Annotated in this window: 52 protein-coding genes and 1 pseudogene (2 of these 53 cut by a window edge); 23 read left to right on the forward strand and 30 right to left on the reverse strand. The window is 61.5% G+C overall.

Features of this window, described 5'->3' with window-relative positions:
- A protein-coding gene (gene acnB, locus AC1RP7_RS01310; protein ID WP_340316407.1) for a bifunctional aconitate hydratase 2/2-methylisocitrate dehydratase crosses the window boundary here: on the forward strand, positions 1–714 show its 3' end. 1,887 nt of this gene lie to the left of the window's left edge; 714 of the gene's 2,601 nt are visible here — the last part of the coding sequence; its start codon lies off the left edge, out of view; the stop codon is at positions 712–714.
- Positions 715–1,047: 333 nt separating this feature from the next.
- On the opposite strand, the gene AC1RP7_RS01315 is transcribed toward acnB, so the two are convergent.
- A complete protein-coding gene (locus AC1RP7_RS01315) occupies positions 1,048–2,328 on the reverse strand; it encodes a serine/threonine transporter (RefSeq protein WP_057715067.1) in 1,281 nt (426 codons plus the stop codon).
- Between the two features lie 365 nt (positions 2,329–2,693).
- Here AC1RP7_RS01315 and AC1RP7_RS01320 point away from each other — a divergent pair, with 365 nt between their 5' ends.
- The 5 genes from AC1RP7_RS01320 (at position 2,694) to AC1RP7_RS01340 (ending at position 6,958) form a co-directional block, all read left to right on the forward strand.
- Positions 2,694–3,077: a tautomerase family protein gene (locus AC1RP7_RS01320; RefSeq protein ID WP_349733881.1), complete on the forward strand. Its 384-nt coding sequence runs from the start codon at positions 2,694–2,696 to the stop codon at positions 3,075–3,077.
- A 28-nt stretch (positions 3,078–3,105) separates the two neighbouring features.
- Positions 3,106–3,693 (forward strand): TetR/AcrR family transcriptional regulator, encoded by a 588-nt coding sequence (locus tag AC1RP7_RS01325; RefSeq protein ID WP_489340494.1) that lies wholly within the window; start codon positions 3,106–3,108, stop codon positions 3,691–3,693.
- Between the two features lie 182 nt (positions 3,694–3,875).
- Entirely contained in the window at positions 3,876–4,841 is a 966-nt protein-coding gene (locus tag AC1RP7_RS01330) for a 2-hydroxyacid dehydrogenase (RefSeq protein ID WP_493180820.1), read from the forward strand.
- 144 nt (positions 4,842–4,985) lie between these two features.
- Positions 4,986–6,053 (forward strand): phosphotransferase family protein, encoded by a 1,068-nt coding sequence (locus AC1RP7_RS01335; RefSeq protein WP_493180819.1) that lies wholly within the window; start codon positions 4,986–4,988, stop codon positions 6,051–6,053.
- 137 nt (positions 6,054–6,190) lie between these two features.
- A complete protein-coding gene (locus AC1RP7_RS01340; protein ID WP_007976320.1) occupies positions 6,191–6,958 on the forward strand; it encodes an SDR family oxidoreductase in 768 nt (255 codons plus the stop codon).
- Between the two features lie 626 nt (positions 6,959–7,584).
- Here AC1RP7_RS01340 and AC1RP7_RS01345 read toward each other — a convergent pair.
- The 6 genes and pseudogenes from AC1RP7_RS01345 to AC1RP7_RS01370 all read right to left on the reverse strand — a co-directional run bounded on the left by AC1RP7_RS01345 (position 7,585) and on the right by AC1RP7_RS01370 (position 12,688).
- On the reverse strand, positions 7,585–7,752 hold the full coding sequence (locus AC1RP7_RS01345) for a response regulator transcription factor (RefSeq protein WP_371318495.1): 168 nt from the start codon (positions 7,750–7,752) through the stop codon (positions 7,585–7,587).
- 24 nt (positions 7,753–7,776) lie between these two features.
- Positions 7,777–8,202 (reverse strand): annotated as a pseudogene (locus tag AC1RP7_RS01350) (PAS domain-containing protein); the annotation flags it as partial.
- 143 nt (positions 8,203–8,345) lie between these two features.
- Entirely contained in the window at positions 8,346–9,239 is an 894-nt protein-coding gene (gene sigJ / locus AC1RP7_RS01355) for an RNA polymerase sigma factor SigJ (RefSeq protein ID WP_340316206.1), read from the reverse strand.
- 3 nt (positions 9,240–9,242) lie between these two features.
- Positions 9,243–9,677 (reverse strand): carboxymuconolactone decarboxylase family protein, encoded by a 435-nt coding sequence (locus AC1RP7_RS01360; RefSeq protein WP_493180818.1) that lies wholly within the window; start codon positions 9,675–9,677, stop codon positions 9,243–9,245.
- A 94-nt stretch (positions 9,678–9,771) separates the two neighbouring features.
- Complete coding sequence (locus AC1RP7_RS01365) at positions 9,772–11,055, reverse strand: Zn-dependent hydrolase (protein ID WP_493180817.1); 1,284 nt, start codon at positions 11,053–11,055, stop codon at positions 9,772–9,774.
- Positions 11,056–11,203: 148 nt separating this feature from the next.
- Entirely contained in the window at positions 11,204–12,688 is a 1,485-nt protein-coding gene (locus AC1RP7_RS01370) for an NCS1 family nucleobase:cation symporter-1 (RefSeq protein WP_057715182.1), read from the reverse strand.
- A 553-nt stretch (positions 12,689–13,241) separates the two neighbouring features.
- On the opposite strand from AC1RP7_RS01370, the gene hydA reads away from it, so the two are divergent.
- The 3 genes from hydA to preA all read left to right on the forward strand — a co-directional run bounded on the left by hydA (position 13,242) and on the right by preA (position 17,486).
- Positions 13,242–14,681, forward strand: coding sequence for a dihydropyrimidinase (hydA, locus tag AC1RP7_RS01375; RefSeq protein ID WP_489848106.1), 1,440 nt, complete (start codon positions 13,242–13,244; stop codon positions 14,679–14,681).
- Between the two features lie 162 nt (positions 14,682–14,843).
- On the forward strand, positions 14,844–16,211 hold the full coding sequence (locus AC1RP7_RS01380) for an NAD(P)-dependent oxidoreductase (RefSeq protein ID WP_492586874.1): 1,368 nt from the start codon (positions 14,844–14,846) through the stop codon (positions 16,209–16,211).
- Positions 16,212–17,486, forward strand: coding sequence for an NAD-dependent dihydropyrimidine dehydrogenase subunit PreA (preA, locus tag AC1RP7_RS01385; RefSeq protein WP_102672357.1), 1,275 nt, complete (start codon positions 16,212–16,214; stop codon positions 17,484–17,486).
- A gap of 116 nt (positions 17,487–17,602) precedes the next feature.
- On the opposite strand, the gene AC1RP7_RS01390 is transcribed toward preA, so the two are convergent.
- Positions 17,603–18,223 (reverse strand): TetR/AcrR family transcriptional regulator, encoded by a 621-nt coding sequence (locus tag AC1RP7_RS01390; RefSeq protein ID WP_008046717.1) that lies wholly within the window; start codon positions 18,221–18,223, stop codon positions 17,603–17,605.
- Positions 18,224–18,616: 393 nt separating this feature from the next.
- Here AC1RP7_RS01390 and AC1RP7_RS01395 point away from each other — a divergent pair, with 393 nt between their 5' ends.
- Positions 18,617–19,507 carry an aldose 1-epimerase gene (locus AC1RP7_RS01395; protein WP_493180816.1) on the forward strand — a complete coding sequence of 297 codons (891 nt, stop codon included), beginning with the start codon at positions 18,617–18,619 and terminating at the stop codon, positions 19,505–19,507.
- Here AC1RP7_RS01395 and AC1RP7_RS01400 read toward each other — a convergent pair.
- From AC1RP7_RS01400 to pedF, 13 genes are all read right to left on the reverse strand, one after another.
- Entirely contained in the window at positions 19,483–21,219 is a 1,737-nt protein-coding gene (locus tag AC1RP7_RS01400) for a PAS domain-containing hybrid sensor histidine kinase/response regulator (protein ID WP_493180815.1), read from the reverse strand. The genes AC1RP7_RS01395 and AC1RP7_RS01400 overlap by 25 nt on opposite strands.
- A complete protein-coding gene (gene ercA, locus AC1RP7_RS01405) occupies positions 21,203–22,366 on the reverse strand; it encodes an alcohol dehydrogenase-like regulatory protein ErcA (RefSeq protein WP_057715188.1) in 1,164 nt (387 codons plus the stop codon). The genes AC1RP7_RS01400 and ercA overlap by 17 nt, the downstream gene beginning before the upstream one ends.
- Before the next feature lie 221 nt (positions 22,367–22,587).
- On the reverse strand, positions 22,588–23,730 hold the full coding sequence (pqqE, locus tag AC1RP7_RS01410; RefSeq protein WP_493180814.1) for a pyrroloquinoline quinone biosynthesis protein PqqE: 1,143 nt from the start codon (positions 23,728–23,730) through the stop codon (positions 22,588–22,590).
- Positions 23,708–23,980 carry a pyrroloquinoline quinone biosynthesis peptide chaperone PqqD gene (gene pqqD / locus AC1RP7_RS01415; RefSeq protein ID WP_154908899.1) on the reverse strand — a complete coding sequence of 91 codons (273 nt, stop codon included), beginning with the start codon at positions 23,978–23,980 and terminating at the stop codon, positions 23,708–23,710. Before pqqD ends, pqqE begins: the two co-directional genes overlap by 23 nt.
- Positions 23,977–24,729: a pyrroloquinoline-quinone synthase PqqC gene (gene pqqC / locus AC1RP7_RS01420; protein ID WP_493180813.1), complete on the reverse strand. Its 753-nt coding sequence runs from the start codon at positions 24,727–24,729 to the stop codon at positions 23,977–23,979. The genes pqqD and pqqC overlap by 4 nt, the downstream gene beginning before the upstream one ends.
- A 143-nt stretch (positions 24,730–24,872) precedes the next feature.
- Positions 24,873–25,787 (reverse strand): pyrroloquinoline quinone biosynthesis protein PqqB, encoded by a 915-nt coding sequence (pqqB, locus tag AC1RP7_RS01425; protein ID WP_493180812.1) that lies wholly within the window; start codon positions 25,785–25,787, stop codon positions 24,873–24,875.
- 55 nt (positions 25,788–25,842) lie between these two features.
- Positions 25,843–25,914 (reverse strand): pyrroloquinoline quinone precursor peptide PqqA, encoded by a 72-nt coding sequence (gene pqqA / locus AC1RP7_RS01430; RefSeq protein ID WP_003253598.1) that lies wholly within the window; start codon positions 25,912–25,914, stop codon positions 25,843–25,845.
- Between the two features lie 256 nt (positions 25,915–26,170).
- Complete coding sequence (gene exaC, locus AC1RP7_RS01435; protein WP_493180811.1) at positions 26,171–27,691, reverse strand: acetaldehyde dehydrogenase ExaC; 1,521 nt, start codon at positions 27,689–27,691, stop codon at positions 26,171–26,173.
- A gap of 239 nt (positions 27,692–27,930) precedes the next feature.
- Positions 27,931–29,706 (reverse strand): PQQ-dependent methanol/ethanol family dehydrogenase, encoded by a 1,776-nt coding sequence (locus AC1RP7_RS01440; RefSeq protein WP_218498251.1) that lies wholly within the window; start codon positions 29,704–29,706, stop codon positions 27,931–27,933.
- A 276-nt stretch (positions 29,707–29,982) separates the two neighbouring features.
- Positions 29,983–30,921, reverse strand: a complete 939-nt coding sequence (locus tag AC1RP7_RS01445) for a quinoprotein relay system zinc metallohydrolase 1 (RefSeq protein ID WP_493180810.1) — start codon at positions 30,919–30,921, stop codon at positions 29,983–29,985.
- A 16-nt stretch (positions 30,922–30,937) separates the two neighbouring features.
- Positions 30,938–31,699: a quinoprotein dehydrogenase-associated SoxYZ-like carrier gene (locus tag AC1RP7_RS01450; RefSeq protein WP_493180809.1), complete on the reverse strand. Its 762-nt coding sequence runs from the start codon at positions 31,697–31,699 to the stop codon at positions 30,938–30,940.
- Between the two features lie 10 nt (positions 31,700–31,709).
- A complete protein-coding gene (locus tag AC1RP7_RS01455) occupies positions 31,710–32,585 on the reverse strand; it encodes a substrate-binding periplasmic protein (RefSeq protein WP_154860158.1) in 876 nt (291 codons plus the stop codon).
- Between the two features lie 3 nt (positions 32,586–32,588).
- The gene (gene pedF, locus AC1RP7_RS01460) at positions 32,589–33,050 is read right to left on the reverse strand and encodes a cytochrome c-550 PedF (RefSeq protein ID WP_493180808.1); all 462 of its coding nucleotides are present in this window, start codon (positions 33,048–33,050) and stop codon (positions 32,589–32,591) included.
- Positions 33,051–33,260: 210 nt separating this feature from the next.
- On the opposite strand from pedF, the gene AC1RP7_RS01465 reads away from it, so the two are divergent.
- From AC1RP7_RS01465 to AC1RP7_RS01490, 6 genes are all read left to right on the forward strand, one after another.
- Positions 33,261–34,445 carry an ABC transporter substrate-binding protein gene (locus tag AC1RP7_RS01465; protein WP_493180807.1) on the forward strand — a complete coding sequence of 395 codons (1,185 nt, stop codon included), beginning with the start codon at positions 33,261–33,263 and terminating at the stop codon, positions 34,443–34,445.
- 30 nt (positions 34,446–34,475) lie between these two features.
- The gene (locus tag AC1RP7_RS01470; protein ID WP_493180806.1) at positions 34,476–35,435 is read left to right on the forward strand and encodes a YVTN family beta-propeller repeat protein; all 960 of its coding nucleotides are present in this window, start codon (positions 34,476–34,478) and stop codon (positions 35,433–35,435) included.
- Positions 35,432–36,163, forward strand: a complete 732-nt coding sequence (locus AC1RP7_RS01475; RefSeq protein ID WP_493180805.1) for an ABC transporter ATP-binding protein — start codon at positions 35,432–35,434, stop codon at positions 36,161–36,163. Before AC1RP7_RS01470 ends, AC1RP7_RS01475 begins: the two co-directional genes overlap by 4 nt.
- On the forward strand, positions 36,160–36,951 hold the full coding sequence (locus AC1RP7_RS01480; RefSeq protein WP_493180804.1) for an ABC transporter permease: 792 nt from the start codon (positions 36,160–36,162) through the stop codon (positions 36,949–36,951). The genes AC1RP7_RS01475 and AC1RP7_RS01480 overlap by 4 nt, the downstream gene beginning before the upstream one ends.
- A gap of 224 nt (positions 36,952–37,175) precedes the next feature.
- Positions 37,176–37,733, forward strand: coding sequence for a PQQ-dependent catabolism-associated CXXCW motif protein (locus tag AC1RP7_RS01485; protein ID WP_057715203.1), 558 nt, complete (start codon positions 37,176–37,178; stop codon positions 37,731–37,733).
- A gap of 57 nt (positions 37,734–37,790) precedes the next feature.
- Entirely contained in the window at positions 37,791–38,456 is a 666-nt protein-coding gene (locus tag AC1RP7_RS01490) for a response regulator transcription factor (RefSeq protein WP_057715204.1), read from the forward strand.
- A 141-nt stretch (positions 38,457–38,597) separates the two neighbouring features.
- Here the strand turns inward: AC1RP7_RS01490 and nahK are convergent, their stop codons facing one another.
- From nahK to AC1RP7_RS01520, 6 genes are all read right to left on the reverse strand, one after another.
- Complete coding sequence (gene nahK / locus AC1RP7_RS01495) at positions 38,598–41,192, reverse strand: hybrid sensor histidine kinase/response regulator NahK/ErcS' (RefSeq protein WP_057715205.1); 2,595 nt, start codon at positions 41,190–41,192, stop codon at positions 38,598–38,600.
- The gene (gene nosP / locus AC1RP7_RS01500; protein WP_090454961.1) at positions 41,161–42,324 is read right to left on the reverse strand and encodes a nitric oxide-sensing protein NosP; all 1,164 of its coding nucleotides are present in this window, start codon (positions 42,322–42,324) and stop codon (positions 41,161–41,163) included. Before nosP ends, nahK begins: the two co-directional genes overlap by 32 nt.
- Positions 42,325–42,478: 154 nt before the next feature.
- On the reverse strand, positions 42,479–43,663 hold the full coding sequence (locus AC1RP7_RS01505; protein ID WP_057715207.1) for a porin: 1,185 nt from the start codon (positions 43,661–43,663) through the stop codon (positions 42,479–42,481).
- A gap of 209 nt (positions 43,664–43,872) precedes the next feature.
- Complete coding sequence (locus AC1RP7_RS01510) at positions 43,873–44,679, reverse strand: sulfite exporter TauE/SafE family protein (RefSeq protein WP_090454959.1); 807 nt, start codon at positions 44,677–44,679, stop codon at positions 43,873–43,875.
- 9 nt (positions 44,680–44,688) lie between these two features.
- Positions 44,689–45,933 carry an NAD(P)/FAD-dependent oxidoreductase gene (locus tag AC1RP7_RS01515; RefSeq protein ID WP_493180803.1) on the reverse strand — a complete coding sequence of 415 codons (1,245 nt, stop codon included), beginning with the start codon at positions 45,931–45,933 and terminating at the stop codon, positions 44,689–44,691.
- A 163-nt stretch (positions 45,934–46,096) separates the two neighbouring features.
- A complete protein-coding gene (locus tag AC1RP7_RS01520; protein WP_057715210.1) occupies positions 46,097–46,438 on the reverse strand; it encodes an ArsR/SmtB family transcription factor in 342 nt (113 codons plus the stop codon).
- A gap of 119 nt (positions 46,439–46,557) precedes the next feature.
- On the opposite strand from AC1RP7_RS01520, the gene AC1RP7_RS01525 reads away from it, so the two are divergent.
- On the forward strand, positions 46,558–47,421 hold the full coding sequence (locus tag AC1RP7_RS01525; RefSeq protein ID WP_493180802.1) for an MBL fold metallo-hydrolase: 864 nt from the start codon (positions 46,558–46,560) through the stop codon (positions 47,419–47,421).
- Positions 47,422–47,549: 128 nt separating this feature from the next.
- On the opposite strand, the gene bkdR is transcribed toward AC1RP7_RS01525, so the two are convergent.
- Positions 47,550–48,038 carry a Bkd operon transcriptional regulator BkdR gene (gene bkdR / locus AC1RP7_RS01530; RefSeq protein ID WP_007976593.1) on the reverse strand — a complete coding sequence of 163 codons (489 nt, stop codon included), beginning with the start codon at positions 48,036–48,038 and terminating at the stop codon, positions 47,550–47,552.
- A gap of 185 nt (positions 48,039–48,223) precedes the next feature.
- Between bkdR and AC1RP7_RS01535 the strand changes: the two genes are divergently transcribed.
- The 5 genes from AC1RP7_RS01535 to AC1RP7_RS01555 all read left to right on the forward strand — a co-directional run bounded on the left by AC1RP7_RS01535 (position 48,224) and on the right by AC1RP7_RS01555 (position 54,471).
- Positions 48,224–49,459, forward strand: a complete 1,236-nt coding sequence (locus tag AC1RP7_RS01535; protein ID WP_493180801.1) for a 3-methyl-2-oxobutanoate dehydrogenase (2-methylpropanoyl-transferring) subunit alpha — start codon at positions 48,224–48,226, stop codon at positions 49,457–49,459.
- A 1-nt stretch (position 49,460) separates the two neighbouring features.
- The gene (locus AC1RP7_RS01540) at positions 49,461–50,519 is read left to right on the forward strand and encodes an alpha-ketoacid dehydrogenase subunit beta (RefSeq protein ID WP_154908888.1); all 1,059 of its coding nucleotides are present in this window, start codon (positions 49,461–49,463) and stop codon (positions 50,517–50,519) included.
- Complete coding sequence (locus tag AC1RP7_RS01545; protein ID WP_429520842.1) at positions 50,520–51,797, forward strand: dihydrolipoamide acetyltransferase family protein; 1,278 nt, start codon at positions 50,520–50,522, stop codon at positions 51,795–51,797.
- 3 nt (positions 51,798–51,800) lie between these two features.
- The gene (gene lpdA / locus AC1RP7_RS01550) at positions 51,801–53,183 is read left to right on the forward strand and encodes a dihydrolipoyl dehydrogenase (protein WP_493180800.1); all 1,383 of its coding nucleotides are present in this window, start codon (positions 51,801–51,803) and stop codon (positions 53,181–53,183) included.
- Between the two features lie 268 nt (positions 53,184–53,451).
- A complete protein-coding gene (locus AC1RP7_RS01555) occupies positions 53,452–54,471 on the forward strand; it encodes a branched-chain amino acid aminotransferase (protein WP_493180799.1) in 1,020 nt (339 codons plus the stop codon).
- 159 nt (positions 54,472–54,630) lie between these two features.
- Here AC1RP7_RS01555 and AC1RP7_RS01560 read toward each other — a convergent pair whose 3' ends face one another.
- On the reverse strand, positions 54,631–55,395 hold the full coding sequence (locus AC1RP7_RS01560) for an ArsR/SmtB family transcription factor (RefSeq protein WP_492624837.1): 765 nt from the start codon (positions 55,393–55,395) through the stop codon (positions 54,631–54,633).
- Positions 55,396–55,473: 78 nt separating this feature from the next.
- On the opposite strand from AC1RP7_RS01560, the gene AC1RP7_RS01565 reads away from it, so the two are divergent.
- Positions 55,474–56,583 carry a cytochrome P450 gene (locus AC1RP7_RS01565; RefSeq protein ID WP_493180798.1) on the forward strand — a complete coding sequence of 370 codons (1,110 nt, stop codon included), beginning with the start codon at positions 55,474–55,476 and terminating at the stop codon, positions 56,581–56,583.
- Positions 56,584–56,594: 11 nt separating this feature from the next.
- On the opposite strand, the gene dmeF is transcribed toward AC1RP7_RS01565, so the two are convergent.
- Positions 56,595–56,835, reverse strand: the 3' end of a protein-coding gene (dmeF, locus tag AC1RP7_RS01570; protein WP_493180797.1) for a CDF family Co(II)/Ni(II) efflux transporter DmeF. Its footprint extends 692 nt past the window's final position; only the last 241 of its 933 coding nucleotides appear in the window; the start codon falls outside the window, past its right edge; its stop codon occupies positions 56,595–56,597.

Raw genomic sequence — 56,835 nt, forward strand, 5'->3', positions numbered from 1 at the left:
ATGATCGGCGAAGGCTACGGCGATGCACGTACTCTGGAACGTCGCGCTCAAGCAATGGAAGCCTGGCTGGCCAACCCTGAGCTGCTGGAAGCCGACAAAGACGCCGAATACGCCGAAGTCATCGAGATCGACCTGGCCGACATCAAGGAGCCTGTATTGTGCGCTCCGAACGACCCGGACGACGCTCGCCTGCTCTCCAGCGTTGCTGGCGAGAAGATCGACGAAGTGTTCATCGGTTCGTGCATGACCAACATCGGTCACTTCCGCGCCGCCGGCAAGTTGCTGGAACAGGTCAAGGGTCAGCTGCCAACCCGTCTGTGGCTGTCGCCGCCGACCAAGATGGACGCTCACCAGCTGACCGAAGAAGGCTACTACGGCATCTACGGCAAGGCCGGCGCTCGCATGGAAATGCCAGGCTGCTCGCTGTGCATGGGTAACCAGGCACGTGTAGAGCCGAACTCGACTGTCGTGTCGACTTCGACCCGTAACTTCCCGAACCGTCTGGGTGACGGCGCGAACGTCTACCTGGCTTCGGCCGAGCTGGCGTCCGTGGCTTCCATCCTGGGTCGCCTGCCGACCGTCGAGGAGTACATGGAATACGCTGGCAAGATCGACAGCATGGCGGCCGATGTCTACCGCTACCTGTCCTTCGACCAGATCGCCGAGTTCCGTGAAGCTGCTGCGAACGCCAACATCCCGGTCGTTCAAGCCTAACGTTGCAACGCAATGAAAAACGCCGCCCATCGTGAGATGAGCGGCGTTTTTTTATGGCTGTTTTTTGTGTGTATATCCGTTTCTGGAGTAATGGCTGCTATTTGTTCCGCGAGCCGACCTGGCTCTGACTGAGGTCCCCGAACCTCTGTAGGAGCGAGCCTGCTCGCGATGGTCGTCAACGATAACGCAGGCTGTCTGAATCCCCGCGGTGTCCCGGCGTTTTTCGCGAGCAGGCTCGCTCCTACAGCGATCGAATACCCCCCCCCCCAAAAAAAAAAACGGCCAACCCGAAAACCGGATCAGCCGTCATTCACTCATCAAATCAAACAGCAATCACGCACTCAGCGAATAGACCAACGCCGAAATCGCCACCAGGCCTACCGCCGTCACGAAGACATTGGACGCCTGACCGCGATAGCGTGCCATCGCCGGCACCTTGCGGATGGCGTACATCGGCATCAGGAACAGGATCGCCGCGATCACCGGGCCACCGAGGGTTTCGATCATGCCGAGGATGCTCGGGTTCAGCGTAGCGACGATCCAGCACACCACCAGCATGAACGCGGCGGTCATACGGTCCAGGGCCTTGGCGGACGGACGCTTGCCGCTCTTGACGATCAGGCCCTTGAGGCCTTCGCTGGCGCCGATGTAGTGCCCCAGGAACGACTTGGAAATGGCCACGAAGGCAATCAACGGCGCCGCGAAGGCAATGGTCGGATTGCTGAAGTGGTTGGCCAGGTACGACAGGATCGACAGGTTCTGCGCCTTGGCTTCAGCCAGTTGCGCTGGCGACAGGGTCAGCACGCAACTGAAGACGAAGAACAGCACCATCACTACCATCAACAGATGGGCACGGGACAGGATCTGCGAGCTGCGTTCCTCGGCGTGTTCGCCATAACGACGCTTCTGGTCGACCGCAAACGCCGAGATGATCGGCGAGTGGTTGAACGAGAACACCATCACCGGAATCGCCAGCCACAAGGTGTGCAGCAGCGCTGACGGCGCAGGCACTTGGCTCGCGGTGGCGAGAATGCCGCCGTTCCAGTGCGGAATCAGGTACACCGCCAGAAACAGCAGTGCCACGATGAACGGGTAAACCATCAGGCTCATGGCCTTGACGATCATTTGCTCGCCGCAGCGCACCACGGCCAGCAGGCCAAGGATCAGCACCAGCGACAACACGGCGCGCGGTGGCGGCGTGATGTGCAATTGATGCTCAAGGAAACTGCCCACGGTGTTGGTCAGCGCCACACTGTAGATCAGCAGGATCGGGAAGATCGCGAAGAAGTACAACAGCGTGATCAGCGCGCCGGCCTTGATGCCGAAATGTTCTTCCACCACTTCAGTGATGTCGGCGCCTTCGCGACCGGACAACACGAAACGGGTCAGCCCGCGGTGTGCGTAGAACGTCATCGGAAACGCCAGCAACGCCAGGATCAGCAGCGGCCAGAAACCGCCCAGGCCTGCGTTGATCGGCAAAAACAGGGTTCCGGCACCAATCGCCGTGCCAAACAGCCCCAGCATCCAGGTGGTGTCTTGGCGATTCCAGCTCGTAAGCGTCGCGGGTGTCGCGTCTACATAGCGTTCGTTAACGCTATTGGCCTGATCATTCATCCGGTGGGATCTCCACATTCCGGTCACTTGCCACCCGGCCAGGACGCGTCGGAATACCCGACAGGCGGCGCCCGGCCGAAACAGGGGCGCGATTCTGGAGGATTAGTGAGCAGAAGCAAAGACTTAGGTGAGGAACGGTGGTACCAGATAGACGAAAGTCCCCTGTGGGAGCGAGCTTGCTCGCGATGGCTTCGGCACATCCAACAACCACTTGCCAGACACACCGTTATCGCGAGCAAGCTCGCTCCCACAAGGAATTGCAGTGTTTTCGAGGCTACGCTTCATCGCCAGAAAGCATGGGACACTTGATAAAGGTCTACCATCATGTATTTTTAACCGACCTGCATTCCTTCTGGAGTCTGCCCATGCCACTGGTTCGCGTCGACATCCGAAAACACCGGGACCCCACCCACGCCAGACGCATCGGGCAACTGATCTATGCCGCCATGCGCCAGACCATTGGCGTGCCTGAACACGACAACTTCCAGATCCTGGCCGAACACGACGAGCAGCATTTCATCTTTGATCCCGAGTACCTGGGCATCAACCGCACCGATAACCTGGTCGTCATCCAGATCACCCTCAACGAAGGGCGAACCCTGGAGCAGAAAAAAAACCTCTACAAAACCATCGCCGAAAGCCTTAATGCAGAGCTGGCGGTGCGCCTGGAGGACGTTTTCATCAATCTGGTGGAAGTGAAAAAAGAGAACTGGTCGTTCGGCAACGGGATTGCCCAATACGCCCTCTGATAGTCCACCTGAAAAACGAGAATGACCCATGCCCCGAGTTTCCCGCAAACAAGCCGACCTCAACCGCGAGACTATCGTCGATGCCGCCACCCGGCTGTTTCGTGAACGCGGCTTGCACGGGATCAGCGTGGTCGATGTGATGGCCGCCGCGGGCCTGACCCACGGTGGCTTCTACGGGCACTTCGAATCCAGGGAAGCCCTGGCGCAAGAGGCCAGCGGCCGGGCTTTCGAGCAGGCCGCGCAACGCTGGTCAGGACGGGTGGCCGAGCATGACGGCAAGGACGCCGCCCGCCGTGCCGTGGTCGAAACCTACCTGTCCAACGAAAGCCGGGACAATCCGGGCGACAGCTGCCCGGTGGTGGCCTTTGCCGGGGACATGTGCCATGAGGCCGCCGAGAGCGGATTGCGCCAAACCTATCTGCAGGGCCTGAACAACCTGCTCGATTCCCTTGGCTCGCTGCTGGACGCAGAGGACGAAGCCGGCAAACGGCAGCAGGCGCTGGTGCAGTATTCGCTGATGTTCGGTGCCCTGATGTTGTCCCGGGCCACCCGAGGCGACCCGCTATCGGATGAAATTCTCGAAGCTGCCCGGGCCGCCCTCACGCCGTCGAAGTAAATCGCCCGCCCCCACGCAATAAAAAGATCGCAGGCATTACCAGCTCCTACACTCAGCGCAGTGTCCACAATGGCGCAGGAGCTGCCACGGACTGCGATCGCTGGTGGTTGCCAAGCCGCCCTGAAATCAGCAATCTCAAGTGACGTTCGAGCCGATTTTTCGATGCCCACAGGGAGCCAAGCATGCCTGTAACCGTTCTGGTACTGGTTGAAACCATCAATGAGTACCTGCCTATCCTCGAACATCAGGGCTTTCACCTGATCCTGGCCCCGACGCCCGCCGAGCGCGCCGAAGCCATTGCCCGCCACGCCGGGCAGATCGACGCCGTCCTCACCCGTGGCCCGTTGGGGCTGTATGCCGATGAGATCGCCGCCCTGCCCAACCTCAAGATCATCTGCGTGATTGGCGCCGGCTATGAACACGTCGACCTGCAGGCCGCAGCGAACCGGGGCATCACCGTCACCAATGGCGCCGGGGTCAATGCCTCGTCCGTCGCCGACCATGCGATGGCGCTGCTGCTGTCGCTGGTGCGCGACATACCCCGCTGTGATGCCGCCGTTCGGCGCGGTGAGTGGCCGAAGATCATGCGTCCTTCCCTCGCTGGCAAACGCCTGGGCATCCTCGGCCTCGGCGCCGTCGGCATGGCCATCGCCAAACGCGCGGCGAATGGCTTCGATATGGCGGTGAGTTACCACAATCGCCAGCATCGCAGCGATGTGCCCTACACCTTCTGCTCCACCCCCACTGAACTGGCCCGTGCTTCGGACTTTTTGATCGTCGCGACCCCCGGTGGTCTCGGGACCAGACACCTGATCAACAAAGCGGTCCTCGATGCCCTGGGTCCCAACGGGTTCATCGTCAACATCGCCCGCGCCAGCGTGATCGTCACCACCGACCTGATCAGCGCACTTGAACAACGCCGGATCGCCGGCGCCGCACTCGACGTGTTCGACGCCGAACCGAAGGTGCCGGATGCACTCAAGACCCTGAGCAACGTGATCCTCACCCCCCATGTCGCCGGGCTGTCCCCGGAAGCCACCCAGGGCACCGTCGAAATGGTGGGCAAGAACCTCGTGGCGTTTTTCTCCGGCCAACCGGTGCTCACGCCGATCGAACTACCGTCGGCCGAGAGCCGGCTCGCCCATTGATGGCGATTCAAACAGCTGTATCAAAAACAATGATTGGCCGGCAACACGCTCACCTATAAGAGCCGTTCGCGGTTGTAGGTGTGCAGTGTGCGCATTAGATTAGCCAATAGTTTCAGGCCTCCAGAATAAGCAGAAGGGATAAGCATGGCGCTTACTGACCAGTCCACCCGTACCCGCACCGGCGAAGAGCTCGATGCCGGCCTGATCGATCCGTACCTCAAGGCCCATATTCCGGGGCTCAGCGGCTTGCCACGGATCAGCCAGTTTCCGGGCGGCGCTTCAAACCTCACTTACTTGCTGGAATACCCCGAACAGGAATTCGTCCTGCGTCGCCCGCCCTTCGGCCACAAGGCCAAGTCGGCCCACGACATGGGCCGTGAATTTCGCATCCTCAATCAACTGCGCGACGGTTTTCCGTACTGCCCGAAAGCCTACGTGCACTGCACCGACGAATCGGTGATCGGTGCCGAGTTCTATGTCATGGAACGGGTCAACGGCATCATCCTGCGCTCGGACCTGCCGCCGGAGCTGGGCCTGGATTCGGCGAAAACCGAAGCCCTGTGCAAGAGTTTCATCGACAAGTTCGTGGAACTGCATCGCGTCGACTACAACGCCTACGGCCTGGGTGACCTGGGTAAACCCGAAGGCTACGTGGCGCGACAAATCAAAGGCTGGAGCGATCGCTACGAAAAGGCCCTGACCCCCGATGCGCCACTATGGGAAGCGGTCAAGGCCTGGCTCAACGACAAGATGCCGGCCGACCATCCGACCTCCAGCATCGTGCACAACGACTACCGCTTCGACAACGTAATCCTCGACCCGAACAACCCGATGCAGATCATCGGCGTGCTCGACTGGGAACTGACCACCCTGGGCGATCCGCTGATGGACCTGGGCAACACCCTCGCCTACTGGATCGAAGCCGATGATCCGGCGCCGGTGCAGATGATGCGCCGCCAGCCGAGCCACGCGCCGGGCATGCTCACCCGCCGCGAGTTCGTCGATTACTATGCCGAACGCTCGGGCATACGCATCGACAATTTCGACTTCTACTACACCTACGGCCTGTTCCGCCTGGCCGGCATCGTGCAGCAGATCTACTACCGCTTCTACCATGGCCAGACCCAGGACAAACGCTTCGCGCAGTTCATTCACATGAACAAGCTGCTGGAGCAGATGAGCTTGCAGGTCATCTCGAAATCCAGCCTCTGACCATATGCGATCCCTGTAGGAGCAAGCCTGCGCGCGAAGACCGTGAACGATAACGCGCACTGACTGGACTCAACTGAACAGCATTAGCCGCAACACGGCATTTGACTCGATAACAAGACTTTTCATAAGGGAATCCCATGTCCAAGACTCAGTTGTTCGACCTCGACGGCAAGATCGCTTTCGTCTCCGGCGCCAGCCGTGGCATCGGTGAGGCCATCGCCAAACTACTGGCCCAGCAAGGCGCCCACGTGATCGTGTCGAGCCGCAAGCTTGAAGGCTGCCAGCACGTCGCCGACGCCATCATCGCCGCCGGCGGCAAGGCCACCGCCATTGCCTGCCACATCGGCGAGATGGAACAGATCAGCCAGGTCTTCGCCGGCATCAAGGAACAGTTCGGGCGCCTGGACATCCTGGTCAACAACGCCGCGACCAACCCGCAGTTCTGCAACGTGCTGGACACCGACCTCAGCGCCTTTCAAAAAACCGTCGACGTGAACATCCGCGGCTACTTCTTCATGTCGGTCGAAGCCGGCAAGCTGATGCGCGAAAACGGCGGCGGCAGCATCATCAACGTGGCTTCGATCAACGGTGTTTCACCGGGTATCTTCCAAGGCATCTACTCGGTGACCAAGGCGGCGGTGATCAACATGACCAAAGTCTTCGCCAAGGAATGTGCGCAATTCGGGATTCGCTGCAATGCCTTGCTGCCGGGTCTGACCGACACCAAGTTCGCCTCGGCACTGGTGAAAAACGAAGCCATCCTGAACACCGCTTTGCAACAGATCCCGCTCAAGCGCGTGGCTGACCCAAGCGAAATGGCCGGCGCAGTGCTGTACCTGGCCAGCGATGCTTCCAGCTACACCACCGGCGTTTCGCTGAATGTGGATGGCGGCTTCCTGTCCTGATCGTCTGAACAGCACAAATCCCTGTGGGAGCGAGCTTGCTCGCGATGGCGGTATCAGATTCAACATCGATGTCGACTGATACGCCGCTATCGCGAGCAAGCTCGCTCCCACAGTCGGGGTTGTTGCACATCGCAGCGTCCGGGCTTACTGCGTGACGCAACGAGTCGTGGTAGTGACTCGGGTCACCTGCCCGTCTTCAGCCCGTACATCGCCCAGGACATCGGTTTTATCCATGGCCTGGCAGGTGCGTTCAGGAGGGGGTGGAGTGACCGCTGGAGGGGGTGGCGGACTGGCACAGCCGCCGAGGATCGCCACGCAGAATGCCAGCGACAAGGGTGAGATAACGCGTTTCCCAAGAGTTTTCATAGGTTGACCCGCGATAAGTGATAGACACTTTTTTGTGACAACAAAACCGGCGCGCAAAATCCATGCACCTGTCAAAAAAATAAATATCTGCGAATCATTTATAGCCCAATCCGTGACCAGTACCCGTAAAAGCTGACAGTTCTTACATCACCGAATCAGGGCGCTGCAAGGAATTGCTGTCCAGTTCGTAACGCAGTTCTTCGATCAATGCGGTGACCGATAGTGCGTTTGTAGGTTAACCCTGCCCCTTCGACCGGGATTCACCAGAGAACAGTCCCCCGCTCCCGCGCCCAGACAATCGCCTCGCTGCGGCTGTGCACATTGAGCTTGGAGTACACCGTCGCCACATGGTTGCGCACTGTGTTCGGTGCCAGTTTCAGGCGCGCGGCGATGTCCTTGTCGGCCAGGCCTTCGCAGATCAGACCCAGTACATCGCGCTCACGGGCGGTTAGTTGCCCAGTGCTGGCCCGGTCGGTGACATCGTCCATGATCAAGACCAGCGACTCCGGTTTGCCACGGCCGTCAACCAATACCAGGCTGCGCACGCGATGGACCCAGGTGTACGCTTCGTTCCCCGCCGATGTCACCTCCACCAGCACATCGCTGAACGTCTCGCCACGGGCCACCCGACTGATCGGGTAGCTGTCGGCCGGCACGAGGTGATTGTTGCGATAACGCAGGGCGAAGCGTTTGACATAGGCCTTGGCGTTGCTGCCCAGGTCGCTGATCTGCGAGGCACCGTGCATGGCCAGCGCCGCCTCGTTGGCCCACAGGATGCTCTGGTCGGGATCGAGCAGAATCACCCCGTCGGACAAGCAGGCGATGATTTGCTGCAACTGGCGACGATTGGCCTCCGTGGAAAGGACGTGCTGGCTCATTTCGACTCCACAAGTATGGTGCCCCTGTGAAGAATACGACCGCCGGAGTTTTGGTTAGTGCAACGAACCTTGTGGGAGCGGGCTTGCTCGCGAAAGCGGTTGAGTAGGTCAGCGAAAAGCCTGGAGGGCCGGTGGTCCTTTGACTATCGCACGTTAAAGGACGCGTCAAGCCCCGCCAACTTGTCCGGATTACGCATGATGAAAACCCGATTCACCCGCCCGGTTTCATCGAAAGCAAACGTCATCGACGCGGTGATAACGCCGTCGGCCTTGATGATGGCGCCTCGGGCCCCATTGATTTCAACGGGCAGCCATTCACAGGTTTGCCAATAGGCGTGCAACGACTGACCAATGAAATCCAGCACGCTTTCGATGCCAAACAGCGTTTCACGGATCGCCGAAGCCTTGCCGCCGCTGTCGGCGCAGAGTTCGACGTCTTCGCTCAGCATCACGCTCAAGTTCGCCGTGGAACCACTGGTAATGGCGTTGTGGAAGGCACTGAGCAACTGGTTTTGGCGCACAGGTTCCGGTTGATAGCGGGCCTGGGCACTGCCAAGACTCGCCTTGGCCCGAGACACCAGTTTGCGGCAAGCGGCTTCCTGCACCCCGACCGCATCGGCAACCTGCGGGTAATCCATGTCGAAGATTTCGTACAGCAGGTACGCGGCACGCTCCTTGGGTGTCAGCCGCTCCAGCAACAACACGAACGCGGTGGACAGCGACGAAGCCAGTTCATGCATGTGCTCGGGTGAGTCCTGATGCGCCGTGTGGATCGGCTCCGGCAGCCAGGTACCGATGTAATCTACCCGGGACTTGTGCGCCGACCGTAGCAGGTCAATGCAATGGCGGGTGCAGGCGGTGGTAAGCCAGGCGGCCGGCGTGGCGATGGAGGCCCGGTCGGCCTCCAGCCACTTGATGAACAACTCTTGCACCGCATCCTCGGCTTCGGCGCGCGAACCGAGAATGCGATAGGCCAGACCAAGCAAAAAGGGCCGGCGCTGCTCGAACACAGTGGCGGCGTTTTCAGCGCAGTTCATCAATCAGTGCCTCGACACCTGCAAGCGGTTCCACAGGTTGATCATGCCGATCTCGGCCGTCAAGGCGCCGATCTGTTCGTCTTTGAAATACGCCCTCAGTTCACCGCGCAGGCTGGCGTAATCGGTTTTTTCATCCAGTATCGTCAAGGCTTCGGTCCACGCCAGCGCAGCGCGCTCCGCAGCACTGAAATCACTGACGTGACGCCAGACGATCAGGCGATCCAGACGCTCGTTGGTTTCATTGGCTTCCCGGGCTTCGCGGGTGTGCATCTTCACGCAAAAACCGCATTGGTTGATCTGCGAGGCGCGCAGGTGGATCAAGTGCTTGAGGCCTGGATCAAGATCATGCTGATCGAGCGCGACATGAACCTGGGTCAGGCTTTCGAAAACCTGTGGAATTGATTGCAGCAGGTTGACCGCTTGGGTGTTGGACGACATCGGGTTGCTCCACTGTTTGAGAGGTTCAACAGGATGACGATTGAGCGTTGGGGTTTGTGACGTGCGCTGATTCATTCAGCGCACGTCACTCGGTTCAAGCAGCCAACTCTCCCTTCGCAATCGCCGCCGAAGCCGCCAGCATTGCCCGCAACAGCACCGCACACCCGGCCGCCAGGTCATCCGGCGCGGCGTTTTCGATTTCGTTGTGGCTGATGCCGCCTTCGCACGGCACGAAGATCATCCCGGCCGGGCCGAGTTCGGCGAGGAAGATTGCGTCGTGGCCCGCGCCGCTGACAATGTCCATGTGCGACAGGCCCAGGCTTTGGGCGGCGCCGCGTACCGCTTCGACGCAGCCCTTGTCGAAGTACAGCGGTGGGAAGTCGGCCGTTGGCGTGAGTTCGAAGGCCAGGCCGTGTTCGTCGCAGGTGGTTTCGATGACTTCACGCACTTCGGCAATCATCGAGTCCAGGCGCGCCGGTTCCAGGTGCCGGAAGTCCAGGGTCATGCGCACTTCACCAGGGATGACGTTGCGCGAGCCGGGATAGGCTTGCAGGCAACCGACGGTGCCGCAGGCATGGGGTTGATGGCTGAGGGCGGCGCGGTTGAGCGCACCGACGATCACCGCGGCGCCGACCAGGGCGTCCTTGCGCAGGTGCATCGGGGTCGGGCCGGCGTGGGCTTCGACGCCGCGCAGCTTGAGGTCAAACCATTTCTGCCCGAGGGCGCCCATGACCACGCCTATGGTCTTGCGTTCGTCTTCCAGTATCGGGCCTTGCTCGATGTGGGCTTCAAAGTAGGCGCCGACTTTGTGGCCGCTGACTTTGCGCGGCCCGGCGTAACCAATGGCATTCAGTGCCTGCCCCACCGTCACGCCCTCGGCATCGACCTTGGCCAGGGTTTCCTCGAGGGTGAATTTTTCCGCGAACACGCCGGAACCCATCATGCACGGGGCGAAGCGCGAGCCTTCTTCGTTGGTCCAGACCACCACTTCCAGCGGCGCTTCGGTTTCGATGTTGAGGTCGTTGAGGGTACGCAGCACTTCGACGCCGGCCAGCACACCGAAGCAGCCATCGAACTTGCCGCCGGTGGGCTGGGTGTCGATGTGGCTGCCGGTCATCACCGGTGGCAGATCGGGATTGCGCCCGGGGCGACGGGCGAAGATGTTGCCGACGGCGTCGATGCTCACGGTGCAGCCGGCATCGATACACCATTTGACGAAGATGTCCCGGGCCTGGCGATCCAGATCGGTCAGGGCCAGGCGACACACGCCGCCCTTGACCGTGGCGCCGAGCCTGGCCAGTTCCATGAGCGATTGCCACAGGCGGTCGCGGTTGATGTGCTGATGGCTGGACTGCAGAACGTCTACGGCCGCGTTCATGATGATTTCCTCAGGCTGTTCTTGTGTGTTTCTTCAGGCAATTCGTTGGTGAACCTGAGGCCGCCATCGCGGGCAAGCCCGCTCCCACAGGGTTCTCGGGTGTTCACAAAACCTGTGGGAGCGGGCTTGCCCGCGATGAGGCCCTCCCTTACACCGCAGTTTTAGCTATTGATGGGCTGGGCCGCATCACACTCAACCCGTAATAAATAATCCCACCCAGCGCCGAGCCGGTGAACCAGCCATAGCTGTAGAACCAGCTGAACGCGTCGCTGCCCAGGGACAGCAGCGTCAGCACCACCGGCACACCAAACGCGATGAACCCGCTCCAGTTCCACGCCGGATATACGTCATCGCGGTACAGGCCGGCGAGGTCCAGTTGCTGCTTCTTGATCAGGAAATAGTCCACCACCATGATCCCGGCGATCGGCCCCAGCAGGCTGGAATAGCCGAGCAACCAGTTGGAATAGACCGTTTCCAGGCTGAGATCGGAAACGATCAGGCCGAGCTTTTTCAGCAGTTCATGGGCCATCAGCGCCAGTCCGACCAGCCCGGTGAGGATTACCGCTTTGGTCCGGTTGATCGCCTTGGGTGCGATGTTCTGGAAATCGTTGGTGGGCGATACGATGTTGGCCGCGGTGTTGGTCGACAGCGTGGCGATGATGATCAGTGCCATGGCCAGCGCCACCCAGACCGGACTCTGGATATGGCCGATCAGGGTCACCGGGTCGGACACCGTCACGCCCACCAGCTTCACCGAGGCGGCGGTCATCACCACGCCCAGGGAGGCAAACAGGAACATGGTCAGTGGCAAGCCGATGATCTGCCCGACGATCTGGTCCTTCTGGCTTTTCGCGTAGCGGCTGAAGTCGGGGATGTTCAGCGACAGCGTGGCCCAGAACCCGACCATCGCGGTCAGCCCGGCCGCGAAGTAACTGGCCACGCCCGCGCCTTCGGGGCGCTTGGCCGGGATCGCCAGTAACTCGGTCATCGACACGTTGGGCATGGCCCACACCAACAGCCCTACCCCAACCAGCACCAACAGCGGTGCCGAGAGCGTTTCCAGCCATTTGATCGACTCGGCACCGCGAATCACCACCCACAGGTTCAGCGCCCAGAACACCATGAAGCCGATGACCTCACCGGTGCCGCCCAGGGACTTCCAGCCCTCGAACACCGAGCCGAGGAACAGGTGAATCGCCAGCCCGCCGAACATGGTCTGGATGCCGAACCAGCCACACGCCACCAGGGCGCGGATCAGGCACGGAATGTTGGAGCCGAGCACGCCGAAGGACGAGCGCAGCAACACCGGAAAGGGAATACCGTACTTGGTGCCGGGAAAGGCGTTAAGCGTCAGGGGAATCAGCACGATGATGTTGGCAAACAGAATCGCCAGCAGCGCTTCACCGACGGTCAGGCCGAAGTACGCGGTCAGCACGCCACCAAGGGTGTAGGTCGGCACGCAGATCGCCATGCCTACCCACAGCGCGGTGATGTGCCATTTGTTCCAGGTGCGTTCGCGCACCTTGGTCGGTGCAATGTCGTGGTTGTAACGGGGACTGTCGAGGACATCGCTGCCGGCTTCGAGCTCGAACAAGCCGTCGCGCTCGGTCACTTGCGATCTGATCTGTTGCATGGCCGCTCCACTGTTCTTTGAATTATTTTTTGCTCATCGGGGGCTGGCGGCATCAATAAACGTGCCGGGTGCCCCGCTTACGCATCGGGCAGTTCCATAAACACTCTGTAAGCAACTGATGTTTATCAGTTTTATGCAGTCAACGATGCAGTCCTCAGTTGCATGTCATGCCACTCAGGCCGAATGCCAGACAAGTTGTCCTGACAGTCAGGACTCAATCTGGTGCGTTGATCTTTTTTTCAATGGCTGCGCATCAACCATAGACCATACTCAAACAGCTGATTTCACATAAGAAATCTTGACTATTTTTCGATCCTGTCAAGTGCGTCAAAATGGTGAACGGCCTCCCCATTTTGGTGATTCTTGTAATTAATCTTTAATTATCAATTAGTTAATACCTGCATAAGCTTATAAAAAATATTCTTGCCGATTCGGATAACTGCAGCTAGCGTTTAATCCTGACAGCACTGACAGGAATCAATCTGACCGGGCTGTTTTTATATAGAACATCTAGAACCGGCATAAACCGGTCATTGCCTGCGAGGAACTCGGAATGTCTCTGTTGATCCGTGGCGCCACCCTTATTACCCATGATGAAAGTTATCGCGCCGATGTGTATTGCGCAGACGGCGTGATCAAGGCCATCGGCGAAAATCTCGATGTACCTGCAGGCGCCGAAGTGCTCGACGGCAGCGGCCAATACCTGATGCCCGGCGGCATCGACCCGCACACCCACATGCAACTGCCCTTCATGGGCACGGTGGCCAGCGAAGACTTCTACAGCGGCACGGCGGCCGGACTGGCCGGCGGCACCACGTCGATCATCGACTTCGTGATTCCCAACCCGCAGCAATCCTTGCTCGAAGCCTTCCATCAGTGGCGTGGCTGGGCCGAGAAGTCGGCGTCGGACTATGGCTTTCACGTTGCCATCACCTGGTGGAGCGAACAGGTCCGCGAGGAAATGGCCGAACTGGTCAGCCAGCACGGCGTCAACAGCTTCAAGCATTTCATGGCTTACAAGAACGCGATCATGGCCGCCGATGACACCCTGGTGGCGAGTTTCGAACGCTGCCTGGAACTGGGCGCGGTGCCGACCGTTCACGCGGAAAACGGTGAACTGGTGTATCACCTGCAACGCAAGCTGATGGCCCAGGGCATCACCGGACCGGAAGCGCATCCGCTGTCGCGGCCTTCACAGGTTGAGGGCGAGGCCGCGAGCCGGGCGATCCGCATCGCCGAAACCCTGGGCACGCCACTGTACCTGGTTCACGTCTCGACCAAGGAAGCCCTGGACGAAATCACCTACGCCCGGGGCAAGGGCCAGCCGGTCTACGGCGAAGTACTGGCCGGGCACCTGCTGCTGGACGACAGCGTCTACCGCGATCCGGACTGGCAAACCGCCGCCGGTTACGTGATGAGCCCGCCGTTCCGCCCCCGCGGCCATCAAGAGGCACTCTGGCATGGCTTGCAATCGGGCAACCTGCACACCACCGCCACCGACCACTGCTGCTTCTGCGCCGAGCAAAAAGCCGCTGGCCGCGACGACTTCAGCAAGATCCCCAACGGCACCGCCGGCATCGAAGACCGCATGGCGGTGTTGTGGGATGAAGGCGTGAACAGCGGACGCTTTTCGATGCAGCAATTCGTCGCGCTGACGTCCACCAACACGGCGAAGATCTTCAACCTCTACCCACGCAAAGGCGCGATTCGTGTGGGTGCCGATGCCGACCTGGTGCTGTGGGACCCGCAAGGCACGCGGACCATTTCCGCCAAGACCCACCATCAGCAGGTGGACTTCAACATCTTCGAAGGCAAGACCGTGCGCGGCGTGCCCAGCCACACCATCAGCCAGGGCCGCGTGGTCTGGGCCGACGGCGACCTGCGGGCCGAACGCGGGGCCGGGCGCTACATCGAACGACCGGCGTATCCGGCGGTGTTTGATTTGCTGAGCAAGCGGGCTGAGTTGCACAAGCCGGTTGCCGTGAAACGCTGAAAGCGGCCTTCGGCCTATCGCGAGCAAGCTCGCTCCCACAGGTTTTGTGAACACCCGAGATCCCTGTGGGAGCGAGCTTGCTCGCGATGAGGCCCGCACAGACAACACAAAAAACAATGCCCATTCAGAGGCAGCACCTCAAATAACCGTGAGGCCAAAACCGTGATCAAGACCCTGGACCACCTCCCGCATCCCGTTGAGAATGCGGCCGCCCTCGCCGGCCACTTCACCGATCTGGCACCGCCGCTCAACGAGCGCCAGGCGCACCTGGAAGCCTCGCGCTGCCTGTATTGCTACGACGCGCCCTGCGTGAATGCCTGTCCGAGCGAGATCGACATTCCCTCGTTCATCCGCAACATTGCGCAGGACAACGTGCAAGGCGCCGCGCAGAAAATCCTCTCGGCCAACATCCTCGGTGGCAGTTGCGCCCGGGTGTGCCCGACGGAGATTCTTTGCCAGCAGGCCTGCGTGCGCAACAACACTCACGAATGCGCGCCGGTCATGATCGGCCTGTTGCAACGTTACGCCGTGGACAACGCCCATTTCAGCACGCACCCCTTCCAGCGTGCTGCCGCCACCGGCAAACGCATCGCCGTGGTGGGTGCCGGTCCGGCCGGTTTGTCCTGCGCCCACCGCAGTGCCATGCACGGGCATGACGTGGTGATTTTCGAGGCGCGGGAAAAGGCTGGCGGCCTCAACGAGTACGGAATCGCCAAATACAAACTGGTGGATGACTACGCGCAAAAGGAACTTGAGTTCCTGTTGGAGATTGGCGGCATCGAAATCCGCCACGGGCAGAAACTCGGTGAGAACCTGACCCTCAGTGAACTGCAGCAACAGTTCGATGCGGTGTTCCTCGGCCTCGGGCTCAATGCCAGCAAACAGCTAGGGCTGGCCCACGAAGACGCGCCCGGTCTGCTCGCCGCCACCGACTACATCCGTGAACTGCGCCAGGCCGATGACCTGAGCCAACTGCCCCTGGCCGACCACTGCATTGTCCTCGGCGCAGGCAACACCGCCATCGACATGGCGGTGCAAATGGCCCGCCTCGGCGCCCACGATGTGAATCTGGTGTACCGCCGTGGCATCGAGGACATGGGGGCCACCCATCACGAACAGGAGATTGCCAAGGCCAATCAGGTGCGGCTGATGACCTGGGCTCAACCCGAAGAAGTGCTGCTCGATGACCATGGCCGCGTGCGCGGCATGCGTTTCGCCCGCACCCGTCTGGTGGAAGACCGCCTGCAAACCACCGGTGAAACCTTCGAACTGGCCGCCGACGCGATCTTCAAGGCCATCGGCCAGACCTTCGACGGCAGCGCCCTCAGCGATCCGCTGGCCCGAGAACTCAAGCGTCAGGGCGAGCGCATCGAAGTCGATGAACAACTGCGCACCAGCATCCCCGGCGTGTATGCCGGCGGCGACTGCACCAGTCTCGATCAGGACCTTACCGTGCAAGCCGTGCAGCATGGCAAGCGCGCCGCCGAGGCGATCAACGCTCAACTGATGCTCAACGTGGAGGCTGCGTAAATGGCCGATCTGTCGATTGTCTTCGCCGGCATCAAAGCACCCAATCCATTCTGGCTGGCCTCCGCGCCGCCGACCGACAAGGCCTACAACGTGGTCCGCGCCTTCGAGGCCGGCTGGGGCGGCGTAGTCTGGAAAACCCTGGGTGAAGACCCGGCGGCGGTGAACGTGTCTTCGCGCTACTCGGCACACTTCGGGGCTAACCGGGAGGTGCTGGGCTTTAACAACATCGAGCTGATCACCGACCGCTCGCTGGAGATCAACCTGCGGGAAATCACCCAGGTCAAAAAGGACTGGCCGGACCGTGCGCTGATCGTGTCCTTGATGGTGCCCTGCGTCGAAGAATCCTGGAAACACATCCTGCCGCTGGTGGAAGCCACTGGCGCCGACGGCATCGAGCTGAACTTCGGTTGCCCCCACGGCATGCCGGAACGCGGCATGGGCGCGGCGGTCGGCCAGGTGCCGGAATACGTGGAACAGGTCACCCGCTGGTGCAAGACCTATTGCTCGCTGCCGGTGATCGTCAAGCTCACGCCGAACATCACCGACATCCGTGTCGCCGCCCGCGCCGCCCACCGTGGTGGTGCCGATGCGGTGTCATTGATCAACACCATCAACTCGATCACCAGCGTTAACCTCGAACGCATGGTCGCCAATCCCATGGTCGGCAGCCAAAGCACCCACGGCGGTTACTGCGGCTCGGCCGTCAAGCCGATAGCCTTGAACATGGTCGCCGAAATCGCCCGCGACCCGCAGACCCAGGGCCTGCCGATCAGCGGGATCGGCGGCATTGGCAACTGGCGCGATGCGGCGGAATTCATCGCGCTCGGCAGTGGCTCGGTGCAGGTATGCACGGCGGCGATGCTGCATGGCTTCCGGATTGTCGAAGACATGAAGGACGGCTTGTCACGCTGGATGGACAGTCAGGGCTATGCCAGCATTTCGGAGTTTTCCGGCCGTGCGGTGGGCAACACCACGGACTGGAAGTACCTGGACATCAACTACCAGGTGATCGCGAAAATCGATCAGGAGGCTTGTATCGGTTGCGGTCGCTGCCATATCGCTTGTGAGGACACCTCGCACCAGGCCGTGGCCAGCCTCAAGCAGGCGGATGGCACTCACAAGTATCAAGTGATCGATGAGGAGTGCGTGGGCTGCAACCTGTGCCAGATCACCTGCCCGGTGCAGGACTGCATCGAGATGGTACCGGTGGAGACTGGCAAGCCGTTCCTGGACTGGAATCATGATCCGAGGAATCCGTATCACGTCAGCCCTTGAGGCCGGCGGTGCCTGAACTGACGCCTTCGCGAGCAAGCCCGCTCCCACATTGGAATGCATTTCAAATGTGGGAGCGGGCTTGCTCGCGAAGAGGCCCGCAGCCGCACCACAGATTTTCAAGGCTCCAACCCGATCCCCCGCAAAATCACACTGGTCACCGTCTGCACCGCTTTCTCGAACTGCATGTCCGACAGCGGCTGATGGTCGTTGAGAATATTCACCTGGTGATCGAAGTCGGCGTAGTGCTGGGTCGAGGCCCAGATCATGTACAGCAGGCTCGAGGGCTCCACCGGCAGGATGCGTTTGTCGTCCACCCACTGGCGGATTTTCGCTTCCTTCATCTTGGCCCAGTCGTACAGGCTCGCATCCAGCGCTTCGCCGAGGGTCGGCGCGCCATGGATGATTTCGTTGGCCCAGACTTTCGAGCCATAGGGCCGGCTGCGGGAATGGTTCATCTTGGCGCGGATGTAGCTGCTGAGCACCACACGCGGGTCATCGAACATCTCGAAGCACAGCGCATCCTGCTTCCAGACTTCCAGCAAGTCGAACAGCACGGCGCTGTACAACTCGGTCTTGGTGCTGAAGTAGTAGTGCAGGTTGGAGCGCGGCAGTTGTACTTCAGCGGCGATGTCGGCCATGGCGGTGCTGCCAAAGCCCTTTTCAGCGAAGACTTTTTCCGCCCCCAGCAGGATTTTTTCGACGTTACTGCGACGAATCTCGATCTTGTGATTGCCCATGCGGATCCCCGACAACAACGTTGAGCAAGACTAGCATCCGCTCTGGATCGCGGCGACAGGGGAAAACGAAACTTCGTGCAGCCACTGTCGTAAAGCTAAACTCTGCGCACTTGGAAACTGCCTGAGGTACCCACGATGTTGCTCAAGAAAACCCTGACCGTCGCGGCCCTGCTCGGCACGCTGCCGCCGATGATTTCCAGCTGACAATCCAATCCCTTGTGGGAGCGAGCTTTTGTGGCGAGGGGGCTTGCCCCCGTTAGGCTGCGCAGCAGACGTAAATATAAACTCCTCGATATGCCTGAAAGTCGTAGGGGCCGCTTCGCGACCCAACGGGGGCAAGCTCCCTCGCCACAGGGAACGGTGCAAGCCTTGAAAATCACACAGCAGGTAAACATGTCGCTAACACTGATCGAACTCGAAGACGAATTCACCCGCCTCACCCTCACACCCGAGCTTGGCGCCAGCATCGTCAACTGGACGGTGCGCAGCACCGGACAGCCCTTGTTGCGGCACGCCGATGAGCACGCCCTGAATACCGGCCTGCCCGGCAAACTCGGCTGCTTTCCCTTGATCCCCTGGTCCAACCGCATCGCCGATGGCGGTTTCGATTGCCCCGATGGCTGGCTGGCACTGGCGCCCAACAGCCTCACCGATCCCCTGCCGATTCACGGCAGCGCCTGGCAGCAGGCGTGGGACGTGGTTTCCCGGTCGGAAAATGAAGTGGTCCTGCAGCTCGACAGCACAACCCCCTTCGCTTATCGCGCCCGGCAACGTTTCCATTTGAGCGCGGGCAAGCTGAGCATCGAACTGCACGTCACACACCTGGCCGAGCACGCTGCGTGGCATGGCCTGGGATTGCATCCGTATCTGCCGCGCACCGCGAACACCCGACTACAGGCACCCGCCCGGCATGTGTGGTTGTGCGACAGGGCAAAACTGCCGACAGAACTCAGCGCATTGCCGCTCGAGTGGGATTTCCAGCAACTGAAGGTATTGCCCGAATCGCTGGTGGACAATGGCTTCTGCGAATGGAACGGTCACTGCCTGATCGAGCAAGCGGATCTTGGTTACACGCTCGACTGCCAGGCCACCGGCAGCGATTACTACCTGCTGTACTGCCCCGTGGGCCTGGAGTTTTTCTGCATCGAGCCGGTGAGCCATCCGGTCAACGCGCACCACCTGCCCGGTCGGCCGGGGTTGCGTTTGCTGGAACAGGGCCAATCCACCGAACTGGGTTTCACCCTGCAGTATCGGCCGCTTCAGGCAGATGTTCCCAACAGTTGACTCAACACCGCTCGCAACTTGCCGGGCTTCACCGGTTTGTTCAGCAAGGGTGCGTTGAGCCGCTGCAACGCACGCCGGCATTGGTCGGTGCGGTCGGCGGTAATGATCACCGCGGGAATGTCCTGGTGGAAATGCTCGCGTAAATGTCGCACCACATCACAGCCGACCACCCCGTGATCGAGGTGATAGTCCGCGAGAATCAGCTCCGGCGCCTGTCCGCGTAACGCTGCCAGTGCAGCCGCTTCATCGGTGGCGACCAGAACGTCGCAGCCCCACTGCCCGAGCAACGCGCCCATGCTTTCGAGAATGCTCACTTCGTTGTCGATCACCAGCAGACGGCGGCCCGGCAGCGGATTGCCGGTGCCCGGTTGTGGTACCGCCTGGCTCACCGGCAACGGAACCTCGTCGGATATCGGCACCTCGATGCTGAACATCGAACCCCGCCCCGGCAACGAGTACACGCCGACTTTATAGCCAAGGATCTTGGCGATGCGCTCGACAATCGCCAGCCCCAGGCCCACGCCCTTGCGGTCGGCGGCGCGACCGACATCCAGTTGGTTGAACTCGAGGAAGATCGAATCGAGCCGGTCGGCGGCGATGCCACGCCCGGTGTCCCAGACCTCCAGGCGCAGCATCTCGCCCCGACGCCTTACCGCCAGCAGGATGCTGCCTTCATCGGTGTAGCGGCAGGCATTGCTGAGAAAGTTGCGCAGGATCCGCGTCATCAGGCGCAAGTCGGTGCTGATGGCGTAATCGGCCATGCGCACCCGCAGGTTCAAGCCGGCCGCCTGGGCGACGGACTGGAACTCCGACACCAGCGGCCCAAGCAGTTCGTCGAGGCGGTACGACGCGATGTCCGGCTTGACCGCGGCCTGATCGAGCCGGGAAATGTCGAGCAGGTCCGTCAGCAGATCTTCGGCCCCTTCCAGGGCCTGGTGAGTGCGCTCCACCAGCACCTGTTCGGCTTCCGGCAATTGGCGTTCGCGCAAGGTCGAAATCAGCAACCGCGCGGCGTTCAGCGGTTGCAGCAGGTCGTGGCTGGCGGCGGCGAGGTATTTGTCCTTGCTGTGATTGGCGGCCTCGGCGGCATCGCGGGCATCGCGCAAGGCCTTGGCGATCTGTTTACGCTGGATGATCTGCTGCTGAAGGTTGCGGTTGGCTTCGAGCAGTTCATTGGTGCGCGAGACGACGCGCAACTCCAGTTCGTCATTGAGTTGCTGCAGGCGTTGCTGGGCCTGTTTGCGCTCGGTGATATCGGAAACGAACCCCTCCACCAGGCCTTCCTGGCCAGGTTTGAGCAGCAGGTTCATCAACACATCGAGATGGCTGCCGTCCTTGCGGCGCAAGCGGGTTTCATAGCCGTGCAGGCTGCGCTGGTGCCTGAGGATCTCGCCGATGTTTTCCAGCTCCTGCGCGCCGTCGACAAACAGGGCGCCGGCCAGGTCGGTCAGGGAGAACAGCACCTCCTGCGGGTCCTGATAGCCAAGCATGCGTGCCAGCGCCGGATTGGCGGCACGCATGCCATCGTGCAGGCTGGCCTGGAAGATCCCGTGCACCGCGTTTTCGAACAGCCACTTGTAGCGGTTACGCTCGGCTTCCAGATCATCCAGGCGCGCGGCCAGTTCCGGGTAATGACTCTTGCGCGCCGAATGGCTGCCCAGCCCCAGCAGCCCGGCCAGGGCGCGTTGTTGCTCGTCAGAGGGCTTCGCCATAGACGACCTCGACATCACGCTGGCTGGATTCGCGCGGGTTGGTCAGGATGCACGGATCGTGCATCGCATGCTGCGACAGGAACGGAATATCCGAGGTCCTGACGCCATGCAAACCGAGGGTTTCGTGAAAGCCGATGGCGTGCTTGAGGGCGATCAGGTGTTCGACCAGGCGCCCACAGATCTGCCGGTGATTCAGGCCTCGGCAGTCGATGCCGAAGGTCTCGGCGATCACCTTGAAGCGCTCCGGTGCCGAGTTGTAATTGAAGGCCACCACATGCTCGACGAGCACCGCGTTGCACAGGCCGTGGGGCAGGTCCAGAAAGCCGCCGAGGCTGTGGGACATGGCATGCACGGCACCCAGGATGGCGTTGGAAAACGCCAGCCCGGCCTGCATGCTGCCGAGCATGATCTTCTCGCGCAGGGCGATGTCGGTCGGGTTGGCGATCATTTGCACCAGATTGCCATTGATCAGGCGCATCGCCTCCAGCGCATGGGGGTCGGTCAACGGCCCGTGGCCGGTGGACACGAAGGCTTCGATGGCATGCACCAACGCGTCGATGCCGGTACAGGCCGACAGGAACGGGTCCATGCTCAGGGTGGTTTCCGGGTCGATCAGCGAAACGTCCGGCACCACGGCCTTGCTGACGATGGAGAACTTCATGCGCTCCTGCTGATTGGAAATGATCACGAATTGCGAGACATCGGCCGAGGTGCCGGCGGTGGTCGGAATCAGGATCAGCGGCGGGCTGGGCACGCGGATGGTGTCCACGCCCTCGAAATCGAGAATGCTGCGGCCATGGGCGACGACGATGCCGATGCCTTTGCCGCAGTCCATCGGGCTGCCACCACCGACGGCGACGATCACGTCGCAGTGGTTTTCCCGGTACATCTCGGCACCGAGCATCACCTCTTCGACCCGTGGGTTGGGCGAGACATCGCTGTACAGGCAGTATTCGATGCCCAGCGCTTGCAGGCTGGCCTCGACATCGGCGACCCAGCCGGCGGCGATCACGCCGGGATCGCTGACCACCAGCACCTTGCGTGCGCCAAAGGTCTTGGCGTAATTGCCGACACTGTGCCGGCTACCGGCACCGAAGATGATTTCAGGGGAAACGAACTTGCGCAGCTGGTTGAGACTCTGGCTCATTGGAAAGCCTGTTTTTATTGTTTTGGAAGGTAGAAACCACACTAAACCATCCAGCTGCGAATGCAATCAGACCAAGGTCATCCGCCCTATTCTGCGAACACCGCAGCCCCCCTGTGGGAGCGAGCTTGCTCGCGATAGCTGCATCACAGTCGACATCAATGTTGATTGTGCCGACCTCATCGCGAGCAAGCTCGCTCCCACAGGGGATTTATGTCGCCAGACTAACCGCGATAGATCAGCTGTGAAGTCTTCGCATTGCGCAGCGTCAAGTGTTCGATCCCCAACCCTGGCGCCTCGGCTTCCTCGCGGGCCTTGACGATCACGCCGTGGTGCGGCGACTTGCTGCACACCGGGTCGGCATTGCTGGCATCGCCAGTCAGCATGAAAGCCTGGCAGCGGCACCCGCCCAGGTCCTTGTGCTTTTCATCGCAGGAGCGGCACGGCTCCTTCATCCAGTCATCGCCGCGAAAACGATTGAAGCCGAACGAGTCGTTCCAGATGTGCGAGAGGCTGTGCTCGCGCACGTTGGGAAACGCTACCGGCAACTGCCGGGCGCTGTGGCAAGGCAAGGCCGTGCCGTCGGGGGTGATGTCGAGAAACAGGTTGGCCCAGCCGTTCATGCAGGTCTTGGGGCGCTCCTCGTAGTAGTCCGGGGTGACGAAGATCAGCTTGCACGGGTGGCCCTGTGCTTCAAGCCGTTCGCGGTACTCGTTGGTGATGCGCTCGGCACGTTGCAATTGCTCGCGGGTGGGCAACAGGCCGACGCGGTTGAGTTCAGCCCAGCCATAGAACTGGCACGTGGCCAATTCGACGAAATCCGCTTCCAGCTCCAGGCACAACTCGATGATCTGCGCGATCCGGTCGATGTTGTGCCGATGGGTGACGAAGTTCAGCACCATCGGATAGCCCTGGGCTTTCACCGCACGGGCCATGGCGAGTTTCTGGGCAAAGGCCTTGCGCGAGCCGGCGAGCATGTTATTCACCGCTTCGTCGGCGGCCTGGAAGCTGATCTGGATATGGTCCAGCCCGGCCACCTTGAAGTCGCGCACCTTCTGCTCGGTCAGGCCGATGCCCGAAGTGATCAAATTGGTGTAGTAGCCCATGTCCCGGGCGGCCTTGATCAACTCGGCGAGGTCCTGACGTACCAGCGGCTCGCCACCGGAAAAGCCCAATTGCGCGGCGCCCATGTCCCGCGCTTCGCGGAATACGCGGATCCATTCTTCCGTGCCCAGTTCCTCACCGTGCCGGGCAAAGTCCAACGGATTGGAGCAATACGGGCATTGCAACGGACAGCGGTAAGTCAGCTCGGCGAGCAGCCACAACGGCGGTCCGGGCAGCGCCTCACTCGATCCAGAATTGCGCATGGGCCACCTCCAGAAACGCCAACACGTCTTCGTCGATCCCGGGTACGCCAGGGAAATTCGCGCTCAATCGATCAATGATCGTCGCCACGCTGCGCTGACCATCCACCAGGTCAAGAATCTGCCCGGCGCTGCTGTTGAGCTTGATCATGCCTTCGGGGTACAGCAGCACGTGGCAATCCTGACGGGGCTCCCATTGCAGACGAAAACCACGACGCAAGGCCGGTGACTGCTGGCGATTGATCAGGCTCACAGGGCGATCCCCCGATGCCAGACGTTGTCGCCGGTGACCGTGTGATAAGGCGGGCGTGCAAGTTCGTAGGCCATGCTCATGGCATCGAGCATGCTCCATAGCACGTCGAGCTTGAATTGCAGGATCTCCAACATGCGTTGTTGCCCCTCGGCCGTCACGTAGTGCGCCAGGGTAATGCGCAAGCCATGCTCGACATCGCGCCGCGCCTGGCTCAGGCGCGTGCGGAAATAGTCGTAGCCGGTGACGTCGATCCACGGGTAATGGGTCGGCCAGGCGTCGAGTCGCGACTGATGGATCTGTGGGGCAAAGAGTTCGGTCAGCGAACTGCTGGCCGCTTCCTGCCAGCAGGCGCGACGGGCGAAATTGACGTAGGCGTCCACCGCAAACCGCACCCCGGGCAGCACCAGTTCCTGGGAGAGGATCTGCTCGCGATCCAGGCCCACGGCTTCGCCCAGGCGCAGCCAGGCTTCGATTCCGCCCTCGCTGCCGGGGACGCCGTCGTGGTCGAGAATCCGTTGCAGCCACTCCCGGCGCACATCGCGGTCCGGGCAGTTGGCCAGGATGGCAGCGTCTTTCAGGGGGATGTTGACCTGGTAATAGAAGCGATTGGCGACCCAGCCCTGGATCTGCTCGCGGCTGGCGCGTCCGGCGTACATCGCTTGGTGGAAGGGATGGTGGATATGGTAGTAGGCGCCCTTGGCGCGCAGGGCGGCTTCGAATTCTGTGGGGGACATGGGGGTGTCAGTCATTTTGTTCTCCGGGAATTTTTGCGGTGCCTGCGCTGGCCCTATCGCGAGCAAGCTCGCTCCCACAGGTGTTCGGTGGGAACACAAATTTCATGTACTGCAGAAATCCATTGTGGGAGCGAGCTTGCTCGCGATAGCGCCTTTGGTTACAGCTCAATACTCATGCCGTCATAAGCCACTTCGATCCCCCGCCGCTCCAGCAAAGCCCGCTCGGCCGAGTCTTCATCGAGAATGGGATTGGTGTTGTTGATATGGATCAGCACCTTGCGCTGGCGGTTGAAACCCTCCAGCACTTCAAGCATCCCGCCGGGGCCGCTTTGTGGGAGGTGCCCCATTTCGCTGCCCAGGCTCTGGCCGACTTCGCAGATACGCATCTCGTCGTCGCGCCACAGGGTGCCGTCCAGCAGCAGGCAATCGGCACGCTGCATCCAGCCCAGCACTTCATCGTCGATTCGACCAAGGCCAGGCGCATAGAACAGCGAGGCACCGCTGCGCAGGTGTTCTATGAACAGGCCAATGGTGTCGCCCGGTTGCGGGTTGCCGCGATTGGGTGAATACGGCGGCGCGTTGCTCACCAGGGGAATCGCGCGAAATTGCAAATGCTCGCAGGCCGGGATGCCGAACGGCTGGCGATCGAGGCCGACCGGTTGCCATTGCAATCCGCCGTTCCAGTGTTCAAGCATGGTGAACAGCGGGAAACCGCTGCTCAGGTCCTGGTGCACACGCGCGGTGCACCAAACGTCATGCGGACAGCCTTCGCGCAGGCTAAGCAAACCGGTGCAATGATCGATCTGGCTGTCGAGCAGTACGACGCCAGCGATGGCAGTGTCACGCAATCGGCGCGCCGGTTGCAGCGGCGCAAAACTCTCAAGTTGCGCGCGAATGTCCGGTGACGCATTGCACAGCACCCACTCCACACCGTTGTCACTCAGGGCAATCGACGACTGTGTACGGCGCTGGGCCCGCAAGCTGCCATTGCGCACACCGGCGCACTGGCGGCAGTTGCAGTTCCACTGCGGGAAACCACCGCCAGCGGCGGAACCGAGAACGCGGATGTGCATGGCGGATGCTCCAGAAGGCAGGCCCGGCCAACGCATCGGCTGGCCGGGTGATCAATCAACGGTTGGCGAAATACATCGTCACTTCGAAGCCAATGCGCAGATCGGTAAACGCGGGTTTAGTCCACATGGGTCATTCCTCTTCTTGTGCCCGGGTGATTCCGGTAGAGCCATTAATGCACGGGGCGCCGAGTGCCCGAATGCTACTTTCGAAGGAGTTTTGGGGGTGATTTGGTAGGGGGTGTTGCGCAGTCATTGGCAACACAAAACCCATGTGGGAGCGAGCTTGCTCGCGATGACGGAGCAACAGTCAACCGAGATGTTGAATGTGCCGGCCTCATCGCGAGCAAGCTCGCTCCCACAGGTTTTTCAGTGTTCTTGCGAAGTTAGAAGAACCCCAGCGGATTGATGTCGTAGCTCACCAGCAGGTTTTTGGTCTGCTGATAGTGGTCGAGCATCATCTTGTGGTTTTCGCGACCGACGCCGGACTTCTTGTAGCCACCGAACGCCGCGTGAGCCGGGTACAGGTGGTAGCAGTTGGTCCATACGCGCCCGGCCTTGATCGCCCGGCCCATGCGGTAGGCGCGGTTGATGTCGCGGGTCCACAGGCCGGCGCCGAGGCCGAACTCGCTGTCGTTGGCAATCGCCAGCGCTTCGGCTTCGTCCTTGAAGGTGGTGACGCCCACCACCGGGCCGAAGATTTCTTCCTGGAACACGCGCATCTTGTTGTGCCCCTTGAGCAGGGTCGGCTGGATGTAATAGCCGCTGGACAGGTCACCTTCCAGACGTTCGGCCGCGCCACCGGTGAGCAGCTCGGCGCCCTCCTCTTGGGCAATGGTCAGGTACGAGAGGATCTTGTCGTATTGCTGCTCGGAAGCCTGGGCGCCGACCATGGTCTCGGTGTCCAGCGGATTGCCGCGCTTGATCCTGACGATCTTCTTCATCACCTCGGCCATGAACGGCTCGTAGATCGACTCCTGGACCAGTGCCCGAGACGGGCAGGTGCAGACTTCGCCCTGGTTGAAGAACGCCAGCACCAGGCCTTCCGCCGCTTTTTCGATGAACGCAGGTTCAGCGTTCATGATGTCTTCGAAGAAAATGTTCGGCGACTTGCCGCCCAGTTCGACGGTGCTCGGGATGATGTTCTCGGCGGCGCAATGCATGATGTGCGCGCCCACCGGGGTCGAGCCGGTGAAGGCGATCTTGGCGATGCGCTTGCTGGTGGCCAGGGCCTCGCCGGCTTCGCGCCCGAAGCCCTGGACGATGTTCAACACGCCCGCCGGCAGCAGGTCGGCGATCAGCTCGGCGAAGACCATGATCGACAGCGGCGTTTGTTCGGCAGGCTTGAGCACGATGCAGTTGCCGGCGGCCAGGGCCGGGGCGAGTTTCCAGGCGGCCATCAGCAGCGGGAAGTTCCACGGAATGATCTGCCCGACCACGCCCAGGGGCTCATGGAAGTGATAGGCCGTGGTCAGCTCATTGATCTCGGCAGCCCCGCCTTCCTGGGCGCGGATGCAGCCAGCGAAGTAGCGGAAGTGGTCGGCCGCCAGCGGCACGTCGGCGTTCAGGGTTTCGCGCACGGCCTTGCCGTTGTCCCAGGTTTCGGTGACGGCCAGGACCTCAAGGTTCTGCTCGATGCGGTCGGCGATTTTCAACAGCACCAGGGAGCGGTCCTGGGCCGAGGTCTTGCCCCAGGCGTCGGCAGCGGCATGGGCGGCGTCCAGGGCCTTGTCGATGTCGGCGGCGCTGGAGCGCGGGAATTCGGCGATCACTTCACCGTTGACCGGCGAGGTGTTGGTGAAGTACTCGCCATTGATCGGGGCAACGAACTCGCCACCGATAAAGTTGCCGTAGCGCGGCTTGAAGGTAATGACGGCGCCTGGGGTTCCGGGTTGTTTGTAGATCATGGTGGGCCTCTGTCTGGGTCGATGCCTGTCGTACTGACAGGCGATACGCCGATACTAGAGAGCCCCGCGCGCCAGACGAATGCATCGTTGGCAGGAGGGGCTCTCGTTATTTGGTCGTAGGTTTCACACAAAACACTGTGGGAGCGAGCTTGCTCGCGATGAACCCGAGAACGCCGCGGGGTATCAGGCTTCCAGCGTTATCGTTGACGACCATCGCGAGCAGGCTCGCTCCTACAGGTTTAATGCTTGGCGACGAGGTCCTTGGGCAGCTTGAAGGTCCAGAGCATGCCGCCCTGGTTGAAGTCCTTCACCCGCTTGGCCACTTCGCCGCCCCACAGCGGTACCGCGCCGCCCCAGCCGGAGAGCACCGAGACGTACTGTTCGCCGTCCATTTCCCAGGTCACGGGCGAACCGAGCACGCCAGAGCCGGTCTGGAATTCCCAGACCTTTTCGCCGGTCTTGGCGTTGAAGGCCTGCAGGAAGCCTTCAGGCGTGCCGGTGAACACCAGGTTGCCCTTGGTGGTCAGCACCCCGCCCCACAGCGGCGCGTAGTTCTTGTGGCGCCAGACTTCCTTGCCGGTTTTCGGATCGATGGCCCGCAGCACGCCGATGTAGTCTTCGTTCAACGGCTTGATGGTGAAGCCGGCGCCGAGGAACGCCGCGCCTTTCTTGTAGGCGATGCCTTCGTTCCAGATGTCCATGCCCCATTCGTTGGACGGCACATAGAACAGCCCGGTGTCTTTGTTGTAGGCCATCGGCATCCAGTTTTTCGCGCCGAGGAACGCCGGCGCCACGAAGACCGAACTGCCCTTGGCTTCGGAACCCGGGGCACCGGGACGGCTGGCTTCGTTGTAGATCGGCCGGCCGGTTTTATCCAGGCCGGTAGCCCAGGTGATCTTGTCCACGAACGGGAAGCCACGGATGAATTTGCCGTTGGTGCGGTCCAGCACGTAGAAGAAACCGTTACGGTCGGCAGTGGCCGCCGCCTTGATCTCCTTGCCCCCTTCGCTGTAGTTGAAGGACACCAGCTCATTCACGCCGTCGTAGTCCCAACCATCGTGGGGAGTGCTCTGGAAGTGCCACTTGATGGTGCCGTCGTCCGGGTTGAGCGCCAGGCGCGATGAGGAGTAGAGGTTGTCGCCAGGGCGCAGGTGCGAGTTCCACGGCGCCGGGTTGCCGGTACCGAACAACAGCAGGTTGGTTTCGGGGTCGTAGTAACCGCCAAGCCAAGGGGCGGCGCCACCGGTTTTCCACAGATCGCCCGGCCAGGTCTTGCCCGCCTCGCCGCCGGAGATGCCGTTTTCCACCGCTTTGCCGTCCTTGTAGACGTAGCCCATATGGCCTTCGACCGTTGGCCGGGTCCACAGCAGATCACCGTTTTTCGGGTCGTAGGCCTCGATCTTGCCCACCACGCCAAACTCGCCACCGGCCACGCCGGTAATCAGCTTGCCGTTGATCACCAGCGGCGCGGCGCTGATCGAGTAGCCTTCCTTGTGGTCGGCGACTTTCTTGCTCCACACCACCTTGCCGGTGTCCTTGTTCAGCGCTACGAGCTTGGCGTCGAGGGTGCCGAAAATCACCAGGTCGCCATACAGCGCGACACCACGGTTGATCACGTCGCAGCAAGGGCGGATGTCATCGGGCAGGCGCGCATCGTATTGCCAGAGTTTCTTGCCGGTGCGCGCATCCACGGCAAATACCCGGGAGTAGGAACCGGTCATATACATCACGCCGTCCTTGACCATCGGCTGCGCTTGCTGGCCACGCTGTTTTTCTCCGCCGAAGGAAAACGCCCACGCCGGGCGCAACTCCTTGACGTTGTCGACATTGAGAATATCCAGCGGGCTGTAGCGCTGCCCTTGAACGCCGAGGCCGTTGGTCACGACCTGTTCCGGGTTCTTCGGGTCCTGGAGAATGTCCTGGTCGGAAACCCCGGCCAATGCCTGGCCGGACAACAGCATGGCACTGAGCAGCAGGCTCAAGACGAAGGACTGGCGACGTGCGGGTTGGGTCATGACGGCTTCCTCTGCGGATTTTTGTTATGTCCGGAAAATTTTCCCGGTCTGGTGCAGATTCTTGGGCGCCGCTGCCCTGGCAACAATTGCCCGCAATGAGGAGATTGCTAGTTCCTTGGTACAGGGTCGGAGGAGATGAGCAGCGAACTTTGTGCCAGACATAGATCCCCTGTGGGAGCGAGCTTGCTCGCGATGGCGTCGTATCAGCCGACATCAATGTTGACTGTCAGGACCTCATCGCGAGCAAGCTCGCTCCCACAGGGGGGCTGTGTTTGCTCACTTTTGCGCGGCAGAATCCACCCGGCTCATCTGCCCTCGCTCGTAACGCGGGTACAGATGACTGACGCTGCGGATCAGTTCATAACGGCTCAGGTTGATCCCGGCGAAGCGTTCGGGGATGGGGCTGCGGATCATCTCCGCCATATCACTGCCATTGGCCGCGCCATCGCGCATGAGCTGATCGAGCCAGGTCAGGTAATCGCGCATCTGCTCGAAGGGTTGTGGATCGCTCGACACCGGCCCATGGCCCGGTACGACCTGTGTCCAGGGCAAGCCTTGCAGGGTCGCGATATCCGCCAGCCACACCGACAGCCCGGGACTGTTGGGCGTTGTCAGCGCCCGCTGATAAAACACCAGGTCCCCGGCAAACAGCACACCGGTTTGCTGGTCGAGAATAGCCAGATCCGCGCCCGTATGCCCACCCAGGCTCAGCAAGCGCAGATCGTGATTCCCAAAACTTTTCACGCCGGGTGTCAGCGCCTGGGTGGGCAGCACCACTTCGGTGCCACGCATCCAGTCGCCGACCATCCGGTACATATTCTCCGCCATGGCATCGCCTTGCTGGTGCAACAGCTCGCTGGTGCCGGCCAAGGCGCCGATTGGCACGTCGGTGAAGGCTTGATTACCCAGCACATGGTCCGGGTGGTGATGGGTCAGCAAGACCTCGATCACCGGCTTGTCGGTGGTGGCGGCAATGGCCTTGCGCATCGCTTCGCCGTAACGCCTGGACGGCCCGGTGTCGATCACCACCACACCGCGTTCAGTGACGATAAACGCGGTGTTGACGATGTTGCCGCCGTTGGCCTTGGCGAAATTATCGGTGCTGCCTTCCAGTAACCAGGTGTCCTGGGCGATCCGCCGGGGCTTGAGCGAGTACTCGAGATCGGCCAGGGCCGGCAGACTGACGCTTAACACCATCAACAGGATCCAGCGCATGCCACGCTCCTTAGGGTCAGGGGATCGACGCATCGAACTCATTGCCGCTGTTGTCCCGTAGCAGCAGGCGCGTTTGCCCTGCCCCTTCGATGTCGAAGGCCAGGTTGGGGTTTTCGCTGACCGCGGGGAACAGCTCCAGCCGGGCCAGCACTTGCTCGTTGCGGTCGCGCAGTTCGGCATGGTTGATGAAGAATTCCGGAATGCCGCTGACCATGCCGTTGTCCATGGGATGGGCCACCTGCATACGCAAACGGCTGAACCCGTCCCGGGGATAACGGCCGCCGAGCACTTCGCCGATGCGCTCCTCCCAGCCCGGTTGAGTCCGCACCACGCTCGGCGCGGTGCAACCGCCACCCGCGGCGTCAATCAGGGTCGAGCCGACATGCCACACGCCGTCGCGGGTCAACACCGCCGCGCGCAAGGGCGTCGCCTGTTCGATGCGAATGCGCAAAGACAGCCACGGCAAAACCGAATTCAGCGGCTGGAAGTCGACGATTTTCGGCAACGGATTCAGCTCTGCCCAGGCGAGGATTTTCACCACCTCGCCATTGAACGCCCGGGCATCGATTTCCAGCGGCACCTGCCGGGCATCTTCGGCAAACGGCGGCGACAGCAGCTTGACCCGCTCATCGAACACGAACGGCGCATTGCCCAGAAACTGCTGATGATAGAAGGCCCACATCACCGATGGCACCGGATCCTTGCCGGGGTCGATAGCGCCAGCCTGTGCCGCCAGGCTCAACCAGCAGGCCAACAGACAACTCCCTCGCCATTTCATCGCCTGCTCCTTATTGATACATCTCGGGCACGTCGTAACGCAGGCCGTAATGGCCGTAGATGGTCTTCACCGAACCGTCGCGGATCAGCGCTTCCAACGCCTCTTCCACGGCATAGGCCAGTTGACGGTTGCTTTCGTGCACCGCCATGCCGATTTCCCAGAGCTGCTTGCCCATGTTCGGGTAGGCATTTTCTGCCAGCGCCACCTGCGGGTCGGCCGCTTCGTGCACTTGCCAGTCGATTTCGCCGCGCATGGCCATCACCGCGTCGACCTCACCGGCCTTCATCGCGGCAAACGCCTGGGGTACGCCCGAATAGTGATGGGTCTTGCCAGCGAGCATGCCGTTGAACACCGAGGTCAGGTAGAACGAGGGCACGCTGTCGACTTCGACACCAATCGGGTGATGCTCGAACACCGCGACGCTGGCGACCTTATCCAGCCTTCGGCGGTCATAGGCCACCTGCCATTGCTCGTTCTGGTACGGACCGAACATCACCACTTGGCCGTTGACCAGTTCGCCGAACTCGTTGCGCTTCTGCGCGTAGTCACGGTCGTAGGGCACGCGCATCATCAGGTCGGCCAGTTGCTGGTTGTGCAAGGCACTGGCACGCCAGATGTAGTCGCGCAGGTCGTCATCGAGTTTTTCCCCGGCCGGTGCCCAGATCAACGACAGGCGCACACCGAGTGCCTTGGCCAAGGCCTCGGCGAGTTCAACATCGACTCCCTGGGGCTTTCCGGCGCTTTCGAAACTGTAGGGGGCGAAGTCCTTGTAGACCGCCACCTTCAGCTCCCCGGCGGCGATCATTTCGTCGTAGTTGCGAACCTGCGCCTGCGCCGCCTGGCAGCACAGCCACAGAGCGCTGATCAACACCGCGAGCAGGCGCATGGGTCACTCCTCGACGCGCACAGTGTCCAGATAGGTACGCACCGCCCACAGGGCTTCCTGGCTCAGGTAGTCGGCCATCTTCGGCATGTACACCCGACCGTCGCGCACCGCGCCATGGCGCACCCGTTCGGCGAACCATTCATCGCCCGCCTCGCCGACATCGAGCATGCGCAAGTCGGGGGCGATACCGCCGGACTTGGCTTCCAGGCCATGACAGGCCGCGCAGTTCTGGGTATAGGCCGAGGCGCCGATTTCCACTGCCTTGTCGTGTTCCGGGGCGGTGCGATACGGGTTCACCACGGCCCAGCCATCGGCATCGAGCTGCACCCCGGCGTCCTTGATCGGGGTCAAGCCCTGGGTGGCGACAGCCTGTGGCACCACATTGCCGTGGGCCCAGACGGAACCTGCACTGATCAAACCGGCCAATAGCCCGGTCACGAGCAAGGCGTTGCGTTTTGTTGTCATTGTTATGCCCTCTGGATTGCACGCAAAACCTCTTGGCAGAGGCTATGGCAGCCATCTTAGAAAGCCCTGCGCACAGCCCCCATGCTGCTTTGGTGGTCGCTACCTAGTCCCTTGGTAGTAAGGCGCTGGATGGACACCACCGGTACTTTCTGCATATTTCCTCAGCTTCGCGGGCTTCCTATGCTGGCGCTACCTGTAAAGGAGTGCCCTATGCGCCAGCTCATCCCTTACGCCCTGATCTACCTGCTGGCGATTGCCTGCGCCGCCGGCCTGGCCACCCAGAGTCAGGCCGCCGATGCGCCCTTGCAGGTGCGGATCGGCTACCTGGGTTATCGCCCCGACGCCGGCCCGTTGCTGTCGAACGTCATCCCCGAGCCCACCGATGCCGGGCTGCGCGGTGCCGAACTGGCGATCACCGACAGCAACAGCACCGGGCGTTTTCTCAACCACGGCTACAGCCTGGTCAGCGCCAGCGTCGACAGCCCCGAGGCCTTGCTCGAAGCGGCAAAGGTGCAGCATGAACAGGGCCTGCGCCTGTTTGTGGTGAATGCCCCCGCGACCAGCCTGCGCCAATTGAGTGCGGCACTGCCCGATAGCCTACTGTTCAACGCCGGCAGCCCCGACGACAGCCTACGCATCAGCGATTGCCTGCCGAACGTGCTGCACACCTTGCCGAGCCGGGCGATGCTCGCCGATGCGCTGGCGCAGTTTCTGGTGTTGCGCAAATGGCAGCGGGCGCTGCTGATTGTCGGCCCGACCCCGGACGATCAAGCCTATGCCGCCGCCCTGCGCCGCGCGGCCAAGCGCTTCGGCTTGCAACTGGTGGCGGAAAAACCCTGGAGCTTTGATAACGACCAACGCCGCAGCGCCCAGGCTGACATGCCGCTGTTCACCCAGACCGCCGAGTACGACGTGGTGCTGGTGGCCGATGAACGCGGCGACTTCGGTGAATACGTGCCCTACCAGACCTGGTACCCGCGCCCGGTCGCCGGCACCCAGGGCCTGACCCCGGTGGGCTGGCACAAGACCGTGGAAACCTACGGCGCCGCGCAGCTGCAAAAACGCTTTGAAGCCCTGACCGGACGCTGGATGAATGACCGCGATTTCGCGGCATGGATGGCCGTGCGCAGTATCGCCAGCGCTGTGAGCAAACTGCGCCAGGCCGAGCCGATGGCGATCCGTACGCTTGAAATCAGCGATCAGTTGCCGCTCGACGGTTTCAAGGGTCGCAAGCTCAGCTACCGGTCGTGGAATGGCCAGTTGCGCCAGCCGATTCCCATCGTCCAGCCCCGGGCGCTGGTCAGCACCTCACCCCAGGACGGCTTTTTGCACCCGTTCAACGAGATGGACAGCCTGGGTTACGACAAGCCCGAGGTCAGCTGCCGCTTTCCCTGATCCGAACATCACAACAATAAGGAATCCGCCATGCGCCGCACCCTGCTCTCTTGCACCTTGCTGCTCGCCGCTGGCAATGCCGTTGCCAGCACTGCCTGGGTCTCCAACGAAAAGGACAACAACCTGAGCCTGATCGACATGCAGACCCTGCAAGTCACCGACACCCTGCCCGTCGGCCAGCGCCCTCGCGGCCTGCTGCTGTCCCATGACAACAAGTTGTTGTACATCTGCGCCAGCGACTCGGACCGGGTCCAGGTGATGGACGTGACCACGCGCAAGATCATCAAGGAACTGCCCTCGGGCAAAGACCCTGAACAATTCGCCCTGCACCCCAACAATCGCTGGTTGTACGTCTCCAACGAAGACGATGCGCTGGTCACGGTGATCGACACCGAGACCTCCAAGGTACTCGGCCAGATCAACGTCGGCGTCGAGCCCGAGGGTATGGCCGTCAGCCCCGACGGCAAGTGGGCGGTCAACACCAGCGAAACCACCAACATGCTGCACTGGATCGACACCAGCACCCAGACCCTGGCCGACAGCACCCTGGTGGACCAGCGCCCGCGCTTCGTCGAGTTCTCCCCCGATGGCGCGAAGCTCTGGGCCTCGGCGGAAATCGGCGGCACCGTGACCATTCTCGATGTGGCCAGCCGTACCGTGCTCAAGACCCTTAACTTCCAGATCAAGGGCGTGCACCCGGACAAGGTCCAGCCGGTCGGCATCAAGCTCAGCGCCGATGGCAAGTACGGTTTCGTCGCACTGGGCCCGGCCAATCATGTGGCGGTGATCGATGCCAAGACTTACGAGATTCTCGATTACCTGCTGGTGGGTCGACGGGTCTGGCAGATGGCGTTCACCCCGGATCAGAAGCAACTGCTGGCCACCAACGGCGTCAGCGGCGATGTCTCGGTGATCGATGTCGACAGCCTCAAGGTCAGCAAATCGGTGAAGGTCGGGCGCTATCCCTGGGGCGTGGTGGTGACGCCATGAACGCCCTTGAAGTCAGCGACCTGGGCTTTGCCTACGGCTCCCGGGAGGCCTTGCGCAAGGTGAGTTTCAGCCTGGAACCCGGGCGTTTCGCCGCGCTGCTGGGGCCCAACGGCGCCGGCAAGTCGACCCTGATTGCCCTGTTGACCCGGCTCTATGATCTGCAGCAAGGCGAGATCCGCGTCGGTGGCTGTTCATTGCGCAGCGCGGCACGCCCGGCACTCAGGCAATTGGGCGTGGTGTTCCAGCAAAGCACCCTGGACCTGGACCTCAGCGTCGAGCAGAACCTGCGTTATCACGCGGCATTGCATGGCCTGTCCCGGCGTCAGACCGACCTTCGGATCGACGCCGAACTGGCCCGTCAGGCCCTGACCGACCGTCGCCGCGAACGGGTGCGCGAACTCAATGGCGGCCATCGTCGCCGGGTGGAAATTGCCCGCGCCCTGCTGCATGAGCCGCGCCTGCTGCTGCTCGATGAAGCCAGTGCCGGCCTCGACCCGGCGAGTCGCCTGGCGCTCAACCGGCACATCCGCAGCCTGTGTCGCGACGAGCACATCAGCGTGCTCTGGACCACCCACCTGCTCGACGAAGTACAGCCCAGCGATGACTTGCTGATCCTGCATCAAGGCCGGTTGGTGGCCAGTGGGCAGGCCGACGCCCTGAGCCTGAAGCACGGCGGCGATCTCGGCTCGGCCTTCACTCGCCTTACGACATCAGGGGTTGTCCAATGAACGCTTACTGGCAATGCTTGCGCGGCATCGTGCTGCGCGAATGGCTGCGCTTTGTGCTGCAACGCACCCGATTTCTGAGCGCCCTGGTGCGGCCGCTGCTGTGGCTGCTGGTGTTCGCCGCCGGCTTTCGCGCGGCACTGGGGATCGCGATCATCGAGCCCTACGACACCTACATACCGTACGAGGTCTACATCATTCCCGGGCTGGCCTGCATGATCCTGCTGTTCAATGGCATGCAGGGGTCACTGTCGATGGTCTACGACCGCGAGATGGGCAGCATGCGCGTGCTGTTGACCAGCCCCCTGCCCCGAACCTTTCTGCTGTGCAGCAAACTGGTGGCCACGTCGCTGATTTCGTTGTTGCAGGTGTATGCGTTCCTGGCGATTGCCTGGGTCTACGGCGTGCGGCCACCGGCCATGGGCCTGTTGCTGGCGTTGCCGGCCCTGTTGCTGGTGGCGTTGATGCTCAGCGCACTGGGCCTGTTGCTGTCGAACGCGATCCGCCAGCTGGAGAACTTTGCCGGGGTGATGAACTTCGTGATCTTCCCGCTGTTTTTCCTGTCATCGGCGCTGTATCCGCTGTGGAAGATGCGCGAGGCCAGCCAGTGGCTGTATTGGCTGTGCGCGGTGAATCCCTTTACCCATGCGGTGGAACTGGTGCGCTTCGCCCTGTATGAACGCTTCAATCTGCTGGCGCTGGCGGTGTGTGCGGGTTTGACGCTGCTGTTCGCGCTGCTCGCCGTGCTGACCTTCAACCCGCAGCATGCGGCCTTGCGCAAAACCAACTGACTACACAGGTCAACTGTGGGAGCGGGCTTGCTCGCGAAGGCGGCGGCAAATTCAATAAATAAGTCGACTGACACAACGCTTTCGCGAGCAAGCCCGCTCCCACAGGGGGATCTTCATTGAACAGGGGGAATTACTACTTTAGTACTGGTTTTCCTGTCTATCGTCGCATTCCCAACGCCCCCCGACTGGCATGTAATAGGTCCATAACTATAAGGACTGAAACCATGCCGCGAGCCCGACGTTGCCTGTTGCGCCCTACTCTCGCCGCCCTGTCGCTGGGCCTGCTGCTGAGCACCGCGCAGGCCGACACGGCGCTGTTCTCCACCGACGGCTATCGCATCGGCCTGTACCGCAGCCCGACGCCGGAACAACTGCAAGGCGCAACCATCATCGACACCCCCGCCCTGCAAACCCTGCTCGGCCAAACCCCGCGCCCGGTGCTGATCGACGTCTACCGCCGTCAGTGGCTGCAAGGGCAGTTCATCGAAGACCAGCCCCATGAAAACCTGCCCGGCAGCCATTGGCTGGCCAACACCGGCGACGGTGACCTGACGCCCGCCTGGCAGGATTACTTTTCCCGGAACCTGAAATCACTGACTGGCGGCGACCCGACGCGACCGCTGGTCTTCTACTGCCGCTCCGACTGCTGGTTGAGCTGGAATGCGGTCAAACGCGCAGCCACCATGGGCTATAAGACTCTGTATTGGTATCGCGATGGCCTGGACGCCTGGCAAGCGGCCAATCTGCCGGTTTCGCCAGCCAGCCCCGAACCCTTTCCCTGAAGCTTTACGCGTGCGTGTAGTTGCCACACCATAATCAAAATAATGAGGTGAAAGGCCATGTACAAAATCCTGATTGCCGACGATCACCCGCTGTTTCGCGAAGCCATTCACAACGTCATCAGCGACGGTTTTGCCGGCACCGAAGTGATGGAAACCGCCGACCTGGACAGCGCCCTGGCGCTGACCCAGGAACACGACGACCTGGACCTGATCCTGCTCGACCTGAACATGCCCGGCATGCACGGGCTCAATGGCCTGATCAACCTGCGTAACGAAGCGCCGACCATTCCGGTGGTGATTGTCTCCGCCGAGCAGGACAAACAGATCGTGCTGCAAGCCATCACCTACGGTGCGGTGGGTTTCATCACCAAGTCTTCACCCCGTACCCAGATGACCGATGCCATCCAGCAGATTCTCAATGGCAATGTCTACCTGCCCCCGGACATCATCCGCACCGCCAAAAGCAGCACCCACCGGCGGATGAACGACACCCCGGGCTTCCCGCCCGAACTGCTCCAGGCCCTGACCCGCAAACAACTGCAGGTGCTGGAACGCATGACCAAGGGCGAATCGAACAAGCAGATCGCCTACACCCTGGAAATCGCCGAGACCACGGTCAAGGCCCATGTCTCGGCGATCCTGCGCAAGCTCAACGTGCACAACCGGGTGCAGGCGATCCTGAGTGCCGGGGATATTGATTTCGGGTCTTATCTGCGGCGTTGAGTCAGAGAGACCGCGGAGCGCCCTTCGCGAGCAAGCCCGCTCCCACACTGGACCTGCGTCGTACACAAAATCTGTGTTTGATGAAGATCAAATGTGGGAGCGGGCTTGCTCGCGAAGAGGCCAGCACCGACACCCAGAAAATCAAGGCCTGCCGAGCAAATGACTCATCGCCGTCTTCAGCTTCATCGGCCGCACCGGCTTGTGCATCAGGGTGTGGCCCAGTTCGCGGATCTGCTGCTTGAGTTCATTGCTGTAGTTGGCCGTGATCATCATCGCCGGGACCGGTGACGCGCGCCGGGCATTGATCCGGGCCACGGCGTCGACACCGTTGCGATCGTTGTCCAGGTGGTAATCGGCAATCAGCAGGTCCGCCTCGGCGTGGTAGTTGTCCACTTGCCGCGCCAGGTCCTCCTCCGACAGCGCCGTCACCACCCGACACCCCCACCCCTCCAGCAAGGTGCGCATGCCGGCACAGATGGTCGCGTCATTGTCCAGCACCCATATCCGCGCACCACGCAGGCGCTCAAGCATCGGCTCGCTCATCTGCAACGTCGGTGGCGGTTTCGGCGCGGTGGCGCTCAACGGTACTTCGACCGAAAACATCGAACCCCGTCCCGGCCATGAGCGCACATGAATGCGATGCCCGAGGATGCCGGCAATCTTCTCGACAATCGCCAGACCCAGGCCCAAGCCGCGATCCTGATCGGGTCGCTGCACATCACCGCGCTTGAACTCCTGGAAAATCTCCTCCAGGCGATGCTCGGCAATGCCCATGCCACTGTCCCAGACTTCGATCGTCAGGCACTGATGATGCCGCCGGCACCCGAGCACCACGCGACCACTGTAGGTATAGCGGATCGCATTGCTCAGCAGGTTGCGCAGAATCCGGGCGAGCAGCTGGATGTCACTGCGCACCAGCGCCGAACAGCCGATGAAGTGCAGTTGCAGGCCTTCACTGCGCGCCACCTGGGTGTATTCGGCGGCCAGGTTGTCCAGCAGTTCACTGAGGGCGAACGGCGCAATATCGGCCTTGATCACCCCCGCATCGAGCTTGGAAATATCCACCAGGGTGCCGAGCAGGTTCTCCACGTCTTCCAGGGAATTGCTCACGTTGCGCACCAGAATTTCGCTGGACATCGGCTCGCGCCGCTCCAGCAAGGCACTGGTAAACAGCCGAGCGGCATTCAACGGTTGCAGGAGGTCATGGCTGACGGCGGCGAGGAACTTGGTCTTCGACAGGTTGGCCTGCTCGGCTTCCTGCTTGGCCTCGCGCAAGCGTGACTCGACCAGGCGACGCTCATCGATCTCGCGCAGCAGTTGGTCATTGAGGGTAGTCAATTCCGCCGTGCGCTCGCGAACCCGCAGCTCAAGGTTCTGATAAGCCTGATGCAACGCCTCGGCGGTGCGCCGGCGTTCGGTGATGTCGCGGATCAGCACGAAAATCCCCACCACCTCGCCACTGGCCAGACGGTTGGGCACATAGGAGCGCAGCATGTAGCGCTCCTGGTTGTTGACGTTGGTTTCGGCGAATTCGAACGTCACGCTCTCGCCCGCCAGCGCCCTGGCCACGTAGGACTCCAGCCGCTGGTAATGCTGTTCGCTGTGCACTTCGCGCAGGCTCTGGCCGAGCATCACGCCGCGGGGCCAGCAGTACCATTCTTCGTAGACCTTGTTGGTGAACTCGTAGACCAGATCGGCATTGAGGTAGGCAATCAATGCAGGTACGTGATCGGTGATCAGGCGAATCCAGTGTTCGCTTTCACTCAGCGCCTCGGCGTGCTGGTAGCGTTCGGTAATGTCGGTGAAGGTGTTGACGAAACCGCCGGCGGGCAATGCATGGGTGCGGATTTCCAGGACCCGGCCATCGTACAGGCGCTGTTCGCATTCGCGTACCGGTCGTCCGTTGCCATCGCGACTGGCCGGGGTCAGCAGGTTCAACTCGCTGTCGGCGATTACTTCGGCAAACGGGCGATGGGCCGCCACGGGCGCCAGGCCGCTCAACTCCAGGAAACGCCGGTTCCACAACTCCAGAATGCCCTCGGCGCTGACCATCGCCACCCCTTGGGACAGGTTGTCGACCGCCCGTTGAAGCAGATGCGACTTCTGCGCCACCGCCTGCTCCCGGCGTACGGTTTCGCTGAGTTTGACGTCGGTAATGTCGGTGAACAGAATCACCCGCCCCCCTTCCTGGGTCGGCCGCTCGCTGACTTGCAGCCAGCGCCCGTTCTGCAGGCGGTAAAGCAGGTTTTCGTCGGCATGCCCGCGTGGCTCTTCGGTGAACAGGCCGTTGTTCATCATCAGCCGCTTGACCTCGGTCAGGCGCATGCCGGCATTGATCCGCACCCGACTGTTGCTCCAGAACGCCTTGAAGCGACTGTTGAACAGCACGATGCGCTGCTCGGCGTCGAACAGGACGAAGGCGTCGGAAATGCTTTCAATGGCATCGATCAGGTGTTGATGCGCCGTTTCCGCGCGCAGGCGGGCTTCGCTGAGCAAATGATTACCGGCCTTGAGTTCGGCCATGGCCTGGTTCAGGGCATCGGTGCGTTCGCGCACCTGCTCGGCCAGCACCACCGAATGCTGGAATGCCGCGTACGGATCGTTGCCGCGGGTCACCCCGGACTCGACCCGTTCGATCAGCGCACCATTGATGCGCTGCAGTTTATGGTTTTCCAGGCGCAGCCTGGCCAGCTCGGCCTGCAGCTCAGCGATGTCCTGGGGCGCGGCCACGGGCAATGGCAACGCCGGTGAAGGTCTGGTTGATGTGCATGCCATTGAACTGTTCTCCGTAGGTGTTGAAACCCATCACCCGTTGCTCACGCAAAAACGTGCCGATCTGATCAAGACTGCCGTCGTCTTCGAGTTCCAGACGCCGCAGGAAACAGTCGCAACCGATGGTCAGCAGCAAATCACCCAGGCGCTCCTGCAAACCCTCGAACAGGCTTTGCAGGTTCGGCAGCATCGGCCCCGGAGTCATGGCGGTGAGGACGATGCCGTTTTCCACGGCGCAGTAGAAGCTCAGGCTCAGGTCCGGATGCACCTGCTGGATGGCCCGCACGTAGTACTGCTGATTGATCCGCACTGCCAACGGGTGCGCGGCGAAGACCCGGTGATCGAGTTGCGCCACTGGCACGCCGATGTGCCGGGCGTACTCGGCGGCGGCCGGCTCGGCATTGAGTTCGAAGACCCGGCGCAAAGTGCTGTCGGCCCCGGTGACCACCAGCTTTTCTGCGCGGGGCAGCACGTGGTGGGTGGTGAACACTTCGAAATCCAGCCAGGTATTGACCAGCACCACCACGGCCGCGCCGCTGTGGAACTCGCCATCGAAGTACACATGGGTATGGGTCAGGTAGTTATCGTCGCCGGCCGAGCCGCCGAAATGCGGAATGTCGCCCAATGCCGCGCTCAAGGCCGCCAGGACCATTTCTTCACGGCTGGACAGGCCATCGAGCAAGGTCAGGGCAAAGCTGTTGCCCTTGATCGGGGCCAGGGTGTTGCTGCGACAGCCACTGACCAGGCGCTCGACCATTTGCTGGGCGTCGATCAGGCTGAAGTGCTCCATCTGGTCGATCAGCTCGATCGCGATGGAAAAGTGCCGATGATCGAAACCCACCGCCGTCACGCAATTGCGTCCGTAGCCCAGCGGGGTGATTTCCCCGGCGCTGGTGCAGCCCGCCAGGCGAATGCCGCCGAAGCTTTGCTGCAAGGCCTGGCCCAGCGCCTGCAAGTCGTACTCGGCGGAACAGAAGAACAGCACGAACCCCAGGTGCGGGTGCAACAACTGTCGTGCCAGTTCCTGCGCGACCTGCCGGGCATCGGTGGCCTGGGACATCGCACTGACGATTCCTTCGTTCTGGACCGACTGCATCGTCACCTCCGGCAGGTGCGTGTGTATGAGGCACGAGTGTACGAAGTCTGTGAGGTGCGACGAATGCTACTTGGGTAGCGGGTAGCCGCTTCGATGGGATGAGACGGTTGGCGACCCTCGCCGCGATGCGCACGGCCAGGGCCACCTCCCGGGGTTACCAGGTCAGCACCGCACCCACGGCAAAGGTGTCGGTGTCTTCGTTCTGCTCGTCGGTGTCGTGGCCATTGATTTCGAACTGGTTGTACTCGGCCACCAGTTTGAGGTTGTCGTTCACGTCATGGAACAACGCGATGCCGCGGGTCTCGTAGTCCGCGCCGCTGCCGACCACGCCGTTGCCATCGTCATTGGTCTTGCCGTAGGACAAGGCCAGGCGGTTCTTGCCCAGTTTGTAGGAGCCCTGCATCAGGTAGCCGTCGCTGTCGACATTGCGCAGGGTCGGCTCGCCGGCATTGTTGGTGAAAAACGGGTTGATGCCCTTGGCCTGGAAACCGGAGCCGGTGAGGGACAAACCGCCCATCTTCGCCTGCACGCCATAACCGACACCCTTGGAGGTGACGGTCTCGACCGTGGAATCAGTGTTGTCCGAGGTCTGGTAGCTGCCGTTGACCCAGCTGTAGATCTTTGCCCCAGCCAGGTCGAATTGATAGGTGACTTCGCTCTCGGTACGCGGGTTTTCCTGATAGGCCTTGCCCGTCGGGCTGCTGTCGTTGGTGTCCACCGGGTCCATGATGCCGACCGCCACGCGCAGACCGTCCATCACCGGGGTGCGATAGGTTATCTGCGAGGTCGGGAACGGATACGGATAACCGGTGCCGATGTTGCCGAACGACACCCCGCCGCCATCCACCAGCCCCAACGTATCGCTGACCTGACCGTAACCGGCGAGCATTTCGTCGAGCAGGATGTTGGAACGGGCGAACAGCCCGAAGTCCTTGCCGATCAGCACCTCGCCCCACTCCGGGTTGGCCACGGTGCCGAAGAACTGCCGCACATCGATGGCGGTGTCGGTGCCGTTGGTTTCGCTGTCGTTGATGGTGACCCAGAACGAGGCCCGGGCGCCGAGCTTGAGGTCGTCTACCTGCTTGCCCATGTTGAACCCCAGGTAGTTGGGCAGGAACCCCATCTTGACCCGCGACTGTCGACGGTCGAACTGATCGCCGGCGCGATCGACATCGCTGTTCACGTAGAAGGCGTTGATGTAGCCGTCGGTGGAGAACGTGGTCTGGTCCTTGTCGTACAGCATGATATCCGCCTCGGCCAGCGGGCTCAGGCCAAGGGCGGACAGGCTGGCGATGAAGGCAGGCAGAAAACGATGCGTGACGTTCTTATTGTTGTGCATGGCGCGCTCCGAAACGGGGGACTGAGTGTCGGAGGCGATTATCGAAACCTGACGGGCGGCGCCATACGCTGCCTTGGGGCTGGTTTTCAGGTGCTTTGGATTGGCTGGCGGTGTGTGACCACTACGGTGTAAGACCGCGTGTCGGTGAGGCTCGCCACTAAGGGTGTAGGCCTGTGGACCCCACTGGCGTCCACAGGAACCGGTACCGGTCAGGCGTTGGCCCTGAACAGCATGTAGGCGGCGACCACGACGCAGATGCTGGCGAATCCGACCTGCAACGCCCGCGCCGGCACCCGGGCGCAGAGCTTGCGGCCGATGATCATGCCGACGATGCTGGAGACGATGAAGGCAATGCCCGAATCGTCGATGCGCACCCCGGCATGGAACGCGCCGATCACGCCGATGCCGGAAATCAGGCTGATCACCATCAGCGACGTGGCGATGATCCCGCGCATCTGCACGTCGGTCAGTTGCTTGAAGGCCGGGACAATCAGAAAGCCGCCGCCCACCCCCAGCAATCCAGAGACCACGCCGGTTACTGCCCCGAGCGCGGCGAGGGTCGCGGTGCATTTGGCGGTCCAGGAAAAGCGCCCGGTCTGTTGATCGAGCATGCAGTTCTTCTGGCCCCAGTTGGCCTGACCATGATCGCTGGGACCCTCGTCCTTGCGCTCGCGGCGCAACATCCGCCCGGCCACCATGACCATCAGCAGGCTGAACAGGATCATCAGGATTTTTTCCGGCAACTGGTGGGCAAAGTAGATGCCTATCGGCGAAAACACCGCACCCAATGCTGCGATCAGCAGCGCTGCGCGATAGCGCACCAGGCCATGGCGCAAGCCGTCGATGGCACCGACCGCCGCCGCACTGCCCACCGCGAACAACGCCACCGGAGCGGCCTGGGTCATGCTCCACCCCAACCCCAACACCAGGGCCGGGACCGCAAGGATACCGCCACCGGCGCCCGTCAAGCCGAGCACCAACCCCATCACTACACCAAACAGACTTGCCAGCAACATACGGAGTTCTCAGTCGACCCTGGACACACGTGTCAGCCACTCGCGGCCCTTGAGCATACCGTTCCAGTAGAACCACGGTAGCAGTGTCGCCTTCAGCCACCACGCCGAGCGGCGCGGGATCGTCGGGTCAAAGGGAAAGGTCGGCAGCAACTTGCCCGCGTACCCGAACTCGGCAAGGATCACCTTGCCCTTCTCCACCGTCAGCGGACAGGAGCCATAGCCGTCGTACTTCAGCGGCAGCGGTTGCTGCTTGCGCAAGGCCAGCAGGTTTTCGGCCACCACCACGATCTGCTTGCGCACCGCCGCAGCAGTTTTTGCATTCGTGGTGCCGCAGATATCACCCAGCGCGAACACACCTGGATAGCGCGGATGTTGAAGGGTGTGGGGATCGACCTCGCACCAGCCGGCGGCGTCGGCCAGCGGACTTTGGGCGATGAAGTCCGGGGAGACTTGTGGTGGCACGACATGCAGCAGGTCAAAGGTTTTTGCCTGGCGGGTGACATTGCCATCGGCATCCTTGACGTCGAACCACGCGGTTTTCGCCGGGCCGTCGACCTTGACCAGATTCGAGTTGAACGCCAAACGGGCTTTGTACTTTTCGATGTACTTCATCAGTGGCGGGACAAAGGTCGGCACTCCGAACAGTGCCGCGCCCGCAAGATTGAACTCGACGTCGATGTTGTTCAGCACACCGCTCTTGGTCCAATGATCGCAGGACAGGTACAGCGCCTTTTGTGGCGCTCCGGCACATTTGATCGGCATGGCCGGCTGGGTGAACAGCACCTTGCCGCCGCGCAATGTCTGCACCTGGTCCCAGGTGTAGGTCGCGTGCCGATAGCTGTAGTTGGAGGTCACGCCGTGCTGGCCGAGGGTGTCCTCCAGGCCTTCGATTTTCTCCCAGGCCAGGCGCAGGCCGGGGCAGACCACCAGGTTTTGATAGCCGACCGTACGCCCGTCACCGAGGGTGAGTTGGCGCTTGTCGGGATCGATGCCCGTCACGGCAGCCTGCAGCCAGTGGGCCCCGCGCGGCATCACCGACGCCATGGACCGCACGGTGTTTTCCACGTTGTAGGCTCCACCGCCGACCAGCGTCCAGGCCGGTTGATAGTAGTGCCGGGAGTCGGGTTCGATCACGGTGATGTTCAGATGCGGGCTACGCTTGAGCAGGCTGGCGACAAAGCCGATACCTGCCGTGCCGCCGCCGATGACCACGATATCTGCACTGATGGATGGGCCCCAGTGTTGATCGTTCATTGCTTGTTCCTTTTGCTGCACGCAAGGATTGTTACGAGTCAAACCAAAAACCTGTGGGAGCGGGCTTGCCCGCGATGGCGTCAGGTCAGTCGCCATTAATGTTGGATGTGCCGGCCCCATCGCGAGCAAGCTCGCTCCCACAGGTTCGGTGTGTTGAATAAGATCAAGGTTGAACCCAGCTTTTAAGCACGGCCCCGCAATAAAGCCCGGAGAGGGTTTTCATCACCTGGATCACTTCGTGACTGGCGAGACCGTAAAAAATGTACTTGCCTTCACGACGGGTGGCGACCAGTCCTTCATCGCGCAGGATCCCCAATTGCTGGGACAGGGTCGGTTGGCGCACGCCGGTCATTTTTTCCAGCTCGCCTACGTTGCGTTCGCCCTGGGTCAGCTGACACAGGATCAACAGGCGATCCTCATTGGCCAGGGCCTTGAGCAGCGCACACGCCTTGGAGGCCGAGGCGCGCAGTTGGGAGACTTCACATTCGGTCAGACCGGATTGCATTTGCAGGATGCCTTCAACGTCACTTAAGCTGTAAACATTATGTTTAAACATATAATGTTGCAACCCATGACTGAAATTTCGCCCGTCTGACTTTTCTAACCCTGCACAGGTTCGTGTCCATGCCCGCACTGATTGAAGCTTTCCTCGACCCCGCCTCCTCGACCTACAGCTACGTGGTCTATGAGGCTGATGGCGGGCAGTGTGCGATTGTCGATCCGGTGCTCGACTACGACGCAGCCTCCGGGCGTACCGCAACCACCCAGGCCGACAACATCATCGCCTTCGTCCGCGCCCGTCACTTGCAAGTGCAATGGCTGCTGGAAACCCACGCCCATGCCGATCACCTGTCCGCCGCGCCGTATCTGCGCAGGGAGCTTGGCGGCAAAGTCGCCATTGGCGAGTCGATCAGCAAGGTCCAGGACGTGTTCAAGACACTGTTCAATCTGGAGCCCTCCTTTCGCGTCGACGGCTCCCAGTTCGATCACCTGTTCGCTCCCAACGAATCGTTCATGATCGGCAACCTCAAGGCGACCGCCCTGCACGTGCCCGGCCATACCCCGGCGGACATGGCTTACCTGGTCGACAGCGATGTGATTCTGGTGGGCGACACGATGTTCATGCCCGACGTCGGCACCGCCCGCTGCGATTTCCCGGGCGGCAATGCCAACCAGATGTTTGCCTCGATCCACAAACTGCTGGCCTTCCCCGCCAGCGTGCGGCTGTTCGTCTGCCACGACTACCCGCCCAATGGCCGCGCGCCCCAGTGCCAATCCACCGTCGGCGAACAACGCAAAAACAACATTCATGTACATGACGGGATCGATGAAGCCGCGTTCGTGGAAATGCGTACACGACGTGATGCAGGGCTGGGCATGCCGACACTGTTGCTGCCGGCGATCCAGGTGAATGTGCGGGCGGGGAATTTGCCGCCGGCCGAGGACAACGGCGTGACCTACCTGAAAATCCCGCTTAACAAATTCTGACCCTGTAGGAGCGAGCTTGCTCCGGGCGGCGTTCCGACGATGGACTTGAGGGCAACGCGTTTATCCAGAAGACTCGCGTTATCGTTAACGTCCATCGCGAGCAAGCTCGCTCCTACAGAGTAATCGTGTCAGTTGCCCAAAGTCAGGCCATTGGCCGGCAACGGCAGCGCGGTCTTGTACCGCACCTGCTTGAGCGCAAAGCTCGAACGGATGTTCGCCACCCCCGGCACCTTGGTCAGAAAGTCCATCATGAAGCGCTCCAGCGACTGGATGGTCGGCACCAGCACCCGGATCAGGTAGTCCGGGTCGCCGGCCATCAGGTAGCACTCCATTACCTCGGGGCGATCGGAAATCGCTTCTTCGAAATGCTGCAACGCCTCCTCCACCTGCTTCTCCAGGCTGACGTGAATGAACACATTCACATGCAGCCCCAACAGATCGGCATCCAGCAGCGTCACTTGCTCGCGAATCACCCCCAGTTCTTCCATGGCCTTGACCCGGTTGAAACACGGCGTGGGTGACAGGTTCACCGAACGCGCGAGGTCGGCGTTGGTGATGCGCGCATTCTCCTGAAGGCTGTTGAGAATGCCGATATCGGTACGGTCCAGTTTGCGCATGAGACAAAACCACCTGTTTTTTATGTTTATGCAGGTTTTTTATCTGCAAATGATCTTTAGCGCAACGAAACAGAGAGAAATATTCTTCTTGGTCGGGCCTATGATTGTTGTAGGACAAGATTTCTTCTACCGAACGAAATCTGTCAGCTCACTACAAGAAATTCACAAGATCGAGCGTAGAAGCCATGACCCAAGCGTATGAACCGCTGCGCCTGCACGTCCCCGAACCCTCGGGCCGTCCCGGCTGTAAAACCGACTTCTCCTACCTGCATCTGACCGATGCCGGCACGGTGCGCAAACCCCCAATCGACGTTGAACCGGCTGACACGGCTGACCTGGCCCGTGGCCTGATCCGCGTGCTCGACGACCAGGGCAATGCCCTCGGCCCATGGGCCGAAAACGTACCGGTGGAGATCCTGCGCAAGGGCATGCGCGCCATGCTCAAGACCCGCATCTACGACAACCGCATGGTGGTCGCCCAGCGTCAGAAAAAGATGTCGTTCTACATGCAGAGCCTTGGCGAAGAAGCCATCGGCAGCGCCCAGGCCCTGGCCCTGAACATCGACGACATGTGCTTCCCGACCTACCGCCAGCAAAGCATCCTGATGGCCCGCGACGTACCGCTGGTCGACCTGATCTGCCAGCTGCTGTCCAACGAGCGCGATCCGCTCAAGGGCCGTCAGTTGCCCATCATGTACTCGGTCAAGGACTCCGGTTTCTTCACCATCTCCGGCAACCTCGCCACCCAGTTCGTGCAAGCCGTGGGCTGGGGCATGGCCTCGGCGATCAAGGGCGACACCAAAATCGCTTCGGCGTGGATCGGCGACGGCGCCACCGCCGAGTCGGACTTCCACACCGCCCTGACGTTCGCCCACGTGTACCGCGCGCCGGTGATCCTCAACGTGGTCAACAACCAGTGGGCGATCTCCACCTTCCAGGCGATTGCCGGTGGTGAAGCCACCACCTTCGCTGGTCGTGGCGTCGGTTGCGGCATTGCCTCCCTGCGGGTCGACGGCAACGATTTCTACGCGGTCTACGCCGCCTCCGCCTGGGCTGCCGAACGTGCGCGGCGCAACCTCGGCCCGACCATGATCGAGTGGGTCACCTACCGCGCCGGCCCGCACTCGACCTCCGATGATCCGTCCAAGTACCGTCCGGCCGATGACTGGAGCCATTTCCCGCTGGGCGATCCGATTGCGCGCCTCAAGCAGCACCTGATCAAGATCGGCCATTGGTCCGAAGAGGAACACACCGCCGTCAGCGCCGAACTGGAAGCCCAAGTGATCGCCGCGCAGAAAGAAGCCGAACAGTACGGCACTCTCGCCGGCGGCCAGATTCCGAGCGCCGCGACCATGTTCGAAGACGTCTACAAAGAGATGCCGGAGCACTTGAAGCGCCAGCGTCAAGAGTTGGGGATCTGACATGAACGATCACAACAACCATATCGAGCTGGAAACCGCCATGACCACGACCACCATGACCATGATCCAGGCCCTGCGCTCGGCCATGGATGTGATGCTTGAACGTGACGACAACGTCGTGGTCTTCGGCCAGGACGTGGGCTATTTCGGCGGCGTGTTCCGCTGCACCGAAGGCCTGCAAGCCAAGTACGGCACCTCGCGAGTGTTCGACGCGCCGATCTCTGAAAGCGGTATCGTCGGCACCGCCGTGGGCATGGGCGCCTACGGTCTGCGCCCGGTGGTGGAGATCCAGTTCGCCGACTACGTCTACCCGGCCTACGACCAGATCATTTCCGAAGCCGCGCGCCTGCGTTATCGCTCGGCCGGCGAGTTCACCGCGCCGATGACCCTGCGCATGCCCTGCGGCGGCGGCATCTACGGCGGCCAGACCCACAGCCAGAGCATCGAGGCACTCTTCACTCAGGTATGCGGTCTGCGCACCGTCATGCCGTCCAACCCCTACGACGCCAAAGGCCTGCTGATCGCCTCCATCGAAAACGATGACCCGGTGATCTTCCTGGAGCCGAAACGACTGTACAACGGTCCTTTCGACGGCCACCACGAACGCCCGGTTACCCCGTGGTCGAAACACCCCGCCGCACAGGTTCCGGACGGTTACTACACCGTACCGCTGGACGTTGCCGCTATCGCCCGTCCGGGCAAGGACGTCACGGTGCTGACCTACGGCACCACCGTCTACGTGTCGCAAGTGGCCGCTGAAGAAAGCGGCGTGGATGCCGAAGTCATCGACCTGCGCAGCCTGTGGCCGCTGGACCTGGAAACCATCACCAAATCGGTGAAGAAAACCGGGCGCTGCGTGATCGTTCACGAAGCCACCCGCACTTGCGGCTTCGGCGCCGAACTGACGGCGCTGGTGCAAGAGCACTGCTTCCACTACCTGGAAGCGCCGATCGAACGCGTCACCGGTTGGGATACCCCTTACCCGCACGCGCAAGAGTGGGCGTATTTCCCAGGGCCGTCCCGAGTGGGCGCGGCGTTGAAACGGGTCATGGAGGTCTGAATGGGCACGCACGTCATTAAAATGCCGGACATTGGTGAAGGCATTGCAGAAGTTGAATTGTCGGTATGGCACGTCAAGGTCGGCGACATGGTCGTCGAAGATCAGGTGCTGGCCGATGTGATGACCGACAAGGCGATGGTCGATATCCCGTCGCCGGTGCATGGCAAGGTCATTGCCCTCGGTGGCCAGCCGGGCGAAGTCATGGCGGTTGGCAGTGTGCTGATCAGCATTGAAGTCGAAGGCGCGGGCAACGTTAAGGAATCGACGCAACCGGCACCTGTTGTTAAAGAAGCACCGGTTGCAGCAACGAAAGTCGAAACCGTGGTTGAAAGCAAACCGGTCGCTGCCCCGGCGCCGAAAGCTGCCGTATGCCAGGGCCCGATGGTTGCTCGCGAGGCCGATGAGCGTCCGCTGGCCTCCCCGGCCGTGCGCAAGCATGCGCTGGACCTCGGCATTCAATTGCGCCTGGTGCGTGGCACCGGCCCCGCCGGCCGCGTGCTGCATGAAGACCTCGACGCCTACCTGGCCCAGGGTCAGTCGAACGCTTCGGCACCGGTGGCGGCTGCTTACGCCCAACGTACCGATGAACAGCAGATCCCGGTGATCGGCATGCGTCGCAAGATTGCCCAGCGCATGCAGGACGCCACCCAGCGCGCCGCCCACTTCAGTTATGTCGAAGAAATCGACGTCACCGCCGTGGAAGAGCTGCGCGCGCACCTCAACGAAAAACATGGCGCGACTCGCGGCAAGCTGACTTTGCTGCCGTTCCTGGTCCGCGCCCTGGTCGTCGCCCTGCGTGATTTCCCGCAGATCAACGCCCGCTACGACGACGAAGCCCAGGTCATCACCCGCCTCGGCGCGGTGCATGTCGGTATCGCCACCCAGGCGGATATCGGTTTGATGGTGCCGGTGGTGCGTCATGCCGAAGCCCGCAGCCTGTGGGACAGCGCCGCTGAAATCTCCCGTTTGGCCACTGCCGCCCGTAACGGCAAGGCCAGCCGCGACGAGTTGTCCGGCTCGACCATCACCCTCACCAGCCTCGGGGCCTTGGGCGGCATCGTCAGCACCCCGGTGCTGAACCTGCCGGAAGTGGCGATAGTCGGCGTGAACAAGATCGTCGAACGGCCAATGGTCATCAAAGGCCAGATCGTGATCCGCAAGATGATGAACCTCTCCAGCTCCTTCGATCACCGCGTGGTCGACGGCATGGACGCGGCGCTCTTCATCCAGGCCATCCGTGGCTTGCTCGAACAACCCGCGACCTTGTTTGTGGAGTAAGTCATGCAGACCCTCAATACCACGCTGCTGATCATCGGCGGCGGACCCGGCGGTTATGTGACGGCGATCCGTGCCGGCCAACTGGGCATCCCGACCATCCTGGTGGAAGGCCAATCCCTGGGCGGCACTTGCCTGAACATTGGCTGCATTCCGTCCAAGGCACTGATTCACGTCGCTGAGCAGTTCCATCAAACGCAACACCACAGCCAGCATTCGGCCCTGGGCATCAGCGTTTCGGCGCCCACCCTGGACATTGGCAAGAGCGTGGAATGGAAAGACGGCATCGTCGATCGCCTGACCACCGGCGTCGCGGCGCTGCTGAAAAAGAACAAGGTCCAGGTCGTTCAAGGCTGGGCCAAAGTGGTTGACGGCAAAACCGTGGAAGTTGGCGACACACGTATCCAGTGTGAACACCTGGTGCTGGCCACCGGCTCCAAAAGTGTGAACCTGCCAATGCTGCCGATTGGCGGGCCGATCATCTCGTCCACCGAGGCCCTGGCGCCGACATCCGTGCCCAAGCGCTTGATTGTGGTCGGCGGTGGTTACATCGGTCTGGAGTTGGGCATTGCCTATCGCAAGCTCGGTGCCGAGGTCAGCGTGGTGGAAGCGCAGGAACGCATCCTGCCGGCCTACGACGCCGAACTGACTCAGCCGGTGCACGACGAACTGAAAAAACTCGGCGTGAAGCTTTACTTGAAACACAGCGTGCAAGGCTTTGATTCCTCTAACAATACCTTGCAGGTGTTGGAACCGAACGGCGAGACCCTGAACCTGGAAACCGACCAGGTACTGGTGGCCGTCGGTCGCAAGCCGAATACCCAGGGCTGGAACCTCGAAGCGCTGAACCTGGACATGAACGGTTCCTCGATCAAGATCGACAACCGCTGCCAGACCAGCATGCGCAACGTGTATGCCATCGGTGACCTGAGCGGCGAACCGATGCTCGCCCACCGGGCCATGGCCCAGGGTGAGATGGTCGCCGAGCTGATCAGCGGTAAAACCCGCGAGTTCAACCCGATCGCCATCGCGGCCGTGTGCTTTACCGACCCGGAACTGGTAGTGGTCGGCAAGACCCCGGACGAGGCCAAGGCCGCAGGTTGGGACTGCATCGTGTCGAGCTTCCCGTTCGCCGCCAATGGCCGGGCGATGACCCTGGAGTCGAAAAGCGGCTTCGTGCGGGTGGTCGCCCGTCGGGATAATCACGTGATTGTCGGCTGGCAGGCGGTGGGCGTCGGCGTGTCGGAGCTGTCCACGGCGTTTGCCCAGAGCCTGGAGATGGGCGCGCGGCTGGAAGACATCGGCGGCACCATCCATGCACACCCGACCTTGGGTGAGGCGGTGCAGGAAGCGGCGTTGCGGGCCCTTGGCCACGCATTGCACCTGTGAATCAGGGCGATCGGTGGTGTCCGTGATGGCCCCATCGCGAGCAAGCTCGCTCCCACAGGGGATTTGTGGTGTTTGCAAGACCTGATGGCCTACAAAGATCAAATGTGGGAGCGAGCTTGCTCGCGATTCTTGAGAACGACGCGATTTCTGCCGATCAGCCGATAGTCTGGGCTGCGATTTAGCCCAAGAATGAAGTATTGTTGTCCCCATCCAAAAAACGTCAGAAGCCTTGAACCGTTTCGACGGTTGTTCAGTGATAGAGGGTGTCATGGGTAACGAAAGCATCAATTGGGACAAGCTGGGTTTTGACTACATCAAGACCGACAAGCGCTATCTGTCGTACTTTCGCAATGGCGAGTGGGACAAAGGCACCCTGACCGAAGACAACGTGCTGCACATCAGCGAAGGCTCCACTGCCCTTCACTATGGCCAGCAATGCTTCGAAGGCATGAAGGCCTATCGTTGCAAGGACGGCTCGATCAACCTGTTCCGCCCGGACCAGAACGCCCTGCGCATGCAGCGCAGCTGCGCCCGCCTGCTGATGCCGCAGGTGGAAACCGAGCAATTCATCGAAGCCTGCAAGGAAGTGGTCCGCGCCAACGAGCGTTTCATTCCGCCGTACGGCACCGGCGGCGCGCTCTACCTGCGCCCATTCGTGATCGGCGTGGGTGATAACATCGGCGTGCGTACCGCGCCGGAGTTCATCTTCTCGGTGTTTGCGATCCCGGTCGGCGCCTACTTCAAGGGCGGCCTGACCCCGCACAACTTCCTGATCTCCAGCTACGACCGCGCCGCGCCACAAGGCACCGGCGCCGCCAAGGTCGGTGGCAACTACGCCGCCAGCCTGATGCCGGGCTCCCAGGCCAAGAAGGCGCATTTCGCCGACTGCATCTACCTGGACCCACTGACCCATACCAAGATCGAGGAAGTCGGTTCGGCCAACTTCTTCGGGATCACCCACGATAACAAGTTCGTGACCCCGAACTCGCCATCGGTACTGCCGGGCATTACCCGTCTGTCGCTGATCGAACTGGCCAGGTCCCGCCTGGGTCTGGACGTGGTCGAAGGCGACGTGTTCATCGACAAGCTGGCGGACTTCAAGGAAGCCGGTGCTTGCGGTACTGCGGCGGTGATCACGCCGATCGGCGGCATCAACTACAACGACCACCTGCACGTGTTCCACAGCGAAACCGAAGTCGGCCCGATCACCCAGAAGCTCTACAAAGAGCTGACCGGCGTGCAAACCGGCGACATCGAAGCGCCAGCAGGCTGGATCGTCAAGGTTTGACCTGACGCCAGATGCACAAAAGCCCCCCATCGGGTGACCGATGGGGGGCTTTTTGTTTGCATAGTACTGACGAACCCACCACTCCCCAGTGGGAGCGAGCTTGCTCGCGATGACGGCATTGCATTCAACACAGAAACAACCGGAATAAACGTTCGTCAGTCAGCGAATGTTCCCGAACTCCGCCGAACCTGCCGCAATTTTCGAAACTTTGACATTACCCTCAACCACCAACGGCAACCCGATTCCAAACCGCCTTCCAAACTCCTTGCGCCCCAACGCCGTCAACGCCAACGCCCGACTGTCCAGATCCTGGGTCACCCACTTGCGCTTGAGCGCCGTTTGCAGCAACGCCGCGCCCAGCGACCCACCCAGATGTGGCCGACGCATGCTCCAGTCCAGGCACGGACAGGCGAAACGACGGCGCAAGGTGCTCAAGTCCTGTGTCTCGATCCCGAGCCCTTGAAACATTGCCGTACCGCTGTCGCTCAAGCGATAGGCCTGTTCGTCGGTTTCCTCAAGCCAGCCCGCTTCAAGCATCCGGTCATGCAGCAGCACGGCCAGGGTTCCCGCCATGTGGTCGTAGCAGGTGCGGGCAAATTGCAGACGATCCGGGGTCCGTGCCCGGAAGCTCGGTGCGGTGTTCTGGCCGATCACCATCAGGGCCTCCAGGGCCTGGGCCACGCGTTTGTCCGCCAGGCTGTAATAGCGATGACGCCCCTGAACGTGCAGCCGCACCAGCGCCAGCTCCTTGAGCTTGGCCAGGTGGGCACTGGCGGTCGACGCGCTGACTTCGGCCACCGCCGCCAGTTCGGTGCTGGTGCGGGCATGGCCGTCCATCAGCGAACAGAGGATTTTCGTCCGCGCCGGCTCAGCGATGGCTGCCGCCACCTGCGAGACGCCGATGTCGTGTTGTTCTGCGCTCATATTTCGCTCCCGGACGAATCAATGCCCTTTCGGACTGGAGATAGTAGCAACACTTTCCAACAACCAAAGGCTGTGCCCATGGACCCGATCATCGCTGCGACCCATGCCGATCCTTATCCCTACTACGCACAACTGCGTGCCGAAGGTGGGCTGGCTTTTCATCCGGGGCTGAACATGTGGGTGGCCAGCAGCGCCCGGGCGGTGGCCGCCGTGCTGGCGCATCCCGATTGCCACGTTCGACCCGCGCAGGAGCCAGTCCCCAAGGCGATCGCCGACGGCATGGCCGGCCAGGTGTTCGGCCAATTGATGCGCATGAATGAAGGTGAACGCCAGCGTTGCCCACGATCGACGATTGCGCCGGGGCTGGAGTTGATCGACGCGCGGGAAGTCGAGGCCCTGGTCAGCGCCCGATTGATGACCGCCGATGCCGCCGGCCTGTACAACGCCATGTTTCGCGGACCGGTGTGCGTGGTGGCGGCGTTGTTGGGGTTCACCCCGGCTCAGGGCCGCGCCATCAGCGAGTTGACGGCGGATTTCGTCGCTTGCCTGTCACCCTTGAGTGACGCGGCACAATTGACCGCCGCCCACGCTGCCGCCGAACAATTGAGCGGTTATTTCATCGAATTGCTCGACGATCCGTACAACCACAGCCCTTTGCTTGCAGGTATCGGCCAGCGCTTCGCCTGCGGCGCGCCGCAAACCCTGATCGCCAACCTGATCGGCCTGTTCTCCCAGACCTTCGAGGCCACTGCCGGGCTGATCGGCAACGCCGTGCTGGCATTGATTCAACATCCGTCGTTGCGCAGCGAATCTCCCCCGGTCGAAGACCTGCTGGCCGAAGTACAGCGCTTCGACCCGCCGGTACAGAACACCCGTCGCTTCGTCGCCGCCCCCTGCGAAATTGACGGTGTGAGGCTGAACGCCGCAGACGTGATCCTGGTGCTGCTGGCCTCGGCCAATCGCGACCCCCAGCTCAACGACAGCCCCGACACCTTCCTGCTCGACCGCCCGAACCGGCGCAGCTTCACCTTCGGCGCGGGGCGCCATCAATGTCCGGGGCAACGCCTGGCGTTGAGCATTGCCAGCGCTACGCTCAAGCAGCTTCTGGCGATGAGGCCGGCACTGGACCCTCTGAAGCGGGAATACCGCACCTCCACGAATGGACGGATTCCACTGTTCCGTGAATGACCGGAAGCCGCTCAAGCAACGCGGTGTTCGACGGTCAGGTGAGACAGTTCATGGACCGGCGCCAGGCGTTCGCGAATGGTGTCGGCACTGACATTGGCCGCCGCCACAACGCTGACAATCGCGGCCCGCGCCTGGGGGCCGACCTGCCAGACATGCAGATCGCTGATGCGCACATCGTCCGACGACTCCAGCCGTTCACGAATCTCGTCGGCGACGTGTGTATCCGTGACATCGAGCAACACCGCTGCGCTG

The organism is Pseudomonas sp. GW822-FHT01E03, from assembly GCF_058802985.1.

Excerpts from the sequence above, each read along its gene's own strand:
- AC1RP7_RS01315 (WP_057715067.1), bottom strand. The coding sequence starts at position 2,328 with ATGAATGATCAGGCCAATAGCGTTAACGAACGCTATGTAGACGCGACA.
- AC1RP7_RS01320 (WP_349733881.1), top strand. The coding sequence starts at position 2,694 with ATGCCACTGGTTCGCGTCGACATCCGAAAACACCGGGACCCCACCCAC.
- AC1RP7_RS01325 (WP_489340494.1), top strand. The coding sequence starts at position 3,106 with ATGCCCCGAGTTTCCCGCAAACAAGCCGACCTCAACCGCGAGACTATC.
- AC1RP7_RS01330 (WP_493180820.1), top strand. The coding sequence starts at position 3,876 with ATGCCTGTAACCGTTCTGGTACTGGTTGAAACCATCAATGAGTACCTG.
- AC1RP7_RS01335 (WP_493180819.1), top strand. The coding sequence starts at position 4,986 with ATGGCGCTTACTGACCAGTCCACCCGTACCCGCACCGGCGAAGAGCTC.
- AC1RP7_RS01340 (WP_007976320.1), top strand. The coding sequence starts at position 6,191 with ATGTCCAAGACTCAGTTGTTCGACCTCGACGGCAAGATCGCTTTCGTC.
- sigJ (WP_340316206.1), bottom strand. The coding sequence starts at position 9,239 with ATGAACTGCGCTGAAAACGCCGCCACTGTGTTCGAGCAGCGCCGGCCC.
- AC1RP7_RS01360 (WP_493180818.1), bottom strand. The coding sequence starts at position 9,677 with ATGTCGTCCAACACCCAAGCGGTCAACCTGCTGCAATCAATTCCACAG.
- AC1RP7_RS01365 (WP_493180817.1), bottom strand. The coding sequence starts at position 11,055 with ATGAACGCGGCCGTAGACGTTCTGCAGTCCAGCCATCAGCACATCAAC.
- AC1RP7_RS01370 (WP_057715182.1), bottom strand. The coding sequence starts at position 12,688 with ATGCAACAGATCAGATCGCAAGTGACCGAGCGCGACGGCTTGTTCGAG.
- hydA (WP_489848106.1), top strand. The coding sequence starts at position 13,242 with ATGTCTCTGTTGATCCGTGGCGCCACCCTTATTACCCATGATGAAAGT.
- preA (WP_102672357.1), top strand. The coding sequence starts at position 16,212 with ATGGCCGATCTGTCGATTGTCTTCGCCGGCATCAAAGCACCCAATCCA.
- AC1RP7_RS01390 (WP_008046717.1), bottom strand. The coding sequence starts at position 18,223 with ATGGGCAATCACAAGATCGAGATTCGTCGCAGTAACGTCGAAAAAATC.
- AC1RP7_RS01395 (WP_493180816.1), top strand. The coding sequence starts at position 18,617 with ATGTCGCTAACACTGATCGAACTCGAAGACGAATTCACCCGCCTCACC.
- AC1RP7_RS01400 (WP_493180815.1), bottom strand. The coding sequence starts at position 21,219 with ATGGCGAAGCCCTCTGACGAGCAACAACGCGCCCTGGCCGGGCTGCTG.
- ercA (WP_057715188.1), bottom strand. The coding sequence starts at position 22,366 with ATGAGCCAGAGTCTCAACCAGCTGCGCAAGTTCGTTTCCCCTGAAATC.
- pqqE (WP_493180814.1), bottom strand. The coding sequence starts at position 23,730 with ATGCGCAATTCTGGATCGAGTGAGGCGCTGCCCGGACCGCCGTTGTGG.
- pqqC (WP_493180813.1), bottom strand. The coding sequence starts at position 24,729 with ATGACTGACACCCCCATGTCCCCCACAGAATTCGAAGCCGCCCTGCGC.
- pqqB (WP_493180812.1), bottom strand. The coding sequence starts at position 25,787 with ATGCACATCCGCGTTCTCGGTTCCGCCGCTGGCGGTGGTTTCCCGCAG.
- exaC (WP_493180811.1), bottom strand. The coding sequence starts at position 27,691 with ATGATCTACAAACAACCCGGAACCCCAGGCGCCGTCATTACCTTCAAG.
- AC1RP7_RS01440 (WP_218498251.1), bottom strand. The coding sequence starts at position 29,706 with ATGACCCAACCCGCACGTCGCCAGTCCTTCGTCTTGAGCCTGCTGCTC.
- AC1RP7_RS01445 (WP_493180810.1), bottom strand. The coding sequence starts at position 30,921 with ATGCGCTGGATCCTGTTGATGGTGTTAAGCGTCAGTCTGCCGGCCCTG.
- AC1RP7_RS01450 (WP_493180809.1), bottom strand. The coding sequence starts at position 31,699 with ATGAAATGGCGAGGGAGTTGTCTGTTGGCCTGCTGGTTGAGCCTGGCG.
- AC1RP7_RS01455 (WP_154860158.1), bottom strand. The coding sequence starts at position 32,585 with ATGCGCCTGCTCGCGGTGTTGATCAGCGCTCTGTGGCTGTGCTGCCAG.
- pedF (WP_493180808.1), bottom strand. The coding sequence starts at position 33,050 with ATGACAACAAAACGCAACGCCTTGCTCGTGACCGGGCTATTGGCCGGT.
- AC1RP7_RS01465 (WP_493180807.1), top strand. The coding sequence starts at position 33,261 with ATGCGCCAGCTCATCCCTTACGCCCTGATCTACCTGCTGGCGATTGCC.
- AC1RP7_RS01470 (WP_493180806.1), top strand. The coding sequence starts at position 34,476 with ATGCGCCGCACCCTGCTCTCTTGCACCTTGCTGCTCGCCGCTGGCAAT.
- AC1RP7_RS01475 (WP_493180805.1), top strand. The coding sequence starts at position 35,432 with ATGAACGCCCTTGAAGTCAGCGACCTGGGCTTTGCCTACGGCTCCCGG.
- AC1RP7_RS01480 (WP_493180804.1), top strand. The coding sequence starts at position 36,160 with ATGAACGCTTACTGGCAATGCTTGCGCGGCATCGTGCTGCGCGAATGG.
- AC1RP7_RS01485 (WP_057715203.1), top strand. The coding sequence starts at position 37,176 with ATGCCGCGAGCCCGACGTTGCCTGTTGCGCCCTACTCTCGCCGCCCTG.
- AC1RP7_RS01490 (WP_057715204.1), top strand. The coding sequence starts at position 37,791 with ATGTACAAAATCCTGATTGCCGACGATCACCCGCTGTTTCGCGAAGCC.
- nosP (WP_090454961.1), bottom strand. The coding sequence starts at position 42,324 with ATGCAGTCGGTCCAGAACGAAGGAATCGTCAGTGCGATGTCCCAGGCC.
- AC1RP7_RS01505 (WP_057715207.1), bottom strand. The coding sequence starts at position 43,663 with ATGCACAACAATAAGAACGTCACGCATCGTTTTCTGCCTGCCTTCATC.
- AC1RP7_RS01510 (WP_090454959.1), bottom strand. The coding sequence starts at position 44,679 with ATGTTGCTGGCAAGTCTGTTTGGTGTAGTGATGGGGTTGGTGCTCGGC.
- AC1RP7_RS01515 (WP_493180803.1), bottom strand. The coding sequence starts at position 45,933 with ATGAACGATCAACACTGGGGCCCATCCATCAGTGCAGATATCGTGGTC.
- AC1RP7_RS01520 (WP_057715210.1), bottom strand. The coding sequence starts at position 46,438 with ATGCAATCCGGTCTGACCGAATGTGAAGTCTCCCAACTGCGCGCCTCG.
- AC1RP7_RS01525 (WP_493180802.1), top strand. The coding sequence starts at position 46,558 with ATGCCCGCACTGATTGAAGCTTTCCTCGACCCCGCCTCCTCGACCTAC.
- bkdR (WP_007976593.1), bottom strand. The coding sequence starts at position 48,038 with ATGCGCAAACTGGACCGTACCGATATCGGCATTCTCAACAGCCTTCAG.
- AC1RP7_RS01535 (WP_493180801.1), top strand. The coding sequence starts at position 48,224 with ATGACCCAAGCGTATGAACCGCTGCGCCTGCACGTCCCCGAACCCTCG.
- AC1RP7_RS01540 (WP_154908888.1), top strand. The coding sequence starts at position 49,461 with ATGAACGATCACAACAACCATATCGAGCTGGAAACCGCCATGACCACG.
- AC1RP7_RS01545 (WP_429520842.1), top strand. The coding sequence starts at position 50,520 with ATGGGCACGCACGTCATTAAAATGCCGGACATTGGTGAAGGCATTGCA.
- lpdA (WP_493180800.1), top strand. The coding sequence starts at position 51,801 with ATGCAGACCCTCAATACCACGCTGCTGATCATCGGCGGCGGACCCGGC.
- AC1RP7_RS01555 (WP_493180799.1), top strand. The coding sequence starts at position 53,452 with ATGGGTAACGAAAGCATCAATTGGGACAAGCTGGGTTTTGACTACATC.
- AC1RP7_RS01560 (WP_492624837.1), bottom strand. The coding sequence starts at position 55,395 with ATGAGCGCAGAACAACACGACATCGGCGTCTCGCAGGTGGCGGCAGCC.
- AC1RP7_RS01565 (WP_493180798.1), top strand. The coding sequence starts at position 55,474 with ATGGACCCGATCATCGCTGCGACCCATGCCGATCCTTATCCCTACTAC.